The following is a 40,472-nucleotide window of genomic DNA, read 5'->3' on the forward strand; positions in this document are numbered from 1 at the left end:
GGTCACGCCGATGAACAGCATGGCGACGATCATCAGCGCCATGGACCAGTGCAGCACCCGCGCCAGCAGGTTGAAGTGGCCGTTGCCGGTGCTCATCGTGCGGCCTCCTTCGGTTGTTCGACATTGCCGGCGGCGCGCTCGCGTTCACGGCGGTTGAAGGACTGCGAGTACACCGCCGAGCGGGCCGCCAGGATCGGATCATTACTGCCGCGCACCCCACTGGGCAGGATCAGCGGATCGAAGTTGATCTGGCCGCAGGCGCCTTCTTCCTGCGACTGCATGCGGTCCAGGCTGAGTACGCCCGCCACTACCTGGTCACGCGACTCGGGCCACGGTACCGACGGATCATCGATGGCATCGCCGGGCTCGGCGGTGGTCACGACCAGGTTCCAGCGCACCGGGCCGTTGGCCAGGCGCTGCTGCAGTTCCTGGCTGAGGAAATCGACGCTGGCCTGCTTGCGCGCTTCCGCATCCATCTCCACCACCTGCGCCAGCGGCTGCCAGCGCCAGCGCACCGCACGCTTCTGGCCCTGCGCATTGGTGAACCAGAAACTGTTGACGCTGTTGAAAGTGGTGTCGGCCCAGCTGCTGGTCCATGGCGCTGTCTTCGCCCACTGCTGGAACGCCTGCGCACTGGGGTATTTCGCCAGCACTGCCGCCATCTTCTGCGGGTCCGGCTTGCCGGTGGCCGGGTCGGGAATCGAGGCGCGCGTCTGCTCGTAGAACGCCTCGGCCGTGGGTACCGCGAAGAACGGGAAGCTGTTCATCGCCATGCGCCATTCCTGGCCATCATCGCTGACCATCTGCACCGCCAGGCTGCGCACGCGTGCGGTGTTGTCGGCGCCGTAGGGGTCGCCGCCACCGATTGACAGGCGGCCCATCACCGGCACACGTGTCTGCGAGAACACCCGGGCACTGGACAGGGTAGGGGCCTGCGCGCTGGGTTCGAACCAGCCGCTTACGCAGATGCCCTTGCTGTGTGCACGGCGGAAGCCCGGATGGGCCGGGCCGGTGGCCTCGATGGTGTCGGTGAAGCGCTGCGCGGTGAGGCGGTCGCCCATCCAGCCGGCCAGCCAGGCGAAGGCCAGCGCCACGGTACCCAGGATGAGCGCGATCAGCGCGATCCAGAGCAGGGGGGAATGCTTGCGCGGTGCGCCCGGCGTCTGGCCGGCACGGGTGTAGCCGAAGAGCGACATGGTCGGAGTCCTGCCTTCACGGAGCGTGTGGGTGGTCGACCCACACATCCTCGCAGAACCCGGCCGAGGCCGAAATTCAATTTTTCGTCAGATTTGCCGGGGACAGCGTGCCGACCAAGGTCGGCACCCACCCGATCAGCTGTAACGCGCCTTCAGCATCGCCCAGGCCGAGCGCAGCGCCAGCGCTTCGCCACCGGCCGGACGGCCCGGGCGTTCGCCGTCGTTCCAGGCGTACACGTCCAGGTGCGCCCAGCGCTGGCTGTCTTCCAGGAAGCGCTCCAGGTACAGCGCGGCGGTCACCGAGCCGGCCATGCGCGAACCGGCATTGGCCAGGTCGGCAATGCCGCTGCTCAGATAGCGCAGGTAGGGGCGCCACAGCGGCATGCGCCAGACCGGGTCACGGGTTGCGTCGCCGGCCTGCAGCCACTGCTGCGCCACCGTGTCGTCGTTGCTGAAGAGCGCCGGCAGATCCGGACCCAGCGCGATGCGTGCGGCACCGGTGAGCGTGGCGAAATCCAGCACCAGGTCCGGCTTCTGCTCACCGGCGAAGGTCAGCGCGTCGCACAGGATCACGCGGCCTTCGGCATCGGTGTTGTCGATCTCCACGCTCAACCCCTTGCGGGTGGCGATCACTTCGCCGGGGCGGAACGCATCCGGACCGATCGCATTTTCCACCGCCGGCACCAGCAGCGTCAGCCGCACCGGCAGTCCGCGCGCCATCACCAGGCCGGCCAGGGCCAGCGCGTGCGCGGCGCCGCCCATGTCCTTCTTCATGTTGCGCATGCCGTCGGCCGGCTTGATGTCCAGGCCGCCGGTATCGAAGCACACGCCCTTGCCGACCAGCACCAGTGCCGGGTCGGTTTCCTTGCCCCAGCGCAGCACCACCAGGCGCGGCGCGCGGTGCGACGCGCGGCCCACGGCGTGGATGGCCGGGAAGTTCTGCTTCAGCAGTTCATCGCCGGTGATCGCCTCGACCTGCGCACCATGTGCATCGGCCAGTGCACGCGCGGCGTCTTCCAGCTGCTGCGGCCCCATGTCTTCGGTCGGGGTGTTGACCCAGTCGCGCACGCGCAGGCTGGCGGCGATCAGGTCGGCCACTTCGCCGGACGGTGCGGCCACCAGCTGCGCCGGGGCGCGGTTGCGCTTGCGGTAACGGTCGAAGCGGTAGCTGCCCAAGCCCCAGCCCAGCTGCAGCAGCGCCTGTTCGGCGGCAGGCAGTTCATTGGCCAGCTGCCAGACACTGCCTTCCGGCAGGGCGTGCGGCGCATGCGCATAGCTGTAGGCATCGGCGCGATCACCGACACCGATCACCGCGCCGGCCAGGCCCTCACTGCCGGGCAGCAGGGCCACGCTGTGCGCACCGGCAGTGAAACCCTGCGAGGCCAGCCAGGCCTGGGTCGCGGCCGGTTGGCCGTCCTTCCAAGCGGCGAACTGCTCGCGGTCCAGCACGTACAGCGGCAGCGCCGCGGTGGTGTCGGCGGTGAAACCAGTGATCTCGCTCATGCGTCAGGTACTCCGGGATGCGGCGGCGTCGAGGTTGGCGTCCAACCAGTCGGCCAGGCCGGTGAGGGTGTCGAACTGCAGGTCCGGCTGCAGTTTCGGATGGGTCCAGGTGGCTGCTTCGCGGTTGATCCAGCACCCGCGCAGGCCGGCGGCGATCGCCCCGGCCACGTCCATTTCGGCGTGGTCGCCGACATGCAGTACCTGTGCCGGCGCCACACCCAGGCGGGTGCAGGCGGCGTGGAAGATGCTTGCCTCCGGCTTGGCCGCGCCGTGTTCGCGCGCGCCCAGCTGGAAGGCGAAATGATGGGCCAGGCCGATCCGCTCCAGATCGGCGTTGCCGTTGCTCAGTGCTGCCACCGGCACCCGCGCGGCAATCCTCGCCAGCGCATCGATCGCATCGGGATAGCACTCGACCTGATTGCGCGCGGCGTAGAACGCTTCGTACGCCGGCTCCAGCAGATCGAGGCTGGCGCCACTGGCGTGCAGCGCTTCGTGCAGGGTCAGCCGACGCAGCGCGCTCAGGTCGTGGTGGAGGTGCGGATGGGCGTGGTACAGGCGCTCGCGCAGTTCGCGCATCGCCGCCACCGGATACATCGCGGCGGTGGCGGGGCTGTGTTCACGCATCCACTCGTGCAGGACCAGGTCGATGCGGGCGCCAATCGGAGCGAACGGCCACAGCGTGTCGTCAAGGTCGAGAGTGATGGCTTGGACGGGGAAATTCACCCCTCCATTCTACGCCTGCCCGCGCGGGCTTTCATTCCAGCAGCCGTGCCCAGCCCTGCATGCCTTCCAGCCGTGCCAGCACCAGCTTGATGCAGACCAGCAGCGGCACCGCCAGCAGCAGGCCGATCATGCCCCAGGCCCAGCCGAACACCATCAGCGCCAGGATCAGCACCAGCGGCGACAGCTTCATGCGCCGGCCCAGCACGATCGGGGTCACCATCTGCCCTTCCAGAGTGTGCAGGGCCAGGTACGCGGCCGCCGGCAGCAGCGCCTGCAGCGGGTCGCGGAATTCCACGAAGCCCATCAGCAGCATCAGTGCCACGCCGATCAGCGGGCCGACGTACGGGGCAAAATTCAGCAGCGCGGCCACCGTGCCCCACAGCAGCGCCTCCTGCAGGCCGATGCCGAGCAGCATCAGCACGCCGGCGAACACCAGCCCGACCAGGGTGTTGATCACGCTGATGGTCAGCACATAGCGCGAGACCTCGCGCTCGATCGAGCGCAGGATGTCGGCGGTGAAGCGCTGCTGCTGGCGGTTCGGGAACAGCGCGATTGCCGCGCGCTGCAGGCTCTGCCCATAGATCATGAAGAACAGGGTCAGCAGCACCACGGCCAGCACCGAGGCGGCAAGCCGTGGCGCGCGGGTCAGCATGCGGTACGGGTCGTCGAGCTGGGTGCGGATCACCTGCACCTTGTGGTTGCTGTCACCACCGGCCACGCGGGCGAAGTTCTCCGCCGCCTGGTTGGCCTGCTGCACCGGCTTGGTCAGGTCCTGCACCTGGCGGGCGACCTTGCGCAGCTGCTGCGGGGCTTCCTGCGCCCATTCCATCGCCGGGCCGATCAATTGCACCGCCAGTGAACCGGTCACGCCCAGGCCGGCGCCGAGAATCAGCAGCGCGCCCAGCGCGCGCGGAATCCACAGTTTCTGCAGCAGGCGCAGGATCGGGTTGCCGACCAGTGCGAAGAACATCGCCAGCAGCACCGGCAGGATGATGTCCTGCGCCGCCCACAGCGTGTAGCCCACCGCCAGGGTCGCCAGCACCACCAGCGACATCGGCCCGCGTGGGCGAGACGGAGGCGGCAGCGGTGCCTCCGGGTCCTGTGGATCGGCTGGTGACGGGGACAGGGAGGACTCGCTCATCGACGCATCAGCCGGAAAGGGGAGCGCATTATCCGCCGGCCGCCATCGGCGCGGCGGATTCCATGGATCAACGTTCGGACAGTTCGGTGGCCGCCTCGGCCGGGCGCGGTTCGCGCAGGTCCGGTTCCGCCTCCGGCACAGCTCGCGCCGCCGCTGCGGGCCGCGCTTCAGCGGCGGAGGCCGCTGCGTGTGCCTGTTCGCTGGCATCGCCGGCTTCTTCGGCCGCATCGTCGGCGGTGGCCGCCGCCTGCGCCGCCATCGCCGTGGCGAACGCTGCCTGCGCACTGGCGAACAGGTTCGAGACCGAACCCACCATCTGCAGCCAGCGCGCACCGTTGACCTTGCCCGGCATTTCCAGCTTGCCGGCAATGAAGCCACCGGCCAGGCCCACTACCACGATGCGTAGTGGCGACCAGCCCTGGCGCCAGACCTGGCTGAGCGTGGACCAGTGGTCCTGGGTCTCGACCAGGCGTACGGTCACCACCTGTTCGCAGCGCTTCACCCGCCGCTGCAGCGCACCGAACTTCATGGCTTGCCCTCTGGCAGCTGCACATCGGCATCGGGGTCGTCTTCGCTGGGCTCGTCGAACAGGCCCAGGCGGGACAGCTGGCGCCGGGTGGCGTGCATGCCGGTGTGGTGGAAGAAGTAGGACACCCGCCAGATCGCATAACCGGTGACGGCCAGGCTCAGCAGCGAGGTGATCAGCAGGGCCTGCAGCCAGCTCAGGCCCCAGCTCTGCAGCAGGGCGATGAGGGTGGCGGCCATCAGCAGCCAGGCCGACGCTCCGAATACGATCGCTACGCCGGCCCAGGCCAGCGCGCGGCCGAAGGCACTGCGTGCCAGCGCGAAGTCGGCCGAGGCCAACCGGCGCAGCGAACGCAGCGAGTGCTTGGCCGAGTCGGCAGCGGCACGACCGGCCGCGCCGACCTGGCGGATGCTCTCATCCAGCGGCGGGGTAGCCGCCGGATCAGGGGCTTGCGCGTTGTCTTCGCTCACGCCGCGGCTTACTTGTCGCTGCTGCCGCGGGCCAGCTTGGCGATGATCCAGCCGGCAGCGAAGGCCACGCCGAACGAGGCGAGCGGACGTTCGCGGATCAGCTCGGCGGCGCTGTCGATCAGGTCCTTGCCCTTGTCCATCAGTGCATCGACCTGCTCCTTGGCGGCGGCACCACCAAACTCGGCAGCGGCCAGGCCGGACAGCGCGCTGTCGGACAGTTCAGCCTTGACGTTGGCCTTGCCGATCCGCAGTTCGTCGGTGGCCGCACCGGTGGCGCCCTTGATCGCACCGCCGGCGGCCGTGGCGGCCTGCTTCAGGTGGGAACCGGCTTCACCCAGGTGTTCCTTCAGGTTCTCGGTATTGGTGGGGCTCATCGAATCACTCCTGTTGCGATGGGGGAACGGGCGTCGGCGGTGCCGACCTGGACGGACAGCAATAGCATTGCCGGGGTATAGGGGGTGTTACGGCAGGGCGATCAGCGCATCACGAGCTGGCCCTGCTGCTGGCCATTGTTGCGCAGCACGCGCACCACCAGGGTCGGCGGGCGTTGCTGGAAATTGGCACGCCAGCTGGCCAGGTCGGCGAATTCACCCACGGTGGCGTCGGTGATGATGTCGCCCTGCTGCAGACCGTTGCTGGCGGCGCGGCTGCCGCGCTTGACCTCGCTGACCAGCACGCCGCCGACGCCAGACTGTCGCAGTGACTCGGGCAGGTCGACGAAGGTCGCACCGGTCAGGCGCGGGTCCAGGCTCTCACCGGTGACCGCGCGCGCCTGTTCCTTCAGCGTCGCCTTGATCTGCAGTGGCTTGCCTTCGCGGCGTACGTCCAGCGTCATCGCGCTGCCGACGGCGGCCAGGCCTTCCACGTTGTGCAGGGCCTCGGCGCTATCCACGCGCTGGCCGTTGGCCGACACCACCACGTCGCCCGGCTTCAGCCCGGCTGCGGCGGCGGCCGAACCGGCCAGCACGCGGGTGATCAGCGCACCGCGGGTTTCGCCCAGGCCCAGGCCCTGCGCGATCTGCGCGGTCAGGTTCTGGCTTTCCACGCCCAGCGTGCCGCGCACCACAACGCCGTGCTTGACCAGCTGGTCGACCACGCTGCGCGCCAGGTTGGAAGGAATCGCCAGGCCCAGGCCGATGTTGCCGGCCATGCTGCCCTGCGGGTTGAAGCTGGCGGTATTGATGCCGACCAGCTGGCCCTGCAGGTCGACCAGCGCGCCACCGGAGTTGCCCGGATTGATCGACGCATCGGTCTGGATGAAGTTCTGGTAGCCCAGCCCGCGGATGCCGCTGCGGCCCACCGCCGAGACGATGCCGGACGTGACCGTCTGGCTGAAGCCGAACGGGTTGCCGATGGCCACCACGAAGTCGCCTACGCGCAGCTGGTCGCTGTTGCCGAGCTTGATGTCGGTCAGGTTCTGCGCCGGAATGCGGATCAGCGCGATGTCGGTATCGCGGTCCGAACCGAGGAACTCGGCCTTGACCGTGCGCCCGTCCGCCAGTGTCACCTGGACGTCATCGGCGTTGTCGATGACATGGTGGTTGGTCAGCACCAGCCCCTCCTTGGCGTCGATGATCACGCCCGAGCCCAGCGATTCGTTGATGCGTTCCTGTGGGATATCCGGGAACAGGCGGCGGAAGAACGGGTCGTTGAAGAAGGGATTGCGTACGCGAATCACCTGCTTGGTGTTGACGCTGACCACCGCCGGCATCGCCTTCTCCAGCATCGGTGCCAGCGACGGTACCGCCTGTCCGGCCACCGAGGCCGGCAACGCTGCAGTGGTCGGCAGGACCGCCGGCAGCGGCGCGGCGTCGGCACGGTTGTCCAGGTGGGCATTGATGCCGGTGGCAACGAAGCCACCGAAGGCGGCGGCGATTGCGAGCGTGAGCAGGGTAGGAAGCGGTCGCATGGGAGTCGGTTCGCTGGCGTGGGTGGGGGCGGTACGGCCCTACGGTAGAACAAGCTGAATGAGTGTGTCGCGATCTGGATAAATGCGCCATGAAAACGGGTGCCTCGAAGGGGCGAGCGCGGGGGCCAGAACGCGCTTGTGGCGACACCCGGGCAGGTGATGGGTGCGCCATTCAAGGCCAACGCGCGCCGCACTGGCGCAGGCGGATACGTGCGCAGTTCCGCGCAGGCGGGTGCCGCAATGCGCCACGACGGATGCCGGACGCTGCCTCCGTGCACGTGCGCGCGGCGACGGCCAGACAATGCTGGGTTTGCGTAGCGCAGCACTGAAAAAAAGGGGTTTGCTGCGAACCGCAGGTGGCAACAGGGGCTGCTGCGTACACCATCGGCGTCGCAACAGATGCGATTGCCGGCACATGCCCCGTTCCACGATCGTCAATGTCGGTATAGCATCGCCCCGTTTTGATACTTAAGGCCCGCAGGAGGGCAACATGAGCAACGGTAATGGTGTGTCGGTCGTGACCGACGCTGTCGAGAACGTGAAAGAAGCCGCCACCAACGTCGGCGAGACCATCGCCCACGCCGCCGAAGACGCAGTGAAGTCGGTCAAGAAGACCGTCAAGCGCGCCAGCAAGGCTGCCGGTACCCGCGTTGCCAAGGCCAAGAAGGCCGTGGCCAAGGTCGAGAAGACCGTTGCCAAGAAGGCCGAGAAGGCTGCCAAGTCGGTCGGCAAGACGGTTGCCAACGCCAGGAAGAAGCTGGAAGCGGCCAAGAAGAACGCCAAGGCCGAAGCTGCTGCCCTGAAGAAGGAAGTGGCGAAGAAGAAGGCGGCTGCGGGCAAGGCCGTGACCAAGAAGGCCGCCGCTGCCAAGAAGACCACCAAGGCCGCCACCAAGGCTGCCGGCAAGAAGGTCGCCACCGTGAAGAAGGCCGCCACCAAGAAGGCTGCTGTCGCGAAGAAGACCGTTGCCAAGAAGACCACGGCCGCCAAGAAGGTGGTTGGCAAGAAGGTCGCCACCGCCAAGAAGGCTGTGGCCAAGAAGACCGTCGCCGCCAAGAAGGCCGTGGCTGCGAAGAAGGTTGTCGGCAAGAAGGTTGCCGCCACCAGGAAGGTCGCCACCAAGAAGACTGCCGCCGCCAAGAAGGTTGTGGGCAAGAAGGCTGCCGTCGCCAAGAAGGCCATTGCCAGGAAGACCACTGCTGCCAAGAAGACTGTCGGCAAGAAGGTCGCTGCGACCAAGAAGGTCGTCGCCAAGAAGGCTGCACCGCTGAAGAAGGTCGCCGCCAAGAAGGCTCCGGCCAAGAAGGCTGTTGCCAGGAAGGCCCCGGCCAAGGCCGTGCGCAAGGTCGCCAAGCGCAAGTAATAATCGCGCCGTGACCGAAGGCCCTGCCGCCCACCGGGTGGTGGGGCCTTTCGCGTTTTCGGGGCGCGGTCTGGGGCAAGATGCAGATTCTTCCCGCCGGAGCCCCACCATGCGCGGTATCGATTTCAGTTCCTGGCAGGGCGTGCTGTCCACGTTGGCCGGCCTGGTCCTGATCACCCTGCTGGGCGTGGGAATCCGCCTGCTGGTGATGCAGACCCTGCAGCAGCGTCGCGAGCGCGAGAACCGGCAGATCAACGAGCGGCTGCGCACACTGATGGCGGCCTACAAGACCCTGGGCGGTTCATTCACTGGTGAACTGGGCGTGGATCCCAGCCATCGCCGCGATCTGCGCCAGCGCGAAGCGGCCGAAGGCATCGCCGAACCGCGTTCGGATCGAACGCGCCGCATCCGCGATGCGGTCGAGGCCGCGCTCTCGGACATCCTGTTGCTGGGCACCGACGAACAGGTGCGGCTGGCCGCCCGCGCTGCCAACGATCTTGCACAGGGGCGACCGGTGCATACCCACGAACTGGTGGTCTCGCTGCGCGACTTCGTGCGCGAAGCGCTGGATCTGGCGCCGATTCCTCCCGACCTGCGGATTCCGCCGCAGGGGCCGACCCGCCCCGCTGCCAGCGGTGGCGGCAAGGGGCGCAACGATGGCGATGCCAAGGGCGGCCGTGCGGGTGGTGGCGGAGGTGGGGGCGGCGGAATGGGCGCTGGCATGGGCGGCATGGGCCTCGGTGCCGGCGCCGCACTGGGCGCCGGCCATGCCACTGCCAGCGATGAAACGGACGCGCGCTGAGCACGTCCGCCGGGTTCAGCGGGTCAGCTCGTAGATCGGCACGAAGCCGCCGTAGATCATCCGCGCACCGTCAAACGGCATCGGATTCTTCGTTGGATCAAACCGCGGGTCTTCCATCATCTTCTTCATGCCGGCGTCGCGGGTCGGTTTGTCGGGCCATTCGATCCAGGAAAACACCACCGTCTCGTCCGGCGTGGCTTTCACCGCGCCGAAGAAATCGGTGGTCTTGCCGTGCGGCACGTCATCGCCCCAGCACTCGACCACGCGCAGTGCCCCGTACTCGATGAAGACCGGATCTCCTGTGCGTGCATGGGCGAGGAACTTCTCCTTGTTGGCGGTGGGCACCGCCAGGACGAAACCATCGATGTAGCTCATTGCCAGCCTCCGGATGGACCGTGTCACATGCACGGCCTTCAAGTACACGACGAACCAGGGGATCGGGGATCGACAGCGCTGGATCGTGAAGAAACCTGAAAATGCACGCGCGCCGCGCGCGTATGCCAGATACAGCCTGAATCAAGCCAGAAAATTCAGCAATGCGAAGACTGCTGTTTTCAGGGAGCGTTGTGGCGAATAACGGAGAATTTACATTCCCGATGCGATGGCGCCCTGGCGCTGCTGCACACCATAAGAAAGTAAAGGTGTACCCCCATGAAGAATTCGCTGATTGCTCTGGCCCTGGCCGCTGCCCTGCCGTTCACCGCCTCGGCTGCTGAAAACCTGTCCTACAACTATGCCGAAGCCAACTACGCCAAGACCGACAACGACGCGTTCAAGTCCGACGGTTGGGGTGTGAAGGGTTCGTACGGCTTCCTGCCGAACTTCCACGCTTTCGGTGAGTACAGCCGTCAGGAATTCGACCACACCAACGTCAAGCTGGACCAGTGGAAGATCGGTGCAGGCTACAACGTTGAAATCGCTCCGAGCACCGACTTCGTTGCCCGCGTTGCCTACCAGAAGCTCGACCCGAAGCACGGCCTGGACTTCAACGGCTACAGCGCTGAAGCCGGTATCCGCACCGCCTTCGGTGCCCACGCCGAGGTCTATGGCATGGTCGGCTACGAAGATTTCTCGAAGAAGCACGGCGTCAACCCGGAAGGCCAGTGGTACGGCCGCCTGGGTGGTCAGGTCAAGCTGAACCAGAACTGGGGCCTGAACGGCGAACTGAAGATGAACCGCGACGGCGACAAGGAATACACCGTCGGCCCGCGCTTCAGCTGGTAATTGCTGTTCCGGCGCGCCTGCGCGCTGGAGAAGTCTCGACAGGCCCGGCTCTTGCCGGGCCTGTTGCGTTTGTGGCGGCGCGAAACAAAATGCCGTCTGACTGGTGGTGCACGCGGGCCGAGCATTGCAAGGAATTGGATTCCGCCGCTGCGGGCACCGGCCTACGGTGGATGTTCCATGTTGCCTGGACAGGCCGCGATGCCACCGACACTCCCGCCCCTGCGGCCTGATCGGCCACGACGCCTGGCGCTGCTGGATCCGCACCCGGTACTGCGGTTGGGCGTGGAAGTTCTGCTCCGCCAACACAGTGGTGTGCAGGTGCGCGTGAGCCTGTCCAACGAGGCGCGCCTGCTGCAGTTGCTGCAGCGCAGCCCGAGGTGCGTCGACCTGCTGCTGATCGATGCGCTGCCGATGGGCGACCTGGGCGATGGGTTGGCCCTGCTGCGCGTGCTGTCGCAGCGTTGGCCGGCGCTGCCGGTGCTGGTGCTCTCGGCGCACTGCAACGCCAGTACGGTGACCACCGCGATGCGAGCCGGCGCGCGCGGCTTCCTGTCCAAGTCGATGCCACCGGAGACGTTGCTGCGCGCCATTGACGTGGTCGCCCGTGGCGGCCGCTTCGTGCCACCGGGACTGCGTGAGGAGCTGAAGCTGCCACGCACACGCCGGGTATCTGCACCGGTGCTGACGCCGCTGAGCCAGCGCGAGCGTGAAGTGCTCGGGTTGGTGCTGAAGGGCGTCAGCACCAGTGAAATGGCCCTGCGCTCAGGGCGCTCGGCCAGTACCATCAGCTCGCAGAAAACGTCGGCCTACCGCAAGCTCGGCATTCGTGGTGACGGCGACCTGTTCCGCTTCCGCCACCTGCTCGAATGCGGCTGAGCGGCCTTACTCGCCCTGGTACTGCTTCTCTTCCACCAGCGCCGAACCGGCCACGCGGTTGATCTCGTTCTTCACCTGCACGCGCTCGCCATTGGTGCCATAGACACCGCGTGCCAGCTGGATGAATGCATCATCGAACACCTGGGCCGCTTCCTTGTCGCGCAGCTGGTCCTGGATGTCCCACATGCGCTCGTTGATCGCCTTCAGCTGCTGCTTCAGCGCGTCCAATGCCGGCTGCGCCTGCAGCTGCTGCTGCAGCAAGGGCAACAGGCCATCCAGTTCGGTGCGCACGTTGGCCAGCTTGGCAGCATCATCGATGCGCTCGGCCTTGATCTCGAGAATGGTGATCTTGTCGATCAGCTCGCCGATCGATACCGGGGTCAGGATGGCGTCCACGTGGTTGGTTCCTGGAAACGAGGCGCCATGATACCGCGCGGCTGGCACGTAGCCTCCATCCACGGGATTTACGCCGAATTTGCGCCGCAGGCCGGGCAGCGCCCTCGATCCGTTACGGCGGCGCACCCGACACTGCCGTCCCGGCGGCGCGACCGCCTTCGACGAGGAACACAGTGCAGTGAACAGCAAGGGGATGATGGCGGCGCTGGTGGCCGCCCTGGCAGGGCTGCTCGGGATCGGCAGCGCGCAGGCACAGGTGCAGGCCAGTGGCAGTGCTGCATTGACCAGCGACTACGTGTGGCGTGGCAGCTCGCAGAGCGATGGCGACCCGGCGGTGCAGGCCGGCGCGAAGGTCTCGATCCCGTCGGGATGGTACGCCAGCGTGTGGGGTTCGAACGTTTCGTTCAAACCGGACAATGGCGCGCGCAGCGAGTTCGACCTGGTGGCGGGCTGGTCCGGCGCACTGGCACCGGACTGGAGCCTGGATGCCAACCTGACCCGTTACGTGTACCCGGGCACCGGCCGCGCGCTGGACTGGACCGAGCTCAACACCACGTTGACCTGGAAGCAGCGCGCCTGGCTGCAGGTCGCCCATTCCAACGATGCGTTGGCCGGTGGCCATCGCGGTACCTATGCCCAGCTGGGTGTGCGTGTGCCGTTGCACGAACGCCTCCGCCTGGAAGCAGCGGTGGGCCAGTACTGGCTGGCCACCGCGCAGGGCCCGGACTACCTGCATGGGCAGCTCAGTGCCATCGCCTCGCTTACCCCGGCATGGGAACTGCGCGCCACCGTGCATGACACGGACAACGCAGCCAAGCGCCTGTTCCCCGGCAACGCCGGTGGGCGATGGGAGCTGGCGCTGCAGGGCAGCTTCTAGTCGGCCAGCGACGCCTGGCGCGCACGCAGCGCGCCGGGCAGCCACAGCAGCAGGGCCAGCACGGCCACGGCGGCACCGGCCACGCAGACGCCGGTCCAGCCGAAGCGCTGGTAGACCTGTGCAGACAGCAGCGAGCCCAGCGAGCCGCCGATGAAATAGCCGGTCATGTAGCCGGCATTGAGGCGGTTGCGTGCTGCCGGTTGCAGCGCGTAGATCAGGTTCTGGTTGCTGACGTGCAACAGCTGCGCGGCCAGATCCAGCACCACCACGCCCAGCAGCAATGCCAGCAGCGAGTGTGCGGACAGCCCCAGCGGCAGCCACGACAGCAGCAACAGCGCCAGTGCAATGGCGGTGGCACGCCCGGTCTGGCCACGGTCGGACATGCGACCAGCCAGACCCGCCGCCAGCGTGCCGGCCGCACCGACCAGCCCGAACAGGCCGATGGTGGCGTCGCTGTAGGCGTACGGCGGTTGTGCCAGCAGGAATGCGAGCGGGGTCCAGAAGATCGCGAACATGGCGAAGCTGCAGGCGCCCAGCAGCGTGCGCTGGCGCAGCACCGGTTCCTGCACGAACAGCACGCCGATCGAGCGCAGCAATGCGAAATAGCCAAGGCCGGCGCTGTGGTGGAATCGCGGCAGGCCGCGCTGCAATGCCATTGCTGTCAGCACCAGGGTGGCAGCGGCGATCGCATACACCAGGCGCCAGTCGCCCAGGCTGGAAAGCAGGCCGGCCACGGTACGCGCCAGCAGGATGCCCAGCAGCAGGCCACTCATCAATGTTCCGACCACGCGGCCGCGGTGTTCCGGCGCGGCCAGCGTGGCGGCGAACGGCACCAGTACCTGGGCCACCACCGAAAACAGGCCGGTGATCGCAGTGCCCACCAGCAACCAGGTCAGCGACGGTGCGCAGGCACTGATCACCAGTCCGCCCGCCGACAGCAGGCTCATCACCACGATCAGGCGGCGGCGTTCGAACAGGTCACCCAGCGGCACCAGCAGGATCAAGCCGGCGGCATAGCTCAGCTGCGCGGCGGTAACCACCATGCCGACCTGGCCGAACGGCACGCCGAAGGCGTCGGCGATGGTGTGCAGCAGCGGTTGCGCATAGTAGTTGCTGGCCACGGCCACGCCGGTGGCGACCGACATCAGCAGCACCTGCCAGCGGTGCAGAGCGGGAAGGGACGGGCTCACGCAATGTTCCAGGAAGCGGGGGCACAGTGTCCGCCTGCTGCGAGCATGATGGAAATGAATCATCATCATCCATGCCATCTGAAAACAAGATAGTTGTATGAACCTCAAGCAGCTCGAATTCGCCGTGGCGCTGTCCGAAGAGGGCAATTTCACCCGTGCCGCCGAGCGCTGCCACGTGGTGCAGTCCGCGCTCAGCCACCAGATCGCCCACCTGGAACAGGAACTGGGTGCCACGCTGTTCGAGCGCCTGCCGCGCCAGGTGCGGGCCACCGCCGCCGGCGAGGCGTTGCTGGTGCACGCACGCCAGGTGCTGGCCAGCCTGCGCCACCTGCGCGCCGACGTGGCCGCCGTCAGTGGCGAAGTGCGTGGGTTGCTGGCCATCGGGCAGATTTCCTCGCTGACCGGAATCGACGTTGTGGCGATGCTGGCGGCGTTCCAGCGCGTGCACCCGCAGGTGGAGTTCCAGTTGCGCGTGGACAAGAGCGAGGACCTGATCGCGCAGGTACAGTCGCGCGCGCTGGATGTGGCACTGGTCGGCCTGGCGCCTTCGGCAGCGCTGGACGGTGTCTGCCATCAGGTGCTGCAGGAGGAGGATCTGGTAGCGGTACTGGCGCCATCGCACCGGCTGGCCGGGCGCAAGCGGCTGCCATTGGCCGCACTGCAGGATGAAGCATTGGTCGACTTCCCGCGCGGCACCGGCGCACGCCGTCAGACCGATGATGCTTTTGCCGCAGCCGGACTGCCGCACACGGTCCGTTTCGAGGTCAACCTGATGGAACTGGTCGAGCGCTTCGTCCGCCATGGGTTGGCGGTCGGCATCGTGCCGGCATTGATCGCCGATGGGTTCCAGGGCGTGGTGCAGATTCCGCTGCAGCCGACCCCGACCCGGCGCGTGCACCTGGTCTGGCAGCGCCTGCCGACACCAGCGGCGCGGGCGTTCGTCGACGCCGTGCTCAGCCGCGCAGGCGCAGGCTCAGGCCCTTGAGGAAGTTGCGCAGCATCTGGTCCAGGCAACGCCGGTAGTTGGCGTGCCCGGGTTGACGGAACAGCGCGCCCACTTCCGACTTGGAGACATTGAAACCTGCGCTGGCAAAGATCTCCATCAGGTCCACGTCGCGCAGCTGGAACGCCACGCGCAGCTTCTTCAGCACCAGGTTGTTGTCGATGCGGGTTTCCACTGCGCGCTGCGGCTGGCTCTCGTCGCGGCCACGCAGGTGCACGATCAGGCCGTCGAGGAAGTGCGCCAGCGCGCTGTCGTTCATCGCCTCGAAACCGGCTTCGTCCTCGCGGCGCAGCCAGGCCTTCACCTGCCCGGTATCCACGGCAAAGGCCGGGTCGGCCATCTGGCACAGGGCGACCACGTGCTGGTCACCCAGGTCCAGGGAATAGCGCACGCTGCGCAGGACATCATTGTTGATCATGGCCCATTGTACCGGCCCCTGGCGTGTCACCGGACTGTCATCGAACTGCAGCATCGTGAGCACTCGTTCGCTGGGACCCTTGCATGCGCCGGTATCTGTTTTCCGCACTACTGCTCGCCGGCAGCTTCGCTGCCTTTGCCCAGGACCGCTTCGTACCCGTCGAGCGGCGCCTCAGTGCATCCCAACTGGCCGAGGTCGGGCTCAGTCCAGCGCAGTTGCAGGCGTTGAACCGGGTACTGCGCGAGGCAGAGAGCACGGCCGCCGCGTCGACGGCAGCGGTGGCCCCGGTCGCTGCGCCGCTGCCTGCCAATGTGCCGGCACCGCCAGCAATGCATCTGGGCCTGGATGACGAACCGGTCAGTGCCCGTGTGGTCGGAGAGGTCGCAGGCTGGCAGCCCGGCACGCTGTTCACCCTTGATAACGGCCAGCAATGGCAGGTGATGAAGGGACAGATGAAGCTGCGCAAGGTGTTGCAGTCGCCGCAGATCGCCGTTGTTCCAGGAATTGCCGGGCGCTGGTTCCTGCAGGTCGACGAAGACCTGCCCAAGGCCAGAGTGTTTCGCGTGCGTTGAGCCGGGGGGACGACTGGACGGCGGGCACCTCAGGACGGGCCGGGAATGCCAGAATGGGCGTCCGGTTTTTCCCCCTGGAGTTGCCTGATGACCCGCACTGTCCTGATTACCGGCGCCACGTCCGGCTTCGGCGCCGCCGCCGTCCACCGCTTCGCCCAGGCCGGCTGGAAAGTGATCGCCACGGGCCGCCGCAGCGAACGCCTGCAGCCGCTGGTCGAGCGCTACGGCAAGGACGTGGTGCACGCCGCCGCCTTCGACATCCGCGATGCGGTGGCGATGGAGGCGGCCCTGCTGGCGCTGCCGCCGGCCTTTGGCGAGATCGACCTGCTGGTCAACAACGCCGGCCTGGCGCAGGGCACCGCGCCGGCACAGAGCGCCACGCTGTCGGACTGGACCACGATGATCGACACCAACATCACCGCGCTGGTGACCCTGACCCATCGCCTGCTGCCGCAGCTGGTGGAGCGCAAGGGCGCGATCATCAACATCTCGTCGGTGGCCGGCGTCTACCCGTACCCGGGGGGCAACGCCTACGGTGGCACCAAGGCCTTCGTCAGCCAGTTCTCGCTGGGCCTGCGTTCGGACCTGCACGGCACCGGCGTGCGCGTGACCACGATCGAGCCGGGCATGGCCGAAACCGAATTCACCGTGGTACGTACCCATGGCGATCAGAACGCCTCGGACAAGCTGTACAGCGGCGCCAACCCGATGACCGCCGAAGACATCGCCGAGCAGATCTTCTGGGTGGCCAGCCTGCCGCCGCACCTGAACATCAACCGGCTGGAGCTGATGCCGGTCAGCCAGTCGTTCGCCGGATTCCAGGTCGCCCGCGAGGGCTGACCGGAGTCGTAATCGCTTTTTGTAGAGTCGAGCCATGCTCGACTCTACAGAAACAAGAAAGCCGGGCACTGCCCGGCTTTTTCATTCACATCGGCAGGCTTACTGCGCCTTGATCGCCATCGCCTGCAGGCCGGTGCCATCCAGCTTCTGCTTGGCTTCGGACAACTCGCCGGCACTGCCGTACGGGCCCATGCGCACGCGGTACACGGTCTTGCCGTTGATCTGCGCCGACTCCACGCGTGCCGCCAGGCCCATCATGGCGAGCTTGGCCTTGGTGGCTTCGGCGTCACCGGAAGCACCGAAGGCTCCTGCCTGCAGGATGTAGCGGGCGTTGTCGGCGGCCGCCGGTGCAGCAGCGGATGCCGGCGGTGCCGACGCGGCGGGCGCGCTTTCCGCGCGCGGCGCTGGAGTGGCGGCCGCCGTGCTGGCCGACGGGGTTGCCGCGGTCGGGCGCTCGTTCAGCGGTGCCGGCAGCGGACGGTTGGTCGCGGTTACCGGCGCAGTGCTTGCGACGCTGGCCGTTGCGGTCGGTGCCGGCGTGGCCGTACTGGCCGGCGGTACCGGCTTGCCCTCCAGCGCGGCCTGCGCGCGCGACGCTTCGGCCTTGGCCCGGCGCTGATCCTCGGCGCGCGCGCTGGCGGCCAGTTCGGTGTCGGACATTTCCACTTCCTTGCCCGGCAGCAGGGTGTAGAAGTCGTACTGCGTCGCGGCGGGCTTCTCCGGTTCGGCCGGCTTCGGCGTGGCCGGCTGCGCGGCCGGCTGGCTGCCGACATCGCTGTCGGCATCAGCGACCGGGGCCGGCTGCGCGTTCGGGTTCGGCTGCGGACCGGCACGCAGGAAGCCATCGCCTTCGCCCTTGAACAGGTTCGGCGCCGCCAGGAACACCACGGCGGCGATCGCCACACCGGCCACCAGCCACACCCATCCGGGGGTGCCCTGGCTGCTGCTGTTGCGTCGTGCCTGGGTTTTGCCGCGTCGTGCTGCCATGTGTACTGCGTCTCCTGATGCTTACATTTTTTCCGGGGCACTCACGCCCAGGAGTTCGAGGCCGTTGGCCAGCACCTGGCGCGCCGCGCAGGCCAGGGTCAGCTTGGCGTTGCGATCGGTGGCGTCGTCCACCAGCACCGGCGTCCCGTGATACCACGTGTGGAAGGCATGCGCCAATTCACGCAGGTACTGCGCCACCAGGTGCGGCTCCAGCGCCACGCCGGCCGCTTCCACCACTTCCGGATACCGCGAGATCTCGTTCATCAGCCCCAGCGAGGCATCGTCGGCCAGGCGGCCCAGATTGGCCAGGCCATTGCCCTGCTCGTACACAAGGCCCTTTTCCTGGGCCTGGCGCAGCAGGCTGCAGACGCGGGCGTGCGCGTACTGCACGTAGAACACCGGATTGTCGTTGCTCTGCTGGCGGGCCAGGTCGATGTCGAAGGTCAGCTGCGAATCGGGCTTGCGCGCGATCAGGAACCAGCGGGTCGCATCGCGGCCGGCCTCCTCGATCAGGTCGCGCAGGGTGAAATAGCTGCCGGCACGCTTGGACAGCTTCACTTCCTCGCCGCCGCGCATGACGGTGACCATCTGGTGCAGCACGTATTCCGGCCAGCCCTGCGGGATGCCCACTTCCAGCGCCTGCAGGCCGGCGCGTACGCGCGCCAGCGAGCCGTGGTGATCGGCACCCAGTTCGGTGATCGCGCGCTCGTAGCCGCGCTGCCACTTGGACAGGTGGTAGGCCACGTCCGGTACGAAGTAGGTGAAGGTGCCGTCGGACTTGCGCATCACGCGGTCCTTGTCGTCACCGAAATCGGTGCTGCGCAGCCACAGCGCGCCGCCTTCCTCGTAGGTGTGCCCGGAGGCCTGCAGCTTGGCCACGGCCTCGGCGACCTTGCCATCGGTGTACAGCGAGCTTTCCAGGAAGTAGATGTCGAAGTCGACGCCGAAGGCGGCCAGGTCCAGGTTCTGCTCGTTGCGCAGGTAGGCCACGGCGAAGCGACGGATCGACTGCATGTCGTCCGGGTCCTTGGCGCCGACCACCAGCGTGCCTTCCAGGTCAACGCTGGCGCCGGCCATGTAGGCGCGGGCAACATCGGCGATGTACTCACCGCGGTAGCCGCCTTCCGGCCAGCCTTCCTGGTCCGGCGCAATGCCCTTCACGCGGGCCTGCACCGACAGCGCCAGGTTCTCGATCTGCACGCCGGCGTCGTTGTAGTAGAACTCGCGCTTGGCGTTCCAGCCGTTGGCATCGAGCACGCGGGCCACGCAGTCGCCGATCGCCGCCGCGCGGCCATGGCCGACATGCAGCGGGCCGGTCGGGTTGGCCGACACGTACTCCACGCCCACCGTGCGGCCGTTGCCGGACAGGTTGCGGCCGTAGTCGTGGGCTTCCTTGATGACCGACGCGGCTTCGCGCTGGTACGCAGCCGGAGCCAGGTGGAAGTTGATGAAGCCGGGGCCGGCGATCTCGACCTTGCTGACGTCCTCGCTGCGCGGCAGCGCCTCGACCAGCGCCTGAGCCAGTGCGCGCGGATTGCTGCGCGCGGCCTTGGCCAGCAGCATCGCGGCGTTGGTGGCGAAGTCGCCATGGTCACGGGTCTTCGGGCGCTCGACCACGAAGTCCGGCGGCAGGGAGTCGGCGGGCAGGGTGCCATTGGCGCGCAAGGCTTCGATGCCTTGGCTGATCAGGGCGCGGAGGAGATTTTTCACGAGGCCTGCTGTGAGAATGAGCGGCGGAATCGCCCATTTTAGCGCAGATACCCGCGCCCACGCTGACCAGAACATGCCTGCGGGGGTTCCTGCCCGGCCCTGGTCAGGCCCGCTCAGCCGAACAGGCGTGGCTGGGGCGGGGACAGCAGGCCCCGTTCAGCAAACGAAACGGGGCGGCCTTCGCCGACCACGAAGTGGTCCAGCAGGCGTACGTCCACCAGTGCCAGCGCCTGCTGCAGTTCATCGGTGATCCGGGTATCGGCGCCGGAGGGTTCCGGGTCGCCGGAGGGGTGGTTGTGGCTGAGGATCACCGCTGCCGCATTGTGCAGCAGGGCTCGCCGCACCACCTCGCGGGGGTAGACCGGGGCGGCATTGATGGTGCCCTGGAACAGTTCCTCGCAGGCGATCAGCCGGTGGCGGTTGTCCAGGAACAGCGCCATGAAGATCTCGCGGGCCTGGCCGCGCAGGCGGTGCTGCAGGTAGCGGCCGACCGCGGCCGGGTTGTTGCCGACCGCCTCGCCCTGCTGAAGCTCGGCGGCCAGGTAGCGATGGGCCAGTTCCAGGCCGGCGGCCAGTGCACAGCTTCGTGCCGGCCCCAGCCCCGGCAACCGGGCCAGCTCGCGGGCCGGGCGGTCCAGCAGCACGCGCAGCGGGCCATGCGCCTGCAGCAGGTCGCGGGCGGTCTGCACCGCGTCGCGTCCACCGAAGCCGGAGCCGAGAAACAGCGCCAGTAGCTCTGCGTCGGACAACGTGGCGGGGCCGCGGGCGATCAGCTTCTCGCGGGGACGTTCCTGCTCGGGCCAGTCATGGATGGGCATGCCTGCATCATCGCCAGCGCGGGTGATGCGTCCCATCAGGGCAGGACGCACGCCCGGGTAGGCTGTTGCCTCAGTCGCGTCGCGACTGCAGATAGGCGAACAGCTCCTGGTTGTTCTGCAGCCCCAGCTTGCGCTTGGCTTCGGCCTTCTGCCGGCTGATCGTTTTCGGGCTGCGGCCGCAGTGGACGGCGATGGCGTTCACTTTCAGCCCGGCGGCCAACAGGTCCAGCACTTCCTGTTCGCGGGCCGACAGCGCCGCCGGCTCACGCGCGAACATCAGGTCGCGCGCCTGCAGGTGGTCGCGCAGCTGCTGCGAGACGAACACCTGCCCGGCCATGGCCGCGTTCAGGGCCTGCGGCAACTCGCCGAAATCGGCGCACTTGTCGACCAGGCCACTGACACCTTCACGCAGCAGGCCATCGAGCAGGCCGGGGTGACGGGCGCCGGTAAGCACCACCACGGGCATGCCCGGGTGGCGTTCGCGCAGCTCAGCGATCAGTTCCGGGCCATCCGGGCCGGTGCCCGGCATGGAGAGGTCGGTCAGCACCGCGTCGCAGCCGTGGTGCTCGACCAGCTGCAGCAGCTGGGCGCCGTCACGCGCGCTGCCGACGACCTCCATCAGATGGGTCTGCAGCACGATGCGGATGCCGTGCAGGACGACGGGATGGTCGTCGGCGATGATGATGCGCGGGTGCACGCGGAATCCTCGAAAAGCGAAGCGGCACACCTGCGGTGGCCACTGACGATTCTGCAAACGTGGCCGGCCAACAGGTATAGGAAAGTTCCGAATCGCAGTGTCTTGAACCCCGGAAGCGTTGTGGCGCAAGTCCCATCTGCTGATAGCCGCCCGCTATGTGTGCCGTGTACCGGGACATTGCCGACCATCGGGTAAGCTAATGCCCTCGTTTGCACAGGAATTCCAGGTGGCTGACTCCCCCAACGCTTCCCCCGCGCCGGCCCGCGCGCTGGAAGGCCAGAAACTGCTGTTGTGCGTCGGAGGCGGGATCGCGGCCTACAAGGCCCTGGAGCTGGTGCGGCGCCTGCGCGATGCCGGTGCCCAGGTGCAGGTGGCGATGACCGCCGGTGCCCAGCAGTTCGTCACTCCGCTCAGCTTCCAGGCCCTGTCCGGGCAGCCGACCCGCACCACGCTGTGGGACAGCGCCGCCGAGCAGGCCATGGGCCACATCGAGCTGGCCCGCTGGGCCGACCGCATCGTGGTCGCGCCGGGTACCGCCGATCTGCTGGCGCGGCTGGCCCAGGGCCATGCCGATGACCTGGTCAGCACCCTGTGCCTGGCCAGCACCGCACCGCTGACGATCTGCCCGGCAATGAACCACCGGATGTGGCTGCATCCGGCTACCCAGGCCAACATCGCCCTGCTGCGCCAGCGCGGTGCGCAGGTGATCGGCCCGGTCGATGGCCCGCTGGCCGAAGGTGAATCCGGTCCCGGCCGGCTGGCTGAACCGGGCGACATCGTGGCCGCGCTGGTGGCCAATGGCGGTACAGCTGCGACGGTTGCCGCGCCGGAAACCCGTGCCCTGCAGGGCTTGCGCCTGCTGATCAGTGCCGGCCCGACCTACGAAGACATCGATCCGGTGCGCTACGTCGGCAACCGCAGCAGCGGCAAGATGGGCTTTGCCCTGGCCGCTGCCGCCGCCGCGCTGGGTGCGCACGTGGTGCTGGTCAGCGGCCCGGTCCAGCTGCCGACGCCACCGGGCGTGCAGCGCATCGACGTGCGCTCGGCCGCGCAGATGCGCGATGCCGTACTGAAGTCGCTGCCCGCCGACATCTATATCGGTGCCGCCGCAGTGTCCGACTACACCCCGCGCCAGGTCGCCGCGCAGAAGCTGAAGAAGACCGCCGACAGCCAGTCGCTGGTGATCGAGCTGGTGCGCACGCCGGACATCCTGGCCGAAGTCGCCGCGCAGACGCAGTCGCTGAAGCTGGTGGTCGGCTTTGCCGCCGAGACCCACGACGTGGAGAAATATGCACGCGGCAAGCTGATCGACAAGCGCCTGGACCTGGTGATCGCCAACCAGGTCGGCATCAGTGGCGGTGGTTTCGAGAGCGACAACAATGCCGCCACGGCCTTCTGGCAGGACGGTGAACAGGTATTCCCGGCCACCTCCAAGCGCGAACTGGCCGAACAACTGCTGGCGCTGATCGCGCGGAGACTCCAGGCATGACCCAGGCATCCCTTTCCCGGCCGCTGCAGGTCAAGCTGCTCGATCCGCGCTTTGGCGACAGCTGGCCGCTGCCGGCCTACGCCACCGAAGCCAGCGCCGGCATGGACCTGCGCGCGGCGCTGGATACCGCACTGACCCTGCAGCCGGGCGACACCGCGCTGGTGCCCAGCGGCCTGGCCATCCACATTGCCGACCCGAACCTGTGCGCGGTGATCCTGCCGCGTTCGGGGCTGGGCCATCGGCACGGCATCGTGCTGGGCAATGGCACCGGCCTGATCGATGCCGACTACCAGGGGCCGCTGCTGATCAGCGTCTGGAACCGTGGCCGCGAGGCCTTCACCATCGAGCCCGGCGATCGCATCGCGCAGCTGGTGGTGGTTCCGATTGCCCGCGTCAGCCTGCAGGTGGTGGATACTTTCACCGACAGCGTGCGGGGCACGGGTGGATTCGGCCATACCGGGGTGCGTTGACAGGGGACATCGATGAGCGGCATCGGGGAAGGACAGCGGGGACGGTCGTTGGGTCGCAGTGCACCACTACTGGGGGTGCTGCTGATCCTGCTGGCCGGCTGGTTCGGATGGAGCGCGGTGCAGCAATGGCGGCAGGAGGCCAACGGCCAGGCGCTGGAAGAAGCGCGCGACCAGGCCGTGCAGGGCCTGCAGCAGGCCGCTGCAGGCCAGTTGCAGCAGCTGCAGCAGCAGTTGAAGAACGATCGCGTGCAGCAGGCGCTGCAGGCCGGCGATGCCGCTGCAGCGGCGCTGGCCGTGCGCGAGAGCTGGACCGGGGTTGAGCAGGTCGAGGTGCTGACGGCCGATCTGGCCAACGCCTATGCCGATCCGGCCACCTTCGGGTATGCACGCCTGGCCCTGCTGGAAGCGGCGGTGGCTGAGGGCAAACCCAGCCTGCGCGTCGTCCGCGATGGTGGCAGCAATCGCCTGGGCCTGGCTGCGCCAGTGCAGCTGGGCAGCCTGGGGCCGGCCGTGATCTATGTCCGCCAACCGCTGCTGCGGCTGACCTCGCCGCTGGACCAGGTGCGTGCGCCGTCCGCAGGCTTCCTTGGCCTGCGCCAGGGTGGCTTCGATCTGGTCACCCAGGGCGACGCGGGCCTGTCCGAAAGCGCCGAAGCGCTGGCGCGCCCGGTTGCAGGCACGCCGCTGCGACTGGTCGCGTCGGTACCGAATGTCGACGCCGGTCCGCTGGGCCTGGGCGCGCTGGCCAGCGCCATTGTGGCGTTGCTGCTGGCGTTCATTGCCGTGTTGCTGGTGGTGGGACGTGACCGACTGCCGAAGTCGCTGCCCTTGCCACGCCGCGCCGCAGCGTCCGAGGCCGACCATGGCCCGACCCTGAGCGAGAGCCTGCAGCAGGCGCCGCCACCCGTGGCCGCTGTGACCGGCAGTGGCGATGCCGCGCCACCGCCGCCACCGCCGGTGCCGGCCGAGGAGCTGGCCGCCGGCATCTTCCGCGCTTATGACATCCGCGGCGTGGTGGGCAGTGAACTGACACCGAAGACCGCGGCGCTGATCGGCCAGGCCATCGGCACCGTGGCACTGGAGCAGGGCCTGCGCGAGGTGGTGATCGGTCGCGATGGCCGCCTGTCCGGACCCGAGCTGACGGCCGGGCTGGCCGAGGGCCTGCGCCGTGCCGGCTGCGCGGTGATCGACATCGGCCTGGCGCCGACCCCGCTCGTGTACTACGCCGCCTTCCATCTGCGTACCGGCACCTGCGTGGCAGTCACCGGCAGCCACAATCCGCCCGAGTACAACGGCTTCAAGGTGGTCATTGGCGGCGAGACGCTGTCCGGCGATGCCATCACCGATCTCTACCAGCGCATCGTCGAGGGCCGCCTGGTGCAGGCCGCCGAGCCCGGTGACTACCAGCAGCGCGATGTCAGTGCCGACTACATCCAGCGCATCGCCGATGACGTGCAGCTGGACCGCCCACTGAAGGTCGTGGCCGATGCCGGCAATGGCGTGGCCGGCGCACTGGCGCCGCAGCTGCTGGAAGCGATCGGCGCCGACGTCATTCCGCTGTACTGCGATGTCGACGGCACCTTCCCCAACCATCATCCCGACCCGAGCGAACCGGCCAACCTGGAAGACCTGGTGCAGACGGTCAAGCGCTTTGGCGCCGATCTCGGCGTGGCCTTCGATGGCGACGGCGACCGGCTGGGCGTGGTGACCGGCGAAGGCCGGATCATCTACGCCGATCGCCTGCTGATGCTGTTCGCTGCCGATGTGTTGATGCGCAATCCGGGCGCGATGGTGATCTACGACGTGAAGTGCACCGGCAAGCTGTCCGACCATGTGCTGCGCAACGGTGGCAGCCCGCTGATGTGGAAGACCGGGCATTCGCTGATGAAGGCGAAGATGCGCGAGACCGATGCCGAGCTGGCCGGCGAGATGAGCGGCCACTTCTTCTTCAAGGAACGCTGGTTCGGTTTCGACGACGGTCTGTACGCCGCTGCGCGATTGCTGGAGATCCTGGCCCAGCGCGAGGAAACCCCGGACGAGGTGCTGGGCGAACTGCCGGAAATGGTCGCCACGCCGGAGCTGAAGGTACCGGTGGCCGACGGGACGCCGCATGCCCTGGTGGCGATGCTGGTGGCGGCGGCGCAGTCGCCGGACAACCCGTATGTGGGTGGCCGCCTGTCGACCATCGATGGGCTGCGCGTGGACTTCGCCGATGGCTGGGGCCTGGTGCGTGCCTCCAATACCACGCCGGTGCTGGTGCTGCGGTTCGAAGGCAACGACGAGGCCGCACTGGAACGCATCCAGGCCCTGTTCCGCAGCCAGCTGCAACCAGTGCTGGGCGACACCCCGCTGGGGTTCTGACCCCTTTGGAAGCTGCAGCAGAATGGGTAGTGCCGGCCGCAGGCCGGCAAGCCCATGAACCTCACACACCCTGCAGTTGCCGGCCAGCGGCCGGCACTACCCCTTGAACCGCAACCCCACGCCCGGCTCGGTGAACAGGTAGCGCGAATCCAGCGCCGAATCGCCCAGCTTGTGCCGCAGCTTGCCGACCAGGATGCGCAGGTAGTGGGTGTCGTGCTGGTGGGTCGGCCCCCAGATCTCCTGCAGGATCTGCGGCTGGGTCACCACCCGCCCGGCATTGCGCAGCAGCAGCGACAGCAGCGCGTATTCCTTGCGGGTCAACGCCACCGGTTCACCCTGCAGGGCGACTTCGCGACGCACCAGGTCCACGTGCAGGTGGCCATCGTCGAACACCGGCGGCGTGCCATCGGTCGGCACGCTGCGCGTGCGCAGCAGCGCCCGCACGCGCGCCATCAGCTCCTGCGTGCCGAACGGCTTGGTCACGTAGTCGTTGGCGCCGGTATCCAGTGCGCGCACCTTCTCGGCTTCGCCGGCGCGCACGGTCAGCATGATCACCGGCACCTGGCTCCACTGGCGCAGCTGTTCCAGGACCTCGTGGCCTTCCATGTCCGGCAGGCCGATATCGAGGATCACCAGGTCCATGTCCTCGCTGGCGGCCAGCTGCAGGCCTTCCTGGCCGGTGGCGGCCTGCCGCACCTGATAGCCCTGCGCGCGCAGGCTGATGTCCAGGAACCGGCGGATCTGGGTTTCATCATCGATCACCAGCACGCGTGCGGCCGGCACGCTGGCATCAATCGGGGTCGGGCTCATCGTGGGAGGCTGGCTTGAGCAGGGGCAGGGTGATGCGGATCAGGGTACCGCGACCGTCGCGTCCGGGCAGCGCCTGCACGCTGCCGCCATGTGCGCCGATCATGCCCTGGCAGATGGTCAGGCCCAGGCCGGTGCCGTGGCGGCCTCGGTCACCGCGCTCGACGCTGTAGAACATGTCGAAGATGCGCGCGCGCTCGTCATCGGGAATGCCGGGGCCGGCGTCGATCACGTCGATGCGCAGCTGGCCGTCCAGCTCGCGCGCCTGTACCTGCACGGCGGCGTCGGGCGGCGAGAACTTGGCCGCGTTCTCCATCACGTTGAACACGGCCTGTTCGACCAGCGCCGGGTGCACCCAGATCGGTGCCAGCGTGGCTGGGATGTCCAGCTCCAGCCGCACCTTTGGCTGGTAGCGCTGCAGGCGCCGTGCCGCCGAGCCGATCAGCTCGTCCACGCCGATCCAGTCGCGGTTGATCTTCAGCCCTTCATGACCCAGCCGGGTCATGTCCAGCAGATTCTGGATGTAGCGGTCCAGCCGTTCGCCCTCGACCAGGATGGTGTCCAGCAAAGCACGGCGATCGGCTGTATCCATGGCCGCACCGTAGCTGGCCAGGCTGTCGGCCGACCCGATCATCGCCGCCAATGGCGAGCGCAGGTCGTGCGACACCGAGGAGAGCAGCGCCGAGCGCAGCCGCTCGGTCTCGTTGCTGACGTGTGCCTGCTCCAGTTCCGCCACCAGCCGGGTACGCAGCGCGGCCTGTGCGATGTCATCGACCATCGCTTCGGCCAGCTGCCGCTGTTCGGGCAGCAGGCGCGCCTGTGCGCCGGGCAGGTACAGGCCGGCCACGCCGATCGCACGGTCTTCGCCGTCCAGCAACGGCAGGAACCACCATTGCGCACCGGCCAGGGTATCGGTGAAGCGCCCACTGGGCTGGCCGTGGCGCAGTGCCCAGTCGGCGGCAGCCAGGTCGGTATCGCCAGGCTGGTTGCGGCCACCGGCGGCGGTATCGGTGCCGATCCGCAGCCACGCCGGCACGTCCAGGGCCTGCTCCAGCGCATGCCGGCCCGCCTGTGCCACCTCGCCGTTGCCGGCCGCGCTGGCCAGCTGACGGCCCAGCTGCTGGCGCGCACGCGCATGGCGGTTGGCCGCACGCAGCGCAATCACCTGCATGCGCAGGCGCGAGGCCAGGCGCCCGGCCACCAGTGCCGCGGCCAGGAACAGGAACACGGTGATCACGCCCTGGCGTGCACCGATGGCGAAGGTGAAGCGCGGCGCGATGAACAGGAAGTTGTAGGCCAGGAAGCACAGGATCGCGGCCATCACCGCCACGCTGGCGCGCGTGCGTGCAGCCACCAGCACCACCGCGACGATGAACACCATCGACAGGTCGGCCATGCCCACCCAGTGTTCGGCCAGCCACGCCACCGCACAGGCCAGCGCGGTAGCGATCAGGGCTTGTGCCGGTTCATGACTGATACCGCGCATTGGCGGCAGCAGGCTCTCGCGGCGCGAGCGTGCGCGTGCCTGCGGCGTGCTGATGATGGTGATCTCGTAATGCGCGCCACGCTGGATCAGCTGCTGGGTCAGGGTGCGGTTGAACATCCGTGCCAGTGGACGTTCGCGGGTCCGGCCCAGCACCAGGGTCGACACGCCGTTGTGTGCGGCATGGTCGAGCAGGGCATCGGCGATGCTCGATCCGTGCAGCAGTTCGGCGTCGCCGCCCAGCCGCCGTGCCAGCGCGAAGGCCGCATCGATCTCGCGCCGGGTCGCCTCGTCCTGGCGCCGGCCCTGCACGGTCACTACCGTCCACGGTGCGTCGCGGCGCTCTGCGATGCGCCGCGCCACGCGCACCAGGTATTCGCTCTGGCCGCCCCCGTCGATGGCCACCAGAACGCCGCGACGCAGGGGCAGATTGCCTTCGCCACGCGCGGCGCGGGTTTCGCGCAGGCTGCTGTCGACGCGGTCGGCGGCTTCCTGCATCGCCAGTTCGCGCAGCGCGGTCAGGTTGGCTGGTGAGAAGAACGCCTGCAGTGCCTGCGCGGCCTGTTCGGGCACATAGACCTTGCCCTGCTGCAGGCGAGCGATCAGTTCGCGCGGCGGCAGATCGACCAGCACGATGTCGTGCAGGCGGTCGAGCACGCCGTCGGGCACGGTCTCGCTGACGCGCACGCCGGTGATCCGCATCACCACGTCGTTGAGGCTTTCCAGATGCTGGATGTTGACCGTGGTCCAGACGTCGATGCCGGCGTCCAGCAGCTCCATCACATCCTGCCAGCGCCGCTCATGGCGGCTGCCGGGCGCATTGCGATGGGCCAGTTCATCCACCAGCACCAACGCCGGATGCCGTGCCAGCACGGCATCCAGGTCCATCTCCTGCAGGGCATGGCCGTGATAGGCCACGTCCTTCAGCGGCAGCTGCGGCAGGCCCTCCAGCAGGGCCTGGGTATCGGTGCGTCCATGGGTTTCCACCAGGCCCACCACCAGGTCGACGCCGCGGCGCAGCTGTTCCTGCGCGCGGGTCAGCATGGTGTAGGTCTTGCCCACGCCCGGCGCCGCGCCGAGGAACACGGTCAGCTTGCCGCCGGCTTCGCGTTGCAGGCCTTCAACCAGGGCATCGGCCTGGCGGGTACGTGCATCAGTCATGGGGGCCGCTGTCATGGCCACCATTGTGCGCGCAGCGGGTACAGCCCGGCATCACGGCGTCTTGGCTGCATGGTCCAGCGCGAAGTTCAGCGTCACCACGTTCACCCGTGGCTGGCCGAACAGGCCCCACTGGCGCCCTTCGGTATGCGCCTGCACCAGTGCCTGCACGCGCTCCACTGGCAGGCCACGGGCACGCGCTACGCGCGCCACCTGCAGCTGTGCGGCGGCCGGCGACAACTGCGGATCGAGACCGCCGCCGGACTGGGTTACCAGATCGGCCGGAACCTGCGCTGGCGCGACACCTTCCCGTGCAGCCACCGCAGCGGTGCTGGCAGCGACGCGCTCGGCCAGCGTGGGGTTGCTGCGCGCCATGTTGGAACCGGCCGCAGCCATCGGGTCGTAGTTGGCCGCCGACGGACGCGCCTGGAAGTAGCCATCACCGGTGAACGGCTGCGCCAGCCACGCCGAGCCGCGCACCTGGCCGTTGCCGTCGCGCAGCAGGCTGCCCTCGGCCTGGGTCGGGTAGGCCAGGCCGGCGAAGCCGGTGGCGATGCCGGCGTAGACCGCGCCGGCCAGCAGCAGGGTGGCCAGGCCCAGGCCGATCGCCGGGCGCCAGCTTGCGCCATCCTGCAGGCTCGCCACGCGGGCCTCGGCTTTCTGTTCGCGGGGAAGGGAAGACGAAGTGGAAACAGTACGGTTCATGCGCCGAATACCAGGACAAGAAGGAGGTCGATCGCCTTGATCGCTGCGAACGGCAGCAGCACGCCGCCGAGGCCGTACACCAGCATGTTCCGGCGCAGCAGCGCGGTGGCGGTGGCCGGGCGGAAGCGCACGCCACGCAGGGCGAGCGGAATCAGGGCGGGAATCACCAGGGCGTTGAAGATCAGCGCTGCCAGCACCGCATTGCGCGGGCTCGACAGCTGCATCACGTTCAGTGCAGCCATGGCCGGAACCGCAGCGGCAAACAGCGCCGGCAGGATCGCGAAGTACTTGGAGACGTCGTTGGCCAGCGAGAAGGTGGTCAGCGCGCCACGGGTGATCAGCTGCTGCTTGCCCACCTCCACCACCGCCAGCAGCTTGGCCGGGTCCGAATCGAGGTCGACCATGTTGCCGGCCTCCTTCGCCGCCTGCGTGCCGGAGTTCATCGCCAGGCCGATGTCCGCCTGGGCCAGCGCGGGAGCGTCGTTGGTGCCGTCGCCGACCATCGCCACCAGCCGGCCGCCGGCCTGCTCCTGGCGGATGCGCGCCAGTTTGTCCTCCGGGCGGGCCTCGGCGATGTAGTCATCGACGCCGGCTTCGGCAGCGATGGCAGCGGCGGTCAGCGGGTTGTCGCCGGTGATCATCACCGTGCGGATGCCCATCGCGCGCAGCTGCGCGAACTTCTCGCGCATGCCGTGCTTGACCACGTCCGACAGCTCGATCACGCCCAGCACGTGGCGACCCTCGGCCACCACCAGCGGGGTGGCGCCATTGCGCGCCACCTGCTCGACGCGACCGGCCAGTTCCGCCGGCACGTTGCCGCCCAGCGCCTGTACGTGGGCGCGGATCGCATCGGCGGCACCCTTGCGGATCTGCCGGCCATGTTCCAGGTCCACGCCGGACATGCGGGTCTGTGCACTGAACGCCAGGTACTCGGCATGGTCCGGCTCGGCGGTGGCGCAACCCTGCTCGCGCGCCAGGCGTACGATCGACTTGCCTTCCGGGGTCGGGTCGGCCAGCGAGGACAGCAGCGCCGCTTCACGCAGCTGGCTGGCGTCGATGCCGGCCAACGGATGGAAGTGGCTGGCCTGGCGGTCGCCGTAGGTGATGGTGCCGGTCTTGTCCAGCAGCAGCACGTCGACGTCGCCGGCCACTTCCACCGCCTTGCCCGACTTGGCCAGCACGTTGGCAGCCAGCGCACGGTTCATGCCGGCGATGCCGATGGCCGGCAGCAGCCCGCCGATGGTGGTCGGGATCAGGCATACCAGCAGCGCGATCAGCAGCAGCGGATCGACCTGCACGCCTACCGCCGCACCGATCGCCGGCAGCGTCGCCACCACCACCAGGAAGGTCAGCGTCATCGCTGCGAGCAACAGGGTCAGCGCGATCTCGTTCGGCGTCTTCTGACGGTTGGCACCTTCCACCAGCGCGATCATCCGGTCCAGGAAGCTGTGCCCCGGCTCGGCGGTCACCCGCACGATGATCTGGTCGGACAGCACCTTGGTGCCGCCGATCACGCCGGAACGGTCGGTACCGGCCTCGCGCAGCACCGGGGCGGATTCGCCGGTCACCGCCGCCTCGTTGATGGTGGCCAGGCCCTGCACGATCTCGCCATCGGCCGGCACCAGCTCACCGGCACTGACGATCACATGGTCGCCCGGGCGCAGCTCGGCGGCAGGTACCTGGGTTTCCGCAGCCCCCGGCTGCGGCGCGGCCAGGCGGCGCGCCACCAGATCCTGGCGAGCGCGGCGCAGCGATGCGGCCTGGCCACGGCCACGCGCCTCGGCCACTGCTTCGGCGAAATTGCCGAACAACACGGTCACCAGCAGGATCGCGGTCACCGCCAGGCCGAAGCCCAGCGGCGCATTGCCGGTCAGTGTGACGATGGCGGCGACGATCGTGCCGGCCATCACCACCGCCATCACCGGGCTGCGCACCAGGTGCATCGGCGATAGCTTGCGTACTGCTTCGACCAGCGCACGGCGCAGGCCGGCGCCATCAAGCAGCGCAGGGCGCGGGGCAAGGGAACTACGGGTGGAACTTGCGTGGGTACTCATCGGGGTGTCCTTAGTGCAGTCCCAGGCTGAGGTGGTCGGCGATCGGGCCGAGTACCAGCGCCGGCATGAACTGCAGCACGGTCAGGATGACGATCACCGAGACCAGGGTCAGGGCGAAGGTCGGGGTTTCGATCTGCAGGCTGCCGGCAGACTCCGGCGCCTGGCGCTTGGCGGCCAGCTGCGCGGCCACCACCAGCGGGATGATCAGCAGCGGGAAGCGGCCCAGCAGCAGCACCAGCGAGCAGCTCAGGTTCCACCACAGCGTGGCGTCGCCCAGCCCCTCGAAGCCCGAGCCGTTGTTGGCGTAGGCCGAGACGTACTCGTAGAACACCTGGCTGATGCCATGGAAGCCAAGGTTGGGGGTAGCGGCCAGCCCGGGCACGGCCAGGGTGATCGCGGTGAACACCAGCAGGGTGATCGGCTGCAGCAGCACCAGCAGGGCCAGCAGGCGTACCTGTGGCGTCTCCAGCTTGCGGCCGAACAGTTCCGGCGTACGTCCAGTCATCAACCCGGCCAGGAACACGCCCAGCAGCAGGTACACGATGAACTGCTGCAGGCCACAGCCGATGCCGCCCCAGATCGCGCTGACCAGCATGTTGACCATCGCGATGCCGCCACTCAGCGGCGCCAGCGAGTCATGCATGCCGTTGACCGAACCGTTGGAGACCTGGGTGGTCACCGCCGCCCACAGCGCCGTGCCGTCGGCGCCGAAGCGCACCTCCTTGCCTTCCATCAGCAGCGGCGTGGCGGCGCTGGCACTGTGCCCTTCGCTCCACATCATCGCGCCGGTGGACAGCAGCGACATGCCCAGCATGCAGCTGAACACCAGGGCGCCGAACCGGCGCCGGCCGGTGAACGCACCGATCATGAAGATCACCGCCATCGGCACCAGCAGGATGCCGACGATCTCCAGCGCGTTCGACAGCGGGGTCGGGTTTTCCAGCGGGAAGCTGCTGTTCGGGCCGTACCAGCCGCCACCGTTGGCGCCCAGCTGCTTGGCCGCAACCATCGCCGCCACCGGGCCGAGCGGCAGCTTCTGTCCGGCCATGCCGGCGCTGGCATCGATCGGCGTGGCCTGCGGGCCACCGGCCATCGTCGACGGCACGCCCTGGCTGGTCAGCAGCAGGGTCCACACCAGGCACAGCGGCAACAGGAAGCGCACGCACAGGCGCACCACGTCCACGTAGTAGTTGCCCACCGCCACCTGGCGGTCATCGCCGGTGCTGGTGGCCGCCGCAGCCTGCGGCGCACGCGAGAACAACGCGCGCAGCGTGGCCACCGCCAGCGCCAGGCCCATCATCGGTGTCACCACCTGCAGGCCGGTGATGCCGGTCATCTGCGAGAGGTAGGACAGCTGCGCCTGGCCCGAATAGTGCTGCTGGTTGGTGTTGGTCAGGAACGAGATCATCGTGTGCAGCGCGGTGTCCCAGCGCATGTTCGGGATCTGGTCCGGGTTCAACGGCAACCAGGCCTGGGTCATGAACACCGCCTGGGTCAGTACGGCGACCACCACGTTGCTCAGCACGAAGGCCAGCACGTAGCCGCGCCAGGACATCGCGCGCGAGGGATCGACGCCGAACACCTTGTACAGCGGCTTCTCGATCCAGTTGAACAGCACGTCGGCCCTCATCGGCGTGCCGCGCATCACCCGCGCCAGGTACAGGCCCAGCGGCCACGCCAGCAACAGGCTGGCGGCAATAATCACAAGCATCTCGGTCATGGCAGGCTCCGCTCAGAACGACTCGGGCCGCAGCACGACATAAAGGAGATAGGCGGCGGCGACCAGCACCAGCACGCCACACAACAACGACAGCCAGGGGGACATTGCAATAGCGTCCTGGTGGAACCCCTCCACCTCAGGCCGTCATCGTCGTCCTGCCGCCCATAAACGCACTACGCGCCGGACCGTGCCGACGCGTAAAGAGTGCATAAATTCCGTGGGCCAAGCCATAACCAGGCGCCGCCTACTGTAGAACCGGGCCCATGCTGGGCTGCTCTTTCCCAAGGTCACGCGGAGCCGAGCATGGGCTCGACTCTACAAGCGAATCACGGTGCCTGGCTTGCTGGCGCCACGCCCTTCAGCTCGCGATAACGCTGCAGGGTGCTTTCAATTTCCGCCTTCAGCGCCTGCTGCTGCTGCAGGAACCCGGCCTGCAGGCGCTGCTGCGCCTGCAACTGCACGTGCCGCTGACGGATCGCCTCGGCCTGCTTGTCGGCGACCTTGCCACCGGCCAGTTCTCGGTCACCGGCGGCCGACAGCAGCGCCACCAGTGATTCGCGCAGGCTGGTGACGTTGTACTCGGCGGTCTTGAGGTTGTTGTCCAGCACTTCCTGGCGCTCGGCGAACACCCGGCGCAGGTCCTCCTCGCTGCCATAGGTGGACAGCATCGCCTGCTCGGTACGCTGGCGGGTCTGCTCAGCCATCAGGTCCAGCTGCTGCTGCTGCGCCGCCGTGCTGGCCGCGGCACGCTCCTCGTCGGTCAACGCGCGCTGGACCTGCGCATTGCGCAGGCCGCTCTTCGCGTTGAACTCCTCGCGGGCGTGATTGACCGCATCGGCTGGCAGCGAATCGCTGCAGATCCGCTCCTTGCCCTCGTTCCAGCAGTACAGCTTCTTTTCCACCTTGCCGCCGTCGCGCGACTGCGCCGGCACGGTGGACGGCACGGCCAGCAGCAGGCCGGCAAAGAGAACGGCAGGAACTCGGGACATGACCTTTCCCCTGGGTCGGTCAGCGGATCGAACGGACGCCGTACTGGGCCCGGTAGGCTTCCAGCGGCTGGCGGTAACCCACAAGTTCCGGGTTGCCGGAGGCGAAATCAAGCAGATCGGCCAGCGACGCCACGGCGATCACCGGAATCCCGGCCTCTTCGGCCACCGACTGCGCCGCCGAGCGGCGGTCGGTTTCCGAGGCGATCTCCTGGCGGTCCAGGGCTACCACGATGCCGGCTGGGGTGCCGCCGGCAGCGCGGATGATGCCCAGCGCTTCGCGGATCGCGGTACCGGCGGTGATCACGTCGTCGACGATCAGCACGCGCTTGCCATTCATGTCAGCGCCGATCAGCTGGCCACCTTCGCCGTGGTCCTTGGCTTCCTTGCGGTTGAATGACAGCGGCAGGTCGCGGCCGCGCTGGGCCAGCTCGCAGGCCATCGCGGTGGCCAGCGGGATGCCCTTGTAGGCCGGGCCGAACACCACGTCGTACTTGATCCCGCTGGCATCGATGGCATCGGCATAGCAGGCGCCGAGCTGGGACAGCAGCGAACCGGAGTCGAAACGGCCGGCGTTGAAGAAATAGGGGCTCAGCCGGCCGGACTTGAGGGTGAACTGGCCGAAGCGCAGGGCGTCGGCGGTCAGGGCCAGCTGCAGGAAACGGTGGCGGTGGTCGCTCATCAAAACTCGATTCATCTTCATTTGGAGCACAAATCCTAATCCAGCTGGGCGTTTCGCGCTCGTCCGGCCCCGCGTGAAGCCTGTCGCGGCGTTGCCTGGCGGACTGCGCAGCCCCACGGGCAACCGGTATGCTTGCCCGGTTTCCCGCCGCAGGTCCCCGCATGCGCATCATCAGTTTCAACGCCAATGGCATCCGTTCCGCCGCGACCAAGGGCTTCCTGGACTGGTTCCGGGCCCAGGACGCCGACGTCCTGTGCATCCAGGAAACCAAGGCCCAGGAAGACCAGCTGACCGACCCGATGTTCCGTCCGGATGGCCATCACTGCTTCTACCGCGACGCCATCACCAAGAAGGGCTACAGCGGCGTGGCGATCTACAGCAGGCGCGAGCCGGACCAGGTCATCACCTCGCTGGGCTGGGCCCCGTTCGACGACGAAGGCCGCTACATCGAGGCGCGCTACGGCAATCTCAGCGTGGTCTCCTTCTATATTCCCTCCGGCAGCTCGGGTGACCTGCGCCAGGGCTTCAAGTTCGAAGTGATGGAATGGCTGCGCCCGATCCTGGAGGAGTGGGCGCGCAGCGGCCGCGACTACGTGCTGTGCGGCGACTGGAACATCGTGCGTTCGGCGCTGGACATCAAGAACTGGAAGTCCAACCAGAAGAATTCCGGCTGCCTGCCGGAGGAACGCGACTGGCTCAACGCCCTCTGCGCCGACCACGGCCAGGCCACCGATGTCGCCGCCGGCCGCGGTTGGGCCGATGCCTACCGCCTGCTCAATCCCACCGGCGAGGACTACACCTGGTGGAGCAACCGCGGCGCCGCCCGCGCCAACAACGTCGGTTGGCGCATCGACTACCAGTTCATCACGCCGGGCCTGCGCGACAAACTGCGTAGCTGTTCGATCTACCGCGACGAGCGCTTCTCCGACCACGCCCCGTTCACCGTGGACTACGACCTGTGACCGAGGCCGCCACACCGGTCAGCTACAAGGGCTGGGCAGGCATCAAGCGCGCCTTCGGTACCCCGTCGGCGCTGACCATGGCCATGCTTGGCTTCGGCAGTGGCCTGCCGTTCCTGCTGATCGCTTCGCAGACGCTGTCCACGCGCCTGCGCGACGTCGGCCTGGACCTGGGCAGCATCGGCCTGATCAGCCTGGCCAGCTTCTTCTACCTGCTCAAGTTCCTGTGGGCGCCGCTGCTGGACCGCTATGCATTTCCGCTGCTGGGCGCGCTCGGCCGCCGCCGTTCGTGGCTGCTGGTATCGCAGGTGCTGGTGCTGGTCGGCCTGGTCGCACTGGCCTTCGTGCGGCCGGAAGAGGGCGTCTGGCCACTGGTGATGTGGGTGCTGGTGGCGTCGTTCGCTGGCGCCACCCAGGACTCGGCGGTCGATGCCTACCGTATCGAGATCGCTCCGCAGACCGCGCAGGCCGCGCTGGCGGCCACCTATACGCTGGGCTACCGGATCGGCCTGATCCTGGCCGGCGCCGGCGCGCTGTACCTGGCGCAGTTCGAAGGCTGGATCGTCGCCTACCTGGCGATGGCCGCGCTGATGCTGCTGCCGATCGTCACTACCCTGCTGTGCGCCGAGCCGGAGCGCCCGGCCACGGCGGTGCAGCGTCGCATCGATATCGCCGAAGCCTTCGTCCAGCCCATCTCCAGCTTCTTCAGCCGTAATGGCGTGGCGTTGGCATTGGTGCTGCTGGCCTTCGTCGGCCTGTTCAAGTTCCCCGATCAGGTGATCGGCGTGATGGCCGGGCCGTTCTATCTCGATTCGGGGTTCGACAAGGCCGACATCGCCACCGTGTCCAAGCTGTTCGGCGTATGGATGGGGATCGGCGGTGCGTTCCTGGGGGGTATTGCGGTGGCCGCATTCGGCTTCCGGCGCATGCTGCTGGTGGCCGCACTGGGCGTGGCGATGTCCAACCTCGCCTTCCTGCTGATGGCGCACAACCCAGGCAAGCTGTGGGCGTTCTATGCCGCGCTCAGTGCCGACAACCTGTTCCAGGGGTTCGCCGGCACCGTGCTGGTGGCCTTCATGTCGTCGCTGACCGACCGCAACTTCACCGCCACGCAGTACGCATTGCTGGTATCGCTGGCCAACCTGCCGGGCAAGTTCATCGGCGGTGTCTCCGGATACATCGTTGAGGCGACGTCCTACAGCACGTTCTTCATCCTCAGCTCGGTCACTGTGGTGCCGACCCTGCTGCTGCTGGCCTGGCTGTGGCCGCGGATCGCCGACCGCGGGCCGCCACCGGTCGCCTGATTGCCTGCCCGCCCGGACTGCGGGATCATCGCCCCCGACGCGCCGAGGGGGCGGTGCCTTGCGAACGGGGAAGTGAGCATGGCCGACGTTGTGCTGCGGGACCTGGACCCGCTGCTGCTGGAACGTATCAGACGTGTCGCGGTCGCCCGCGGCTGGACCCATGAACAGACCTGCGCCGCCTTGTTGGAGCAGGGCCTGTTCAGCAGTGAACTGGAGGTCCGCTCCGGTTTCGGCGATCCCGAAGTGGACGCCCTCTCCGATGCGATCGCCGCCTTGCAGGCCTTGCCCGCAGGGCAGGGCTTCGATTAGCGGCTTTGTAGAGGTAGAGCCGAGCCCACGCTCGGCTGCCCGGTGAATCCACGCCCTGCGTGGATGGCGCCACCTCACGCCAGGTGGATTGCCCCCAGGATCCGCGGCCCCGTCGCCCCGGTCACGCTCGGCAGGTTGCCGGCCAGCCCGTCCATCGTCCGCTGCGCCAGCCAGGCAAAGCCCATCGCCTCCACGTACTCCGGGTCCAGCCCGTGCACCGCGCTGGACTCCACCTGCACCTCCGGCAGCCGCGCCGCCAGGCGCTTCATCAGTTGCCGGTTGCGTACGCCGCCGCCACAGACCAGCAGGCGCCGGGTCTGGGGCTGCTGCGCCAGCAGCGCATCGGCCACGGTTGCCACGGTCAGCTCCAGCAGCGTGGCCTGCACATCGGCGGCGGCGTACTGGCCTTCCCCCATGTGCGCCTCGGCCCAGGCCAGGTGGAACTGCTCGCGCCCGGTGCTCTTCGGCGGCGGCAGCGCGAACCACGGGTCCGAACGCCAGCCGGCCAGCAGGCCCTCGTCCACCGCGCCACTGGCGGCATACGCGCCATCGGCATCGAAGGTACGGCCGGTGTGGCGCTGGCACCAGGCATCCATCAGCGCGTTGGCCGGGCCGGTATCGAAGCCGCGCACCGCGCCTTCGCGCGGGATCAGGGTCAGGTTGGCGATACCGCCCAGGTTGAGCACGGCACGGTCCTCGTCGGCGGCGCCCAGCATGCCCAGGTGGAAGGCCGGCATCAGCGGCGCGCCATGTCCCCCGGCCGCCACGTCGCGGCGACGGAAGTCGGACACCGTGGTGATTCCGGTCAGCTCGGCGATGCGGTTGCCGTCGCCCAGCTGCACGGTGAACGCCGGATCGGCCAGCGGGCGGTGGCGCACGGTCTGGCCGTGCGAGCCGATCGCGCGCACCTGGCTGCGATCCACGCCGGCTTCGGCCAGCAGCTGGTTGGCAGCCTCGGCGAAGTTGATCGCAATCCGCGCGTCCAGTTCGCCCAGCTCCTCCAGCGAATCCAACGGGCCACCTTCGCCCAGCGCCACCAGCCGCGCGCGCAGCACCGGTTCCCAGCGGGCGGTCAGGCCGTGCACGAAGCGGCAGCCACCGCCCGCGGGAAACTGCACCAGCGCAGCGTCGATGCCGTCGGCGCTGGTGCCCGACATCAGGCCAAGGTACAGGGGGGCGTCAGCGTCGGCAGTGGTGTTCATGGCGGGCATAAAAAAGGACGCGGCAAGCTTGGGCTGCCGCGTCCTTGTTCGTCAACGCAGCGCGCTCAGCCGCGCTTGCGGCCGGTCGACTGCTTGTCCTTGGCGCTGGCCACCTCGGCGGCGGCCTCGTCGCGGCTGGTCGGTGCCGGGCTGGCATCGGCGTAGATCAGCTTCTCCATGCCCTGGATGCGGGCCATCGCCGGCGCGGTCTGCGCGCGGAAGGCGACCAGCTCGGCGCCCTTCAGCGGCTCCGGCGGCGGCATGGTCACGGTCAGCGGGTTGCGGTGCTCGCCGTTGACGCGGAATTCGTAGTGCAGGTGCGGGCCGGTGGCCAGGCCGGTCGAGCCGACGTAGCCGATCACCGTGCCCTGGGCCACGCGCTGGCCGGTCTTGATGTTCGCAAAGCGCGACATGTGGCCGTACAGGGTGGTGTGGCCGCGACCGTGGTCGAGGATCACCACATTGCCGTAGCCGCGCTGCACGCCGGCGAACTGCACGCGGGCGTCGCCGGCGGCCATGATCGGGGTGCCGGTGCGCGCGGCGTAGTCCACGCCCTTGTGCATGCGCATCTTGCCCAGCACCGGGTGCTTGCGTGCGCCGAAGGTCGAGCTCAGCCGCGCGAACGGGATCGGCATGCGGATGAAGCTCTTCTTCAACGAACGGCCGTTGATGTCGTAGTACTCGGACTTGCCGTTGCGGTCGAAGCGGAAGCCGGAATAGGTCTTGCCCCCGGTGGTGAAGGTCGCCGCCAGGATCTTGCTGGTGTCCACCTTCTCGCCTTCGCGCCAGGTCTCGTCCATCACCACGCTGAAGCGGTCGCCCGGCTGCAGGTCCTTGGAGAAGTCGATGTCGTACTTGAAGATGTCGTCGGTCATCGTCGCGATCGCCGACGGCGACAGCCCGGCCCGGCGGGCCGCGGCATACAGCGAACTGGTGATCTCGCCGCTGGTGACCACGGTACGCGTGGAGGTCTCGCGCCGCGTCACCTGCTCCTTGATGTCATCGCCGGTCAGGCTCAGTTCCACCCGGTTGTCGGCGTCGCGATCGAAGCGGATGCTGCGCAGGTCGCCGGACAGCGGCATGTCGAAGGCGATCTCAGCGCCCGGGCGCAGCTTGGTCAGCGCCTCGCGCGCACCGGGGTGCTCCAGCACCCGGTGCAGGGTGCTGGCCGGAATGCCGGCCTTGTCGAACAGGTCGCTCAGCGTCTGGCCGCGCTGGATGCGCAGCACCTGCCAGCTGTCGCCCGGCACCTGCTGCTGGCGGGCCATGGTCAACGGCGGCAGCGGCAGCGCCAGGCTGGTGTGGCTGTCCGCGTAAGGCGCATCAATGGTGTGCGAGAAACCGGGGACGATCGTCGCCACCAGGGCGCCGATGGTCGCAAACAGGCTGGCGTGCATCCAATGGCGGCGGGTCCAGCGCTCATTGAAGGCGGCGGGAAGGTGTTGCCTGAGCTTCCGATGCAGGGCGTTGTCGTGCAGGACGTGAAGGCGTTCCTGGAAGCGCTGCTTGCGTGCGCGCCCTTGTTCGGAATTGTGCATCGGC

General features: G+C 68.1%; 41 protein-coding genes (1 of these 41 only partly in view). 14 read left to right on the forward strand and 27 right to left on the reverse strand.

Features of this window, described 5'->3' with window-relative positions; genetic code table 11:
• From ROV93_RS09620 to ROV93_RS09660, 9 genes are all read right to left on the reverse strand, one after another.
• A protein-coding gene (locus ROV93_RS09620; RefSeq protein ID WP_072168719.1) for a cytochrome b crosses the window boundary here: on the reverse strand, positions 1 to 96 show its 5' end (the start). The gene continues 441 nt to the left of window position 1, outside the view; only the first 96 of its 537 coding nucleotides appear in the window; its start codon is at positions 94 to 96; its stop codon lies beyond the left edge, outside the window.
• Entirely contained in the window at positions 93 to 1,196 is a 1,104-nt protein-coding gene (locus ROV93_RS09625; protein ID WP_072168718.1) for a catalase family peroxidase, read from the reverse strand. Before ROV93_RS09625 ends, ROV93_RS09620 begins: the two co-directional genes overlap by 4 nt.
• Before the next feature lie 135 nt (positions 1,197 to 1,331).
• Complete coding sequence (locus ROV93_RS09630; protein WP_072168717.1) at positions 1,332 to 2,699, reverse strand: M17 family metallopeptidase; 1,368 nt, start codon at positions 2,697 to 2,699, stop codon at positions 1,332 to 1,334.
• 3 nt (positions 2,700 to 2,702) lie between these two features.
• On the reverse strand, positions 2,703 to 3,422 hold the full coding sequence (locus tag ROV93_RS09635) for an HAD-IA family hydrolase (RefSeq protein WP_053499497.1): 720 nt from the start codon (positions 3,420 to 3,422) through the stop codon (positions 2,703 to 2,705).
• A gap of 31 nt (positions 3,423 to 3,453) precedes the next feature.
• Positions 3,454 to 4,563: an AI-2E family transporter gene (locus ROV93_RS09640; RefSeq protein ID WP_072168716.1), complete on the reverse strand. Its 1,110-nt coding sequence runs from the start codon at positions 4,561 to 4,563 to the stop codon at positions 3,454 to 3,456.
• Positions 4,564 to 4,630: 67 nt separating this feature from the next.
• The gene (locus ROV93_RS09645) at positions 4,631 to 5,092 is read right to left on the reverse strand and encodes a protein sip-5 (RefSeq protein ID WP_069138037.1); all 462 of its coding nucleotides are present in this window, start codon (positions 5,090 to 5,092) and stop codon (positions 4,631 to 4,633) included.
• The gene (locus ROV93_RS09650) at positions 5,089 to 5,559 is read right to left on the reverse strand and encodes a phage holin family protein (RefSeq protein WP_004153834.1); all 471 of its coding nucleotides are present in this window, start codon (positions 5,557 to 5,559) and stop codon (positions 5,089 to 5,091) included. The genes ROV93_RS09645 and ROV93_RS09650 overlap by 4 nt, the downstream gene beginning before the upstream one ends.
• An 8-nt stretch (positions 5,560 to 5,567) precedes the next feature.
• Positions 5,568 to 5,933 carry a hypothetical protein gene (locus tag ROV93_RS09655; protein ID WP_004153835.1) on the reverse strand — a complete coding sequence of 122 codons (366 nt, stop codon included), beginning with the start codon at positions 5,931 to 5,933 and terminating at the stop codon, positions 5,568 to 5,570.
• 101 nt (positions 5,934 to 6,034) lie between these two features.
• Positions 6,035 to 7,468, reverse strand: coding sequence for a Do family serine endopeptidase (locus tag ROV93_RS09660; protein WP_072168715.1), 1,434 nt, complete (start codon positions 7,466 to 7,468; stop codon positions 6,035 to 6,037).
• Between the two features lie 490 nt (positions 7,469 to 7,958).
• Here ROV93_RS09660 and ROV93_RS09665 point away from each other — a divergent pair, with 490 nt between their 5' ends.
• Together ROV93_RS09665 and ROV93_RS09670 are read left to right on the forward strand one after the other, a co-directional pair.
• The gene (locus tag ROV93_RS09665) at positions 7,959 to 8,831 is read left to right on the forward strand and encodes a histone (RefSeq protein WP_072168714.1); all 873 of its coding nucleotides are present in this window, start codon (positions 7,959 to 7,961) and stop codon (positions 8,829 to 8,831) included.
• A 109-nt stretch (positions 8,832 to 8,940) separates the two neighbouring features.
• The gene (locus ROV93_RS09670; RefSeq protein ID WP_072168713.1) at positions 8,941 to 9,633 is read left to right on the forward strand and encodes a hypothetical protein; all 693 of its coding nucleotides are present in this window, start codon (positions 8,941 to 8,943) and stop codon (positions 9,631 to 9,633) included.
• 15 nt (positions 9,634 to 9,648) lie between these two features.
• Here the strand turns inward: ROV93_RS09670 and ROV93_RS09675 are convergent, their stop codons facing one another.
• The gene (locus ROV93_RS09675; RefSeq protein ID WP_049414306.1) at positions 9,649 to 10,008 is read right to left on the reverse strand and encodes a DUF1428 domain-containing protein; all 360 of its coding nucleotides are present in this window, start codon (positions 10,006 to 10,008) and stop codon (positions 9,649 to 9,651) included.
• Positions 10,009 to 10,284: 276 nt separating this feature from the next.
• Between ROV93_RS09675 and ROV93_RS09680 the strand changes: the two genes are divergently transcribed.
• Positions 10,285 to 10,857, forward strand: coding sequence for an Ax21 family protein (locus ROV93_RS09680; protein ID WP_072168711.1), 573 nt, complete (start codon positions 10,285 to 10,287; stop codon positions 10,855 to 10,857).
• Positions 10,858 to 11,055: 198 nt separating this feature from the next.
• Complete coding sequence (locus ROV93_RS09685) at positions 11,056 to 11,733, forward strand: response regulator transcription factor (RefSeq protein WP_072168710.1); 678 nt, start codon at positions 11,056 to 11,058, stop codon at positions 11,731 to 11,733.
• Between the two features lie 6 nt (positions 11,734 to 11,739).
• Here the strand turns inward: ROV93_RS09685 and ROV93_RS09690 are convergent, their stop codons facing one another.
• Positions 11,740 to 12,129, reverse strand: a complete 390-nt coding sequence (locus ROV93_RS09690; RefSeq protein WP_049414316.1) for a DUF6165 family protein — start codon at positions 12,127 to 12,129, stop codon at positions 11,740 to 11,742.
• A gap of 178 nt (positions 12,130 to 12,307) precedes the next feature.
• Here ROV93_RS09690 and ROV93_RS09695 point away from each other — a divergent pair, with 178 nt between their 5' ends.
• The gene (locus tag ROV93_RS09695; protein ID WP_072168709.1) at positions 12,308 to 13,006 is read left to right on the forward strand and encodes a TorF family putative porin; all 699 of its coding nucleotides are present in this window, start codon (positions 12,308 to 12,310) and stop codon (positions 13,004 to 13,006) included.
• On the opposite strand, the gene ROV93_RS09700 is transcribed toward ROV93_RS09695, so the two are convergent.
• On the reverse strand, positions 13,003 to 14,151 hold the full coding sequence (locus ROV93_RS09700) for an MFS transporter (RefSeq protein WP_219629302.1): 1,149 nt from the start codon (positions 14,149 to 14,151) through the stop codon (positions 13,003 to 13,005). The genes ROV93_RS09695 and ROV93_RS09700 overlap by 4 nt on opposite strands.
• A gap of 142 nt (positions 14,152 to 14,293) precedes the next feature.
• Between ROV93_RS09700 and ROV93_RS09705 the strand changes: the two genes are divergently transcribed.
• Positions 14,294 to 15,181 (forward strand): LysR substrate-binding domain-containing protein, encoded by an 888-nt coding sequence (locus ROV93_RS09705; protein WP_072168707.1) that lies wholly within the window; start codon positions 14,294 to 14,296, stop codon positions 15,179 to 15,181.
• Here the strand turns inward: ROV93_RS09705 and ROV93_RS09710 are convergent.
• Positions 15,150 to 15,617 carry a DUF1456 family protein gene (locus ROV93_RS09710; RefSeq protein WP_005420526.1) on the reverse strand — a complete coding sequence of 156 codons (468 nt, stop codon included), beginning with the start codon at positions 15,615 to 15,617 and terminating at the stop codon, positions 15,150 to 15,152. The two genes, ROV93_RS09705 and ROV93_RS09710, sit on opposite strands and share 32 nt — an antisense overlap.
• Positions 15,618 to 15,700: 83 nt before the next feature.
• Between ROV93_RS09710 and ROV93_RS09715 the strand changes: the two genes are divergently transcribed.
• Both ROV93_RS09715 and ROV93_RS09720 read left to right on the forward strand, forming a co-directional pair.
• Positions 15,701 to 16,189 carry a hypothetical protein gene (locus ROV93_RS09715; protein WP_072168706.1) on the forward strand — a complete coding sequence of 163 codons (489 nt, stop codon included), beginning with the start codon at positions 15,701 to 15,703 and terminating at the stop codon, positions 16,187 to 16,189.
• Between the two features lie 87 nt (positions 16,190 to 16,276).
• On the forward strand, positions 16,277 to 17,029 hold the full coding sequence (locus ROV93_RS09720) for an SDR family NAD(P)-dependent oxidoreductase (RefSeq protein ID WP_005420523.1): 753 nt from the start codon (positions 16,277 to 16,279) through the stop codon (positions 17,027 to 17,029).
• Between the two features lie 99 nt (positions 17,030 to 17,128).
• Here ROV93_RS09720 and ROV93_RS09725 read toward each other — a convergent pair whose 3' ends face one another.
• The 4 genes from ROV93_RS09725 to ROV93_RS09740 all read right to left on the reverse strand — a co-directional run bounded on the left by ROV93_RS09725 (position 17,129) and on the right by ROV93_RS09740 (position 21,241).
• Positions 17,129 to 18,016 (reverse strand): SPOR domain-containing protein, encoded by an 888-nt coding sequence (locus tag ROV93_RS09725; RefSeq protein WP_180890732.1) that lies wholly within the window; start codon positions 18,014 to 18,016, stop codon positions 17,129 to 17,131.
• A gap of 21 nt (positions 18,017 to 18,037) precedes the next feature.
• Positions 18,038 to 19,726, reverse strand: a complete 1,689-nt coding sequence (gene argS / locus ROV93_RS09730; protein ID WP_072168704.1) for an arginine--tRNA ligase — start codon at positions 19,724 to 19,726, stop codon at positions 18,038 to 18,040.
• 113 nt (positions 19,727 to 19,839) lie between these two features.
• On the reverse strand, positions 19,840 to 20,544 hold the full coding sequence (radC, locus tag ROV93_RS09735; RefSeq protein WP_014035697.1) for a DNA repair protein RadC: 705 nt from the start codon (positions 20,542 to 20,544) through the stop codon (positions 19,840 to 19,842).
• A 70-nt stretch (positions 20,545 to 20,614) separates the two neighbouring features.
• Entirely contained in the window at positions 20,615 to 21,241 is a 627-nt protein-coding gene (locus ROV93_RS09740) for a response regulator transcription factor (RefSeq protein WP_072168702.1), read from the reverse strand.
• A gap of 199 nt (positions 21,242 to 21,440) precedes the next feature.
• On the opposite strand from ROV93_RS09740, the gene coaBC reads away from it, so the two are divergent.
• The 3 genes from coaBC to ROV93_RS09755 are packed head-to-tail and all read left to right on the forward strand — an operon-like array spanning position 21,441 to position 25,561.
• Positions 21,441 to 22,730 (forward strand): bifunctional phosphopantothenoylcysteine decarboxylase/phosphopantothenate--cysteine ligase CoaBC, encoded by a 1,290-nt coding sequence (coaBC, locus tag ROV93_RS09745; RefSeq protein ID WP_061478746.1) that lies wholly within the window; start codon positions 21,441 to 21,443, stop codon positions 22,728 to 22,730.
• Positions 22,727 to 23,200: a dUTP diphosphatase gene (gene dut, locus ROV93_RS09750; protein WP_061478745.1), complete on the forward strand. Its 474-nt coding sequence runs from the start codon at positions 22,727 to 22,729 to the stop codon at positions 23,198 to 23,200. Before coaBC ends, dut begins: the two co-directional genes overlap by 4 nt.
• A 12-nt stretch (positions 23,201 to 23,212) precedes the next feature.
• Positions 23,213 to 25,561: a phosphomannomutase/phosphoglucomutase gene (locus ROV93_RS09755; RefSeq protein WP_072168701.1), complete on the forward strand. Its 2,349-nt coding sequence runs from the start codon at positions 23,213 to 23,215 to the stop codon at positions 25,559 to 25,561.
• Between the two features lie 96 nt (positions 25,562 to 25,657).
• On the opposite strand, the gene ROV93_RS09760 is transcribed toward ROV93_RS09755, so the two are convergent.
• The 8 genes from ROV93_RS09760 to pyrE form a co-directional block, all read right to left on the reverse strand.
• A complete protein-coding gene (locus tag ROV93_RS09760; protein ID WP_005420506.1) occupies positions 25,658 to 26,371 on the reverse strand; it encodes a response regulator transcription factor in 714 nt (237 codons plus the stop codon).
• On the reverse strand, positions 26,352 to 29,012 hold the full coding sequence (locus ROV93_RS09765) for a sensor histidine kinase KdpD (protein ID WP_072168700.1): 2,661 nt from the start codon (positions 29,010 to 29,012) through the stop codon (positions 26,352 to 26,354). The genes ROV93_RS09760 and ROV93_RS09765 overlap by 20 nt, the downstream gene beginning before the upstream one ends.
• Before the next feature lie 51 nt (positions 29,013 to 29,063).
• The gene (gene kdpC / locus ROV93_RS09770; RefSeq protein WP_072168699.1) at positions 29,064 to 29,714 is read right to left on the reverse strand and encodes a potassium-transporting ATPase subunit KdpC; all 651 of its coding nucleotides are present in this window, start codon (positions 29,712 to 29,714) and stop codon (positions 29,064 to 29,066) included.
• Positions 29,711 to 31,768 (reverse strand): potassium-transporting ATPase subunit KdpB, encoded by a 2,058-nt coding sequence (gene kdpB, locus ROV93_RS09775; protein ID WP_088497602.1) that lies wholly within the window; start codon positions 31,766 to 31,768, stop codon positions 29,711 to 29,713. Before kdpB ends, kdpC begins: the two co-directional genes overlap by 4 nt.
• Before the next feature lie 10 nt (positions 31,769 to 31,778).
• A complete protein-coding gene (gene kdpA / locus ROV93_RS09780; RefSeq protein ID WP_072168697.1) occupies positions 31,779 to 33,488 on the reverse strand; it encodes a potassium-transporting ATPase subunit KdpA in 1,710 nt (569 codons plus the stop codon).
• A gap of 12 nt (positions 33,489 to 33,500) precedes the next feature.
• Positions 33,501 to 33,593: a potassium-transporting ATPase subunit F gene (locus tag ROV93_RS09785; protein WP_005407770.1), complete on the reverse strand. Its 93-nt coding sequence runs from the start codon at positions 33,591 to 33,593 to the stop codon at positions 33,501 to 33,503.
• Positions 33,594 to 33,814: 221 nt separating this feature from the next.
• Positions 33,815 to 34,477 carry a hypothetical protein gene (locus ROV93_RS09790; RefSeq protein WP_072168696.1) on the reverse strand — a complete coding sequence of 221 codons (663 nt, stop codon included), beginning with the start codon at positions 34,475 to 34,477 and terminating at the stop codon, positions 33,815 to 33,817.
• 19 nt (positions 34,478 to 34,496) lie between these two features.
• A complete protein-coding gene (gene pyrE / locus ROV93_RS09795) occupies positions 34,497 to 35,156 on the reverse strand; it encodes an orotate phosphoribosyltransferase (RefSeq protein WP_005420471.1) in 660 nt (219 codons plus the stop codon).
• Between the two features lie 161 nt (positions 35,157 to 35,317).
• On the opposite strand from pyrE, the gene ROV93_RS09800 reads away from it, so the two are divergent.
• The 3 genes from ROV93_RS09800 (at position 35,318) to ROV93_RS09810 (ending at position 37,728) form a co-directional block, all read left to right on the forward strand.
• Entirely contained in the window at positions 35,318 to 36,118 is an 801-nt protein-coding gene (locus ROV93_RS09800; protein ID WP_069140053.1) for an exodeoxyribonuclease III, read from the forward strand.
• Entirely contained in the window at positions 36,115 to 37,419 is a 1,305-nt protein-coding gene (locus tag ROV93_RS09805) for an MFS transporter (RefSeq protein ID WP_049413991.1), read from the forward strand. The genes ROV93_RS09800 and ROV93_RS09805 overlap by 4 nt, the downstream gene beginning before the upstream one ends.
• A 78-nt stretch (positions 37,420 to 37,497) precedes the next feature.
• Positions 37,498 to 37,728: a hypothetical protein gene (locus ROV93_RS09810; RefSeq protein WP_005420465.1), complete on the forward strand. Its 231-nt coding sequence runs from the start codon at positions 37,498 to 37,500 to the stop codon at positions 37,726 to 37,728.
• A gap of 74 nt (positions 37,729 to 37,802) precedes the next feature.
• Here ROV93_RS09810 and ROV93_RS09815 read toward each other — a convergent pair whose 3' ends face one another.
• Entirely contained in the window at positions 37,803 to 38,930 is a 1,128-nt protein-coding gene (locus tag ROV93_RS09815) for an anhydro-N-acetylmuramic acid kinase (protein WP_072168741.1), read from the reverse strand.
• 65 nt (positions 38,931 to 38,995) lie between these two features.
• On the reverse strand, positions 38,996 to 40,468 hold the full coding sequence (locus ROV93_RS09820; protein ID WP_072168695.1) for a peptidoglycan DD-metalloendopeptidase family protein: 1,473 nt from the start codon (positions 40,466 to 40,468) through the stop codon (positions 38,996 to 38,998).
• Positions 40,469 to 40,472 lie beyond the last annotated feature (4 nt).

The sequence above is a fragment of the Stenotrophomonas maltophilia group sp. msm4 genome (assembly GCF_032025605.1).
In the GTDB taxonomy this organism is placed as follows: domain Bacteria; phylum Pseudomonadota; class Gammaproteobacteria; order Xanthomonadales; family Xanthomonadaceae; genus Stenotrophomonas; species Stenotrophomonas sepilia.

Coding starts and splice junctions, on each gene's coding strand:
- ROV93_RS09625 (WP_072168718.1), bottom strand. CDS start 1,196: ATGTCGCTCTTCGGCTACACCCGTGCCGGCCAGACGCCGGGCGCACCG.
- ROV93_RS09630 (WP_072168717.1), bottom strand. CDS start 2,699: ATGAGCGAGATCACTGGTTTCACCGCCGACACCACCGCGGCGCTGCCG.
- ROV93_RS09640 (WP_072168716.1), bottom strand. CDS start 4,563: ATGAGCGAGTCCTCCCTGTCCCCGTCACCAGCCGATCCACAGGACCCG.
- ROV93_RS09645 (WP_069138037.1), bottom strand. CDS start 5,092: ATGAAGTTCGGTGCGCTGCAGCGGCGGGTGAAGCGCTGCGAACAGGTG.
- ROV93_RS09655 (WP_004153835.1), bottom strand. CDS start 5,933: ATGAGCCCCACCAATACCGAGAACCTGAAGGAACACCTGGGTGAAGCC.
- ROV93_RS09660 (WP_072168715.1), bottom strand. CDS start 7,468: ATGCGACCGCTTCCTACCCTGCTCACGCTCGCAATCGCCGCCGCCTTC.
- ROV93_RS09665 (WP_072168714.1), top strand. CDS start 7,959: ATGAGCAACGGTAATGGTGTGTCGGTCGTGACCGACGCTGTCGAGAAC.
- ROV93_RS09670 (WP_072168713.1), top strand. CDS start 8,941: ATGCGCGGTATCGATTTCAGTTCCTGGCAGGGCGTGCTGTCCACGTTG.
- ROV93_RS09675 (WP_049414306.1), bottom strand. CDS start 10,008: ATGAGCTACATCGATGGTTTCGTCCTGGCGGTGCCCACCGCCAACAAG.
- ROV93_RS09680 (WP_072168711.1), top strand. CDS start 10,285: ATGAAGAATTCGCTGATTGCTCTGGCCCTGGCCGCTGCCCTGCCGTTC.
- ROV93_RS09685 (WP_072168710.1), top strand. CDS start 11,056: ATGCCACCGACACTCCCGCCCCTGCGGCCTGATCGGCCACGACGCCTG.
- ROV93_RS09700 (WP_219629302.1), bottom strand. CDS start 14,151: ATGTCGGTCGCCACCGGCGTGGCCGTGGCCAGCAACTACTATGCGCAA.
- ROV93_RS09705 (WP_072168707.1), top strand. CDS start 14,294: ATGAACCTCAAGCAGCTCGAATTCGCCGTGGCGCTGTCCGAAGAGGGC.
- ROV93_RS09710 (WP_005420526.1), bottom strand. CDS start 15,617: ATGATCAACAATGATGTCCTGCGCAGCGTGCGCTATTCCCTGGACCTG.
- ROV93_RS09715 (WP_072168706.1), top strand. CDS start 15,701: ATGCGCCGGTATCTGTTTTCCGCACTACTGCTCGCCGGCAGCTTCGCT.
- ROV93_RS09720 (WP_005420523.1), top strand. CDS start 16,277: ATGACCCGCACTGTCCTGATTACCGGCGCCACGTCCGGCTTCGGCGCC.
- ROV93_RS09725 (WP_180890732.1), bottom strand. CDS start 18,016: ATGGCAGCACGACGCGGCAAAACCCAGGCACGACGCAACAGCAGCAGC.
- radC (WP_014035697.1), bottom strand. CDS start 20,544: ATGCCCATCCATGACTGGCCCGAGCAGGAACGTCCCCGCGAGAAGCTG.
- coaBC (WP_061478746.1), top strand. CDS start 21,441: ATGCCCTCGTTTGCACAGGAATTCCAGGTGGCTGACTCCCCCAACGCT.
- dut (WP_061478745.1), top strand. CDS start 22,727: ATGACCCAGGCATCCCTTTCCCGGCCGCTGCAGGTCAAGCTGCTCGAT.
- ROV93_RS09755 (WP_072168701.1), top strand. CDS start 23,213: ATGAGCGGCATCGGGGAAGGACAGCGGGGACGGTCGTTGGGTCGCAGT.
- ROV93_RS09760 (WP_005420506.1), bottom strand. CDS start 26,371: ATGAGCCCGACCCCGATTGATGCCAGCGTGCCGGCCGCACGCGTGCTG.
- ROV93_RS09765 (WP_072168700.1), bottom strand. CDS start 29,012: ATGACTGATGCACGTACCCGCCAGGCCGATGCCCTGGTTGAAGGCCTG.
- kdpC (WP_072168699.1), bottom strand. CDS start 29,714: ATGAACCGTACTGTTTCCACTTCGTCTTCCCTTCCCCGCGAACAGAAA.
- kdpB (WP_088497602.1), bottom strand. CDS start 31,768: ATGAGTACCCACGCAAGTTCCACCCGTAGTTCCCTTGCCCCGCGCCCT.
- kdpA (WP_072168697.1), bottom strand. CDS start 33,488: ATGACCGAGATGCTTGTGATTATTGCCGCCAGCCTGTTGCTGGCGTGG.
- ROV93_RS09785 (WP_005407770.1), bottom strand. CDS start 33,593: ATGTCCCCCTGGCTGTCGTTGTTGTGTGGCGTGCTGGTGCTGGTCGCC.
- ROV93_RS09790 (WP_072168696.1), bottom strand. CDS start 34,477: ATGTCCCGAGTTCCTGCCGTTCTCTTTGCCGGCCTGCTGCTGGCCGTG.
- pyrE (WP_005420471.1), bottom strand. CDS start 35,156: ATGAGCGACCACCGCCACCGTTTCCTGCAGCTGGCCCTGACCGCCGAC.
- ROV93_RS09800 (WP_069140053.1), top strand. CDS start 35,318: ATGCGCATCATCAGTTTCAACGCCAATGGCATCCGTTCCGCCGCGACC.
- ROV93_RS09810 (WP_005420465.1), top strand. CDS start 37,498: ATGGCCGACGTTGTGCTGCGGGACCTGGACCCGCTGCTGCTGGAACGT.
- ROV93_RS09815 (WP_072168741.1), bottom strand. CDS start 38,930: ATGAACACCACTGCCGACGCTGACGCCCCCCTGTACCTTGGCCTGATG.
- ROV93_RS09820 (WP_072168695.1), bottom strand. CDS start 40,468: ATGCACAATTCCGAACAAGGGCGCGCACGCAAGCAGCGCTTCCAGGAA.